This window comes from Mesorhizobium sp. M0910, assembly GCF_040319465.1.
Classification (GTDB): domain Bacteria; phylum Pseudomonadota; class Alphaproteobacteria; order Rhizobiales; family Rhizobiaceae; genus Mesorhizobium.
On the sequence record NZ_JAMYNZ010000006.1, the window covers coordinates 111524 to 168896 of the forward strand.

Sequence of the window (57373 nt, forward strand, 5' to 3'; positions counted from 1 at the left end):
ATAAGCCTGATAGCCGACGCGATACTCCGCCACGTCATCGGCAAGACGGGCAATGACGGCATCGACATCGGGATTTTGAGGGTCGAACTCGATGACCAGCGGCCGGATCTTGGTGCGCAGGAAATGGTCCGGGCAGGACGTGCCGAGTGCCGCCAGCGGCCGCAAATCCCTGGAATTGACGAATTCGAGCACGGCAGGCGAATCATCGAAATGGCCGAGCTTGTGGCTGTTCTCGGAGATCAGGCCGCGGATCCTCGGCATCAGTTTTGCGGCCACGGCGCGACGCGCCGGCGCATCGAGGGATTTGACGACTTCGCCGCCGAAGATCGGCTTGCCCTGGCTCTTGCGCTCGAACCAGTCGATTGCCTGGTTGATCATCGAGATCGTCGTCTCGTAGCATTCCTTCGGCGTGTCGCCCCAGCTGAACAGACCATGGCTGGCCAGCACGACGCCCTTGGCGTCGGGGTTCTCGAGGCAGAATTTCTCCAGCCACAGGCCGAGTTCGAAGCCCGGACGTTTCCATGGCAGCCAGCCGATCGTGTCGCCGAAGATCTCCTTGGTCAGCGCCTGCGAATCCTTGGCGGCGGCAATGGCGATGATGGCGTCGGGATGCATATGATCGACATAAGGCTTCGGCACGAAGGCATGCAGCGGCGTGTCGATCGAGGCCGCGCGCGGGTTGAGATTGAAGGTGCAATGAGGCAGATAGCCGACCATCTCGTCTTCATGTTCGAGGCCGCGATAGAGACCCTTCAGCGCCCGCAGTTTATCCATGTAGAGCGTGGCGAAGCCGTCGAGCTTGATCGAGGCGCTGTCGCCGCCCGAGCCCTTGACCCACAGCACTTCCACGCTTTCGCCGGTGAGCGGATCGTTTTGCCAGATCTTGGAGGAGGTGTTGCCGCCGCCATAATTGGTGACGCGCTTGTCGGACCCAAGGACGTTCGAGCGATAGACCAGACGTTCCGGTTCGCTCATTGCTTGCGCTTTTGCGTCATCCCAAAGATTGGCGAGGCGCGTGCCGGAGCGCTTGTCGAGCATAGGTATCCTCCCTTTGGGACACGCAAACGGCGCCGGTCCCTTTTGTACGAATTTCTACGCAAGCGGCTGTCTTGTCAATCACAAACGATCAATATCAGTCATATTGCATTGCACAATGAAATTATCTGATCGGAAATGATTGACACTGCGCGCTTTGGGTGCCTAGATGCTCAAGCAGGGAGGAACCATGCACGAGAAAGAGCGCCACAGGATCATTCTGTCCGCTGTCCAGGAAAAACCTGTGGTGACGGTGCAGGAGATGGTCGACCTGACGGAGTCGTCCGAGGCGACGATCCGGCGCGACATCGCGGCATTGCACGTGCAAAAACGCCTGCGCCGGGTGCGCGGCGGTGCAGAGGCGCTTTCGCCGCCGCAGTTCATCGGCCTTGCCGGCCGGCCCTTTTCCGTCAACGAGACCATCAACGCTGCGCAGAAACGGGCAATCGCGCGGGAAGCCGTGGAACTCTGCAAGGATGGCGAGCCGATCATCATCAATGGCGGCACCACCACCTTCCAGATGGTGCACTTCCTGACCGGCCGGCGCATGCCGATCTTCACCAATTCCTTTCCGATCGCCGAGCACCTGCTCAGACATTCCAAGAACACGGTAATGCTGTCGGGCGGCACCATCTACCGCGAGCAGAACATCATCCTGTCGCCCTTCGACAATGACGTGACGCGCAATTTTTACGCGCGCCGCATGTTCATGGGCGCGCAGGGACTGGGACCGCTCGGTCTGATGGAAGGCGACCCGCTGCTGATCCAGGCCGAGCAGAAGCTGATCGACCAGGCAGACGAGTTGGTGGTGCTGGTCGATTCCTCGAAGTTCCGCAAACGCTCGAGCCTGATCCTGTGCGGCCTGTCGCGCATCGCCACGGTGATCACCGACGACGGCATCGAGGATCGCGAAGCCAAGATGCTGGAGACCGCCGGCGTGACGCTGATCATCGCCCGCACAACGGCAGGCAATAAGGAAGAATCTTCGCTGCAGGCCTGAGAAAACTCACGCCCGCAGCGGCGATGGAATGCAACGCTCAAGGGAGGATATTCGATGAGCTTCTTTAGGAAATTGATGGTTACGGCGGCGTTCTCCGCCGCCATGTTCGTGAATGCCGCCTATGCCGAGAACGTCAACATCGCGCTGGTGGTGAAGTCGCTCGGCAACGGCTTCTTCGACGCCGCCAACAAAGGCGCCGAAGAGGCGGCCAAGGAACTAGGCGATGTCGACATCATCTACACCGGCCCGACCAAGGCGACCGCCGAAGCGCAGATCGAAGTGGTCAATTCGCTGATCGCACAGAAGGTCAACGCCATCGCCATTTCGGCGAACGACGCCGACGCGCTGGTGCCGGTGCTCAAGAAGGCGATGCAGCGCGGCATCACCGTCATCTCGTGGGATTCGGGCGTCGCGCCGGAAGGACGCCAGCTTCACCTCAACCCCTCCGACACCAACCTGATCGGCGAGACCATCATCAAGCTTGCCGCCGACTACCTGCCTGAAGGCGGCGACGTCGCCATCCTGTCGGCTTCGTCGACGGCGACCAACCAGAATGCCTGGATCGACGCGGCCAAGAAGGTGCTGCCGGAGAAGTTCCCCAAGATCAAGCTCGTCGCCACCGTCTATGGCGACGACGACTCGGCCAAGAGCACGGATGAAGCCAAGGGTCTTTTGAAGTCCTATCCGAACCTCAAGGCGATCATCGCACCGACCACGGTCGGCGTCGTTGCCGCCGCGCAGGTGGTTACCGACGAAGGCCTGATCGGCAAAGTCAACGTCACCGGCCTGGCGCTGCCGTCGGAGTTCAAGAAGTTCATCGACAATGGCGCCAGCCAAGCGGTTGCGCTGTGGAACCCGATCGATCTCGGCTACTCCGCCGTCTACCTCGCCCACGACCTGGCGGTGAAGAAGGAAGAAGCCAAGCCCGGTGCTACGCTGTCGATCGGCCGCGTCGGCAAGGTCACGCTTGACGACACCAACTCGGCTGCCATGGCTCCGCCCTTCCAGTTCGACAAGTCGAACATCGAAAAGTTTTCCAAGATCTATTGATCCTGGAGCCTTCGAAACCGTGCGGCGGGGCTCAGGTCCCGCCGCGCTTTCAAACGAACCTTGTTTCAGGGCTTGATACGATTATGGACACGACAGCCCAACACGAAATGGCAAAGGAAGCGCCTTTGTCTTACGGACCGCGCCTGACGCTGTCCGGCATCTCGAAAAGCTTTCCCGGCGTGCGCGCGCTGCACGACGTCGGCCTGTCGCTCTATCCCGGCCAGGTAACCGCGCTGATCGGCGAAAACGGCGCCGGCAAGTCGACGCTGGTCAAAATAATGACCGGCATCTACCAGCCGGATGCTGGCACCATCAGCATCGACGGCCAGCCGGTCACACTGCCCAGCGCGCACGCCGCGTTCGGGCACGGCATCACCGCCATCCACCAGGAAACGGTGCTGTTCGACGATCTGACCGTGGCCGAAAACATCTTCCTCGGTCATGCGCCGCGCACGCGTTTCAGAACCATCGACTGGCGCACCATGCGCAAGAATGCCCGCGAGGTGCTCGACACGATGGGTGCCGGCCATATCGAAGCCGACGCCAGGCTGAAGGATCTCGGCATCGCCAACAAGCACCTCGTGGCGGTTGCCCGCGCCATGTCGATCGACGCCCGGATCGTCATCATGGACGAGCCGACGGCAGCGCTCTCGATGAAGGAGATCGAAGAGCTTTTCCTGCTGATCGAATTCCTCAAGAGCGACGGCAAGGCGATCCTGTTCATCAGCCACAAATTCGATGAGATCTACCGCATCGCCGACCGCTATACCGTGTTCCGTGACGGCGAGATGGTCGGCGAAGGCCTGATCAAGGACGCCGGCCAGAGCCAGATCGTGCGCATGATGGTCGGCCGCTCGGTCGATCAGATCTTTCCGCAGCGCAAGGCCGAGATCGGCGCGCCGGTGCTGGCCGTCTCCGGCCTGTCGCACCCGACCGAGTTCGACGACATAGGCTTCGAGCTGCACAGGGGCGAAATCCTCGGCTTCTACGGCCTTGTCGGCACCGGGCGCAGCGAGGTGATGCAGGCGATATCAGGCATCACCCGCACCAGCAGCGGCACGATCGCGCTGGAAGGCAAGGCGATCGCGCCGAAATCGGCGGCGGATTCGATCGATGCCGGCATCGTCTATGTGCCGGAGGAACGCGGCAAGCAAGGTGTGGTGATCGGCCTGCCGATCTTCCAGAACGTTTCGCTGCCTTCGCTCAAGCGGACATCCAAATCCGGCATATTGCGGCTGGCCGAAGAGTTCGCGCTGGCCCGCTCCTACACCGAGCGGCTCGATCTGCGCGCCTCCTCGCTCAGCCAGGACGTCGGCACGCTGTCGGGCGGCAACCAGCAGAAGATCGTCATCGCCAAATGGCTGGCGACCGCGCCTAAGGTGATCATCCTGGACGAGCCGACGAAGGGCATCGACATCGGCTCCAAGGCGGCCGTGCACGGCTTCATGGCCGAGCTCGTCGCGCAAGGCCTGTCGGTGATCATGGTGTCGTCCGAACTGCCGGAAATCCTCGGCATGTCCGACCGCGTCGTCGTCATGCGCGAGGGCCGTATTGCCGCGGTCTACGACAATAAGGGGCTCGACGCCGAAACCTTGGTCAGGACGGCAGCGGGGATCGCGTCATGAAGGCTTTTCTCAGATATCGCGAGGTCTGGCTGCTGGCGGCAATCGTCGTGCTGATCGGGCTGATCTCAACGCGGTTTCCAGGTTTTGCCGATCCGGCCAATCTGCGCCAGGTGTTCAACGACACGTCGATCCTGATGATCCTGGCGCTCGGCCAGATGGTCGTCATCCTGACCCGCTCGATCGACCTGTCGATGGCTTCCAACCTCTGCTTCACCGGCATGGTGGTGGCGATGCTGAACGCCGCGCATCCGGCGATCCCGATCCCGCTGCTGATCGTCATCGCACTTCTGGTCGGCCTCGTGCTCGGCGCCATCAACGGCTTGCTGGTATGGCGGCTGAACATTCCCTCGATCGTGGTTACGCTCGGCACCCTCACCATCTACCGCGGCGCCACCTTTGTCATATCAGGCGGCGCCTGGGTCAATGCCGACCAGATGAGCGCTGATTTCATCGGCCTGCAGCGCGCGGCTTTCCTCGGCATTCCGGTGCTGTCCTGGATTGCGATACTGGTTATCGCCCTGTTCTTCCTCGTGATGACGCGCACCGCGCTCGGCCGCTCGATCTATGCCATCGGCGTCAACCCGACCGCATCGGTCTATGCCGGCATCGATGTCGGCCGGACGAAATTCATCGTCTTCTGCATCTCGGGGATGATCGGCGGCCTCTGCGGCTATCTCTGGATTTCGCGCTACGTCATCGCCTCGGTCGAGGTCGCCAATGGCTATGAGCTCAACATCATCGCCGCCTGCGTCATCGGCGGCATTTCGATTGCCGGTGGCATCGGCTCGGTCGGCGGCGCGGTGCTCGGTGCGCTGTTCCTCGGCATCATCTCCAACGCGCTGCCGGTGATCAACATCTCGCCCTTCTGGCAAATGGCGATTTCGGGCAGCGCCATCATCCTGGCCGTGGTGCTCAACGCACGCGGCGAACGCCGGCAAGGCCGCATCATTCTCAAAAAGGCGGAAGCAGCATGATGGACGCCTCGCTTCATTTCTCTGGGACGATTGGAATGTTGCCGTCAGCAACAGTCCTGTTGTCAAAGTGGACGCTGCCCCTCACCCTTGCCCTCTCCCCGTGCAGATACAAGGGGCAGCGCCAAGTTTCGGATGGTGTTGCCACATGACCGATATCGCCAACGCCCCTGCTCCACGCCATATTCCCGACCGGCTCGACAAGCCTTTCACTGCGGCGATTTTTTCATGGGAAGCGCTGCTGGTCGCCGTCGCGGTGGCCATCTTTGCCGTCAACAGTTTTGCCTCGCCCTATTTCCTCGACGCTTGGTCGCTCTCGGACCTGACCTTCAACTTCACGGAAAAGGCGCTGATCGCGCTGGCCATGGCGCTGCTGATCATCTCCGGCGAAATCGACCTGTCGGTCGCCGCCATCATTGCGCTGGCGTCAACGATGATGGGCATGGCAGTGCAGGCCGGCGCCGGCACTCCGGCGCTGCTGGCAATCGGCCTCGTCGTCGGGCTCGGCTGCGGCGCCTTCAACGGCGTGCTCGTCACCAGGCTCGGCTTGCCGTCGATCGTCGTCACCATCGGCACGATGAGCCTGTTTCGCGGCATTGCCTTCATCATCCTGGGCGACCAGGCCTACAAGGGCTATCCCGCGAGCTTCGCCTTCTTCGGCCAGGGCTATGTCTGGTGGGTGGTGTCGTTCGAACTGACGCTGTTCCTGATCGCGGCAGTTGTCTACTGGTTCCTTCTGCACCGCACGAGCTTCGGCCGCCGGATCTTTGCCATCGGCAACAACCCGGTCGCGGCGCAGTTTTCCGGCGTACGTGTCGGCCGCATCAAATTCATCCTGTTTTGCCTGACCGGCCTGATGGCGGGCATCGCCTCGGTGCTGATCACCTCGCGGCTCGGCTCGACCCGGCCGTCCATCGCGCAGGGCTATGAATTGGAAGTCATCACCATGGTGGTGCTCGGCGGCGTCAGCATCCTGGGCGGCGCCGGCAGCATTCTGGGTGTGGTGCTGGCGGCGTTCATCATGGGACTGGTGACCTTCGGCCTCGGCCTGCTCAACGTGCCGGGGATCGTCATGTCGATCTTCATCGGCCTGCTGCTGATCATCGTCATCGCACTGCCGATCCTGTGGCGGCGCGTACGGCGGGAGCGCTTTGCCTGATGCCCGAAAAATATGCGTTCAAGATGAAGCTCAATCCCGGCATGAAGGCCGAATACAAGAGGCGTCATGACGAGATCTGGCCGTCCCTCGTCGCGTTGCTGAAACAGGCCGGCGTATCCGATTACTCGATCCATCTCGACGAGGAGACCAACATACTGTTCGGCGTGCTGTGGCGACGCGATGGCCACGGCATGGACGAATTGCCGAAGCATCCGGTGATGCAGCGTTGGTGGGCCGAAATGACCGACATCATGGAGACGAAGACAAACAACGAGCCGGTGGCGGTGCCACTGGAAACAATGTTCCATATGGAATGACCCGCAACGTCGCCGTCATCGATATCGGCAAGACCAACGCCAAGGTGGCGCTGGTCGATCTCGCCACATCGAGCGAAGTGGCCCTGCGCACGGTGGCGAACGAGCCGGTTCGGCAAGGGACGTACCCGCATCATGACGTCGAGCTTCTGTGGTCGTTCATCCTCGGCAGCCTGGCCGAGATCGATCGCGAGCAGCGCATCGATGCGATATCGATCACCACCCATGGCGCAACGGGCGTGCTGGTCGACGCATCAGGCGAACTGGCGCTGCCGGTGCTCGACTACGAATTCGACGGGCCGGATGCCCTTGCCAGGGACTATGACACGATCCGTCCCGCGTTCTCCGAGACCGGCACGCCGCGCCTGCCGGCCGGCCTCAATCTCGGTGCGCAGCTGTTCTGGCAGCAGAAGCGCTTTCCGGCGGATTTCGCCAGAACCGCCGCGATGCTGATGTATCCGCAATACTGGGCCTTGCGCCTGACCGGCGTCGCCGCCAGCGAAGTGACGTCGCTCGGCTGCCACACCGATCTGTGGAACCCGTGGAAAGCGGATTTTTCCTCACTGGTCGACCGGCTGCAATGGCGCCGGCTGATGGCGCCGGTGCGGCCGGCCACGGACCGCCTGGGCCCGATCCTGCCCGCCCTCGCGCGGCAAACCGGCCTCGACCCGCAAACGCCGGTATTTTGCGGCCTGCACGATTCCAACGCCTCGCTGCTGCCGCATCTCCTATCCAGCAAGCCGCCTTTCTCCGTCGTCTCGACCGGCACCTGGGTGGTGTCGATGGGGGTCGGCGGCAGCAAGGTCACGCTCGATCCGGCACGCGACACGCTGGTCAATGTCAACGCACTCGGCGATCCCGTGCCGTCGGCGCGCTTCATGGGCGGCCGTGAGTTCTCCCTGCTGACCGAGGGCCAATCGGAGAACTGGACGGAAGACGATGTTGCTACGGTGCTGGCGCGCAAGACGTCCCTATTGCCTTCCACGCAACAGGGTTCGGGGCCGTTTCCGCATCGTACCGCATCATGGTTTAACGCGGACGGTATGAGCGCCGGCCAGCGCTCTGTCGCCATCTCGTTCTACCTGGCGCTGATGACCGCGACCTGCCTCGATCTGATCGGCGCGGACGGTCCCACCGTCGTCGAAGGACCCTTCGCCCGCAACCGGCTGTTCACCCGCATGCTGGCTGCGGCGACTGCGCGCGCCGCCATTGCCTCCGAGGCTGCGACTGGTACCAGCATCGGCGCCGCCTTGCTGGCGTCGGACCAGGGGACACCGCAAGGCAGAGGCGAAAGGACCGAACCGTCGGCCGATCCGGTCTGGACAAGTTTCGTGCGCTCCTGGCGTTCGGCGATCGACGAACGAGCCTGACCGCCGAGCTCATGGCGTCCTGATGTTCGGAGATGCCTAGCCCACGTAGAGCAATCCTTGCGGATCGATCTCCGGCTTGCGGCCGGCAACGAGGTCGGCAAGGAACTTTCCCGAGCCGCAGGCCATGGTCCAGCCGAGGTGGCCGTGGCCGGTGTCGAGGTAGAGATTGTCGTACCGCGCCCGGCCGATGACCGGCACGGAGCTCGGCATCATCGGGCGAAGTCCAGCCCAGAGCTCGGCCTTGCTCTCGTCGAAAGCCCCGGGGAACAGGTCCTTGCCGGTGTTCAGGATCGAGTTGAAATCGCGTGGCTTGAACGTGCGGTCGAAACCGGTGAACTCCGCCGTCGAGGACATCCGCAGCCGGTTTCCCAGCCTGGAATAGCCGATCAGCCGGTCCTCGTCGGCGCCGCCCATGATCGGCCCCTTGCTTTCATCTTCCAGCGGAACAGTCACGGTATAGCCCTTCACCGGATAGACGGGCAGATCGATTCCGTAGCGGCGGCCGAGCAGACCGCTCTCCGGCCCCATGGAAATAACCACCGCGTCACCGGCCACGGGGCCGGCCGAAGTCATCACGGCGCGCACGCGGCCGCCGTCGATGTCGAGGCCTTCGACCGTGGTGCCGTAGAGGAATTGGACGCCGAGTTTCTCGGCGGCATAGGCAGCGAGGCGCTGCGTGAATTGGCTGGAGTCGCCGGTCTGGTCGATCGGCGAATAGACGCCGCCGGCTATCTTGTCCTTGGCGGCGGCAAGGCCGGGCTCGAGCTCGACCAGCCGGTCGCGGCCGACGATCTCGATCGGCAGGCCGTGTTCGCCGAGATAGCGATAATTGTCGGTGCCGGTATCAAAGCTTTGCTGCGAGCGGAAGAAATAGAGAATGCCTTTCTTGCGCTCGTCATAGTGGATGCCGGTTTCGGCGGAGACGGCGTTGATGCAGTCGCGCGAATAGAGCGCCAGACGCAGCTTGACGTCGGTGTTGGCGCGCATGCGCTTATGCGTGCACTGGCGCAGGAAGCGCAGGCTCCAGGCGAAAAAATACGGATCGAAGCGCAGCCGCACCTTGATGCCGAGATCGTGGTTGTAGAGGCCGCGCAGGAACGTCTTCAGCGCGGCTGGCGAGGCCCAGGCGGTGGCGTCTCCGGGCGACACCAGGCCGGCATTCGACCGGCTGGTGCCGCGTGCTGCCGCCGGATGGCGCTCGATCACCGTCACCTCATGGCCGTCGCTGGCCAGATAATAGGCCGCCGCCGTACCGACGACGCCGGCCCCAAGTACCAGGATTTTCATTCCGCCCCCAGCGCGCCGAACCAACCTTTGCGGAGAGCCCGCTTCACCCCAGAGCCGAATTCTTGCTGGTCAGGATGCGCTCCCAGGCAAGCGCATCGGCAACGATCTGGTCGAGGTTGTCGCGCTGCGGGGTCCAGCCGAGCTCACCGCGCGCCAGCTCCGAATTGGCGACGACCGCGGCGGCGTCGCCGGCGCGGCGATCGCCCATCCGTACCTCGAAATCATGGCCGAAGACGCGGCGGACGCTGTCGATGACCTCGAGCACCGAATAGCCGTGGCTGTAGCCGCAATTGGCGACCAGGCTCGATCCGCCGGCACGCAGCCGCTGCAGCGCCAGCCGATGCGCCGCCGCCAGGTCGCTGACGTGGATATAGTCGCGCATGCAGGTGCCGTCCGGCGTCGGATAGTCGGTGCCGAACACCTGCATGAAGGGGCGCTTGCCGAGCGCCGTCTCGCAGGCGACCTTGATCAGATGCGTGGCGCCGGGCGTCGACTGGCCGGTGCGGCCCTTCGGATCGGCGCCGGCGACGTTGAAATAGCGCAGCGCCGTATAGCGCAGCCCATGGGCAATGCCCGCGTCGCGCAGCATCCATTCGCTCATCAGCTTGGACAGGCCATAGGGCGATTCCGGCGCAAGCCGGGCATCCTCGCGCACCGGCTCCAGTCCAGCGCCGCCGTAGACGGCGGCGGTCGAGGAAAAGATGAAATTGGGCACGCCTTCGCGCACCGCGGTCTCGATCAAGGTGCGCGTCTTGCAGGTGTTGTTCTCGTAATAGGCAAGCGGGTCGGCAACCGATTCGGGGACCACGATCGAGCCGGCGAAATGGATGATCGCGTCAACCTTATTGTCGCGGATGATCGAGGCAACCAGTTCCCTGTCGGCGACGTCGCCGACGACGAGCTTTGCTTCCGGAGCCACTGCCCATTCAAAGCCGGTGGAAAGCCGGTCGAGGACGACGACGCTGTCACCCGTGTCCAGCAATTCCCAGACCATATGGCTACCGATATAGCCGGCCCCGCCTGTCACCAAAACCGTCATCCGCATCCTCGCTATTCATGATTTGTCGGAACTGTCTCAATCGTCGCCTTACTGGAAAACCTGCCGCCGAGCCATTAGAACCTGCGGTAACCGGTCTCATCGGCGCGTGGCATTGTCCTGAAACAAGATTGATCCACATCAAGGGAATAGGCCACGTTCCGTGGTCGTTAGGAACAGGCTCGGGGCGTGGCATTTTGACCAAAAAGGCCAAGTGGACGACGAATGGGCCAATGACTATGATCGCGCGCAAAATTGGGAAGGCGACATGAACTACCAGCGGTTTTTCGAGGAAGCGATCGACCAGCTCCATGCAGAGCGTCGCTACCGCGTCTTCGCCGACCTTGAGCGTATCGTCGGGAAATTCCCGCGCGCCATCTGGCGCGCCAATGGCCGCGCCGAGGAAATCACCGTCTGGTGCTCCAACGACTATCTCGGCATGGGCCAGCATCCCGACGTCATTGCCGCGTTCCAGAAGGCGGCAGGCAAGATGGGGTCGGGCGCCGGCGGCACCCGCAACATCTCCGGCACCAGCAACCCGCTGGTCGAGCTCGAACTGGAGCTTGCCGACCTGCACGACAAGGAAGCGGCACTGGTTTTCACCTCCGGCTTCGTTTCAAACGAGGCGTCGATCTCGACCATTGCAAAGCTGCTTCCCAATTGCCTGATCATCTCGGACGAGCTCAACCACGCTTCGATGATCGAGGGCGTGCGGCGCTCGGGCGCCGAGAAGAAGATCTTCCGCCATAATGACGTGGCACATCTCGAAAGCCTGCTGCAGACGGCTGGCCGCGAGCGCGCCAAGCTGATCGTCTTCGAGAGCGTCTATTCGATGGACGGCGACATCGCGCCGATCAAGCAGATCGTCGAACTCGCCGAGCGTTACAACGCCATGACCTACATCGACGAGGTCCACGCCGTCGGCATGTACGGGCCGCGCGGCGGCGGCATCACCGAGCGCGAAGGGCTGGCCGACCGCATCGACATCATCGAGGGCACGCTGGCCAAGGCGTTCGGCACGCTTGGCGGCTACATCGCCGGCAACACTGCGGTGATCGACGCGGTGCGCTCCTATGCGCCGGGCTTCATCTTCACCACGGCGTTGCCGCCAGCGATCGCTGCAGCGGCAACCACCTCGATCCGCCATCTCAAGCGTTCGCAGGCCGAGCGCGACGCGCAGCTACGTCAGGCGACACGGACCAAGCAAGTGCTGGCCGCAGCCGGCCTGCCGGTGATGGAATCGCCTACCCACATCGTGCCGCTTCTGGTCGGCGATCCCGAGCTCTGCAAGATGGCCAGCGACCGCCTGCTCGGTGTGCACGGCATCTATATCCAGCCGATCAACTACCCGACAGTGCCGCGCGGCACCGAGCGGCTGCGCATCACGCCTACACCGTTCCATTCGGACGCGCTGATTGCCTCCCTGCAGGACGCGCTGGTCGAGACATGGGACGCGTTGGGGATTCCCTACGGTTCGGCCGGCCGGCCTTCAGTAGCCAAGAGCGACCGCGTCATTCCGTTGCTGGTGCCGAAGTCGGGCGGGTGAAGCCCGTTTGAAACTCTACTCAGGCTTTGAGGCAGCTCACACACTCGTCATCCATTTCGCCAGCCGGTGCGCGGCTTCTTCGAGCTGGTCGAGGCGGCGGTGGAAGCACAGCCTGAGGAAGGCTTCGCCGCCGGGGCCGAAGGCGGTGCCGGGGGCCAGGCCGACATTGGCGCGGTCGACCATGTCGAAGGCGGCGGCGCGGGAATCGGTGACGCCGTCGACCGCGAAGAACAGATAGAATGCGCCCTGCGGCACGGTGAAGCGCGCCCGGCCGGTTTCGGCAAGAATACCGCAGACCAGGTCGCGCGCCGCCCTCGCCCGCTCCACCTGCTCGACGATGAAGGCATCGCCCTCATCCAGCGCAACGACGGCCCCGCGCTGCATGAACTGGGCAACGCCGGAAGTCGAATACTGGACCAGGTTTTCGAACACCTGCTGCAAGGTGGGATGGATCTTGATCCAGCCGATGCGCCAGCCGGTCATCGCCCAGTTCTTGGAAAAAGAATTGACGAACAGAATGCGGTCCTCATCGGCCATGATGTCGATGAACGACGGCGCGCGGCCGTGGCCGTAATGAAACAGCGAGTAGATCTCGTCGGCGATAATCCACAGACCCCTTTGGCGGGCAAGATCGAGGATCGCCTGCAACGTTTCCTTGTCGGCAGTCCAGCCGGTCGGGTTGGACGGCGTGTTGACGAACAGCGCCTTGGTCCGTGGCGTGATCGCCGCTGCGATCTTGTCGACATCGCAGGACCAGCCATTGCCCGACTGATCGAGCGTCACCGCGACTGGCACGGCGCCGGCTACCCCGGCGGCGGCGGCGAAGTTCGGCCATGCCGGCGACAGGTAGACGAGTTCGTCGCCCTTGCCGGCCACCGCGTCGATGGCCAGCTGGATGGCATGCATGCCGGAGCCGGTGACGATGAATTCTTCGTTGGCGAAAGTCTTGCCGAAATGCCTGGTGTAGTAGCGGGCGAGCGCCTGCCTGAGTTCGGGAATGCCTCTCTGCCAGGTATAGAAGGTTTCGCCGCCGGCGAGTGCCTTGGCGGCGGCATCGGTGATGAAGGCGGGCGTCGGCAGGTCACCCTCGCCGGCCCAGAGCGGGATCATGCCGTCGCGGCCGCGGCCACGGTTCATGACGGCGACAATGCCGCTTTCAGGCGCCGCCCGAGCCTCGGCGCGCAAGGTATCGATCAAGGTCATGGATAGGTCCGTTTTCGTTTGCTCGACTGCTAGCGTGTTTCAGGGCGGGCGAAAACAGAAAACCCCGGCCGCAAGCGACCAGGGTTTTGGTCCAGAGAGGTTCTCGCAAGTGCTATTTTCTGGCGAGGAGATCGCGAATTTCGGTGAGCAGCGCGACGTCGGCTGGCGGCGGAGCGGCCGGGGCAGCCGGTTTTTCGCGCTCCAGCCGCTGGCGCAGATTGTTCACCGCTTTGATCATCAGGAAGATGATGAAAGCGAGGATAAGGAAGTTCAGCGCCACGGTGATGAAGCTGCCATAGGCGAAGACAGCGCCCTGTTTCTTCGCATCGGCCAGTGAGGTTGCATTCACCGCGGAAGACAGGGGTATGAAGTAGTTGTTGAAGTCCAGTCCTCCGAAGATCGCGCCAACAATAGGCATGATGATGTCGTCGACCAGCGAGGTGACGATCTTGCCGAAGGCAGCGCCAATGATGACGGCGACGGCCAGGTCCATCACATTGCCCCTGGAAATGAATTCCTGAAACTCTTTCAGCATTCGACTCCTCCTTGTCCTGACCGGCCGTTCTGCCGTCCGCTCCTCGGCATTGACCGGCCAGCAGAATAGCAAAAACCTGCGGTTGCAACAGGAGCAAAAGCTGGTTTCAGCCGGTCACGATTGCCTGACGCAGCCGCTATAATACGCCGAAAGCCGCGATGGACTCGATCGCCAAGCTGTGATTGCGTCAGCAAGGCCGGATGAAAAGCCGGCGCAGGGAGGAAGTTCGAGGCGTGCAGGGCTGGTTCATCGTCATCATCGCGATCGCCTATGTGACGTTGCTGTTTGCCATCGCCAGCCTGGGCGACCGGCGCTCGACTTCATCCGGCCCCGGCCGCGCCCGGCCCTTCATCTATGCGCTCAGCCTTGCCATCTACTGCACCTCCTGGACCTTCTTCGGCTCGGTCGGGCTGTCCTCCGAGCGCGGCCTCGAGTTCCTCGGCATCTATATCGGACCGGTGCTGGTGTTTGTGTTCGGCTTTCCGCTGCTGCAGCGCATTGTCAGGCTGGCCAAGACCGAGAAGATCACCTCGATCGCCGACTTTCTCGGCGCCCGCTACGGCAAGAGTTTTGCCGTCGCGGCGATCGCCACACTGATTGCGACCATCGGCGCGGTGCCCTATATGGCGCTGCAATTGAAGGCAATCTCCGGCTCGGTCAGCCTGATGGTCGAGCACTATACCGGCGCGCCGCCCTCCTTCGATCCGTTCGTCAGCGACATCTCGCTGGTCGTGGCCATGCTGCTGGCGCTGTTCGCGGTGCTGTTCGGCACGCGCCATGCCGACGCCACCGAACACCAGGACGGGCTGGTGCTGGCTGTGGCAGTCGAAACGGTGGTCAAGCTCGCCGCCTTCCTGGCGATCGGCCTGATGGTCACGTTCCTGATCTTCGGCGGGCCAGGCGACACGTTCGACCGGCTCGCCGAAAACACGCAGGTGCGCCAGGCGATGGGCTACAACACCTCGCTCGCTACCTGGCTGGTGCTGACATGCCTGAGCGGCTTTGCCATCCTCATGTTGCCGCGCCAGTTCTACGTCACCATCGTCGAAAACCGCAGCGAGGCCGAGCTGCGCACCGCGACATGGGTGTTTCCGCTCTATCTGGTGGCGATCAACCTGTTCGTGCTGCCGATCGCGCTGGCCGGCCTGGAACTGGTCGGCACGAGAACCAGCAGCGATCTCTATGTGCTGTCGCTGCCGCTGTTCAGCGGCCACGACGTGCTGGCCATGGCCGCCTTCATCGGCGGCCTGTCGGCGGCGACCGCAATGGTGATCGTCGAAAGCGTCGCGCTGTCGATCATGATCTCCAACGATCTGGTCATTCCTCTGTTCGTGAGGCGATTGCTGCGGACAACGACCTCCGAGAACGAGGACTGGTCGACGCTCATCTTGAATGTGCGGCGGGCGGCGATCTTCATCATGCTGTTTATCGCCTTCCTCTACTACCGCGAGAGCACCAACAACGCGCGACTGTCCTCGATCGGCCTGATGTCGTTCGCCGCGATCGCGCAGTTCGCGCCGGCAATGATCGGCGGCCTGGTCTGGCGCGGCGCCAACGGCCGGGGTGCCGCACTGGGCATGGTCGCCGGCATCGTCGTCTGGAGCTACACGCTGCTGCTTCCCTCGCTCGTCGCGCCCGATACCGGCATCCTCGTCCACGGCCTGTTCGGCTTAGAGGTGTTGCGGCCGCAAGCTCTGTTCGGCACCGTCGCCGAGCCGCTGAACCATGGCGTGCTGTGGAGCCTGTCGATCAACACGCTGTTTTTTGTGTTCGGCTCGCTGTCGCGGGCGTCGGTGCCACTGGAGCGCATCCAGGCGTCGATCTTCGTGCCGCGCGAGGCGGGGCCGCTGCCGAGCCTGCGCCGCTTCCGCACCACCATCACCGTCAACGACCTCAAGGACACGATCGCGCGCTATCTTGGTGTCGAACGGACCGAGCGGTCCTTCCAGTCATTCGAAAAGAGCAGCGGCACTTCACTGCACGGCAACGAGCAGGCCAGCATGGATGTCATCCGCTTCTCCGAGCAGCTTCTGGCCAGTGCCGTCGGCTCCTCTTCGGCGCGGCTGATCCTGTCGCTGCTGCTGCGCCGCAACGACCGCGAATCCAAGGACGCCTTCCGCCTGCTCGACGACGCCACAGAGGCGCTGCAGCACAATCGGGACCTGCTGCAGATCGCGCTCGACCAGATGGAACAGGGCATCACTGTCTTCGACCGGGATTTTCGGTTGATCTGCTGGAACCGCCAGTACCGGGCGCTGTTCGACCTGCCCGACGAGATGGGCCAGGTCGGCGTCTCACTCGATCGTATCCTGCGCCACCTTGCCGAGCGCGGCGATATACCGGCAGATCAACGCGTTACCATGCTGAACCGCCTGACCAGCTTCGTCAGCCCCTGGCAGATGGAGCTGAAGACCAGCGGGCGCATTCTCGAATTGCGCTCCAACCCGATGCCGGACGGCGGCATCGTCGCCACCTACGCTGACATTTCCGGACGCGTCGAGCAGGATCTGGCGCTCAAGCGCGCCAACGAATCCCTGGAACAGCGGGTGAAGAGCCGCACCGCCGAGCTCACCCGCGTCAACGAGGAGCTGGCGCAGGCGCAGATGCTGGCCGAGGAGGCCAATCTCGGCAAGACCCGCTTCCTCGCTGCCGCCGGCCATGACATCTTGCAGCCGCTGAACGCCGCCCGCCTCTATTGCTCGTCGCTGATCGAGAAGACCGGCAAGGGGCCCGCCGGCAAGGCGGCGATGAACATCGAATCGTCGCTGGAATCGGTCGAGACCATCCTCGGCGCGGTGCTCGACATTTCGCGCCTCGATGCCGGCGCGATGAAGCCGGACGATACGACCTTCGGCCTCGACGGGCTGCTGCGCCAGATCGGCAACGACTTCCGGCCGCTTGCCGCCGAAAAGAAGCTCGAGCTCTCGATCATGCCGTCGTCGCTCAGCGTGATGACGGACCGCAATCTGCTGCGCCGCCTGATCCAGAACCTGGTCTCCAACGCCATCAAGTATACGCGCCGTGGCCGTATCCTGGTCGGCGTGCGGCGGCGCGGCGAACTGGCCGAGATCCAGGTGATCGACACCGGCATCGGCATTGCCGGCGACAAGCTGAACACCGTGTTTCGCGAATTCACCCGGCTGGACGAAGGCGCACGCGAGGCGGAAGGCCTTGGCCTTGGGCTCTCCATTGTCGACCGCATCGCCCGCGTCCTGCGCCTCGAAATCCGGATCTTTTCCAACCCCGGCAAGGGCACACGCTTTTCCGTGCTGCTGCCTGTGGCGGCCGTGCAGGCGCCGCGACGCGAGGCGGAGGCGAAGCCGCCTGCCCGTGCCGCGGCCTCGCTTGCCGGGCTCAATGTGCTCTGCATCGACAACGACGCCCGCATCCTCGACGGCATGCGGCTCCTGCTCGAGGGCTGGGGCTGCAGCGTCGACACGCTTTCCGGCGCGGAGGATCTCGACAGGTCCGGCATGCATCGGCCGGACATCGTGCTTGCCGACTATCATCTCGACAACAGGACCGGCCTCGAATTGATCGCCCAGTTGCGTGCGATCCATGGCGAGGACCTGCCGGCCGTGCTGGTCACCGCCGACCGCTCCAGCGAAGTTCGCGCCGCCGCCGGCAGGCTCGACGTGCCGGTGATCAGCAAACCGCTAAAACCGGCGGTGCTGCGCTCGATGATGGCCAGGGTCAGGCCGCTGGCGCCGGCGGCCGAATAGGGATCAGCCGGCCGTCTGCAGCGGGTCGCTGCCTATTTTTGACAAAAGGATGACCGCCTGGGTGCGGCTGTCGACGCCGAGCTTCTGCAGGATAGCCGAGACATGCGCTTTGATCGTCGCTTCGGAGACCCCGAGCTCATAGGCGATCTGCTTGTTGAGCAGTCCTTCTGCCACCATGCCGAGCACGCGCGTCTGCTGGGGCGTCAGCGCCTGCAGCCGCTTGATCAGGTCGGAAATCTCGGGATCGCGCTCGACGCCGAGATCGACCCCGGCGGGCGCCGCGATATCACCTGCGAGCACCGACTGCACCGCATTGCGGATCTCCTCCATGCTGGCCGATTTGGAGATGAAGCCGGAGGCGCCGAGATCGAGCGCGCGCCGGATCGTCACCGGATCGTCATGCGCCGAGACCACCATCATTGGCACCGCCGGATGGATGCCGCGCAACGAAATCAGGCCGGAAAGACCGCTTGCCCCCGGCATCGAGAGATCGAGCAGCACCAGATCGACATCCTCATTGGCCAGGACCAGCGCCTTGGCGCTTTCGAAATCGCCGGCCTCGTGAATGGCGGCAACGTCTCCGATGCCCGCGAGTGCCTCCCTCAATGCACCGCGAAAAAGCGGATGATCGTCGGCAATGACGAATGTGTAGCCCAACGGTGATTCCCTCCCCGAATCCCGTTGGCGATTTTCCGCCTTGCAGGATCTGAACGATCATAACGCCATGCCTGCTGTTCGGCGTGGCCGGCTTGCTATTCCCGCCCCAGGTCTTGTTGCGAATTGCCTAGGTCTTTTGCGAATTGGGCTTGGCGCCGTCTTCGTCCTTGTCCATGTCCTTGACGATGTCCATAAAGCTACGCAGGAAGCGCTCCATGTAGCCCATCGTCTTGTTGAAATCCTCCTCGCTGGGCAAAGTCGATTCGAGACGTGCGGCAAGCGAATTTTCGAGCTTGGCGACGCGTTCGTCGAGCGCCTTCACCGAATTTTGCAGCCGGTCGACCTCATCCTGGAAGGCGGCACGTTCGTCGGCCGCCGTCTTGCAGACAAGCTGACCGGAGCGCTCCTCGCAGAGCGACATGGCGCCGGTTTGCGTATCCATGCGGACATAGCCATTGGCCGATTTTTCCAACCGGTAGCGATCGGCTTCCTCGGAAAAGGCCGACGCCGCTGTAAGCGAGACCAGTGCTGCGGGGATCAAAACGTGTTTCAGACGCATGTTTTCCTCCATGAGCCAGTCAGCGCAATCTATCACAGTTTGCGCCTGAAATGGGGACGAACCTGAAATGGGGAAGAACACGGGCCTGCCCTTCCCCGCGTGGTCGGTTCGGACTATAGCGCAACCATGTCCGAGATCATCTACAAGATAGTTCCCGAGGCGCTTTGGCGCGAGGCCGAAAGGGAAGGCCGCTTCACCGGCGCGCCGATCGACGTCGCCGACGGTTTCATCCATTTTTCCACCGCCGGGCAGGTTCGGGAAACGGCGGCCAAACATTTCGCCGGCCACGGCGGGTTGCTGCTGGTCGCCGTCGACGGCGCGCACCTTGGCGATGCGCTGAAATATGAAGTCTCGCGCGGCGGCGCCTTGTTCCCGCATCTTTACGACGCGCTCAGCCTCGATGCGGTCGTTTCGGTGCAGGCATTGCCGCTCGGCGCCCACGGCCGGCATGAATTCCCGGCGCTGGAGGCCGAATGAGCGCGTTCGACCGGATCGGCCAAAAACTGCTGTTCACGCTCGATCCGGAAACCGCGCATGGGCTGTCGATTGCCGCGCTGAGATGCGGCCTGCCGGTCGCCGGGCGCCCTTTGCGAGACGACAGGTTGAAGACACGCATCTGCGGGCTCGATTTTCCGAACCCGCTCGGCATGGCCGCGGGTTACGACAAGAATGCCGAAGTGCCGGACGCGCTGCTCGGCCTCGGCTTCGGCTTCGCCGAGGTCGGCACGATCACGCCGCTGCCGCAGACGGGCAATCCGAAGCCGCGCATCTTCCGGCTGCCTTCGGACGGGGCAGTGATCAACCGGCTGGGCTTCAACAATGAAGGCCACGCCGCCGCGGAAAAGCGTCTTGCTGCCCGCAAGGGCCGCGCCGGCGTCGTCGGCGTCAACATCGGCGCCAACAAGGACAGCGCCGACCGCGTCGGCGACTATGAGCGCGGCGTGATCAGGTTTGCGCGATACGCCGGCTATCTGACGATCAACATCTCCTCGCCAAACACGCCGGGCCTGCGCAACATGCAGGCGCGCGAACAGCTTGGTGAACTCCTGTCGCGGGTCATGGCCGCGCCTGCGGCGGCACCGGCAAAGCCGCCCGTCTTTCTCAAGATCGCGCCGGACCTGGTCGAGGCCGAACTGGAGGACATCGCCGCCGAGATCACCGACAAGCAAATGGACGGCGTCATCGTCTCCAACACCACGATCGCGCGAGCCGGCCTGCGCAGCGCCGGCCTTGCCGGCGAGACTGGCGGGCTTTCGGGAAAACCCTTGTTCGAGCGCTCGACCATCGTGCTGGCAAGGATGCGAAAACTACTTGGCCCGGATCCCGCCATCATCGGCGTCGGCGGCGTCGATTCCGCCGAGACGGCGCTGGAAAAGATCCGTGCCGGCGCCGATCTCGTCCAGCTCTATACCGGCATGATCTATGCCGGGCCTGCGCTGCCGGGGCGTATTCTTTCCGGCATGGTCCGTTTCATGGACAGTCAAGGGCTGAAGTCGCTGCGCGAGCTTCGCGACAGCCGCCTCGATCACTGGGCGACGAAACCGCTTTAGCGATCAGTTAAAGGCCGTGCGCACCCGCAGCCGCAATATAGTGAGCAGGCTGAAGCCGCGTACCAGCAGGAACACGTGCAGCGCCGCCCACAGGCCGTGATTGCCGAACGCCGGCGCCAGGATCAGCAACGCGGCGCTGAAAGCCAGGAACGACACCAGCATCATGTTGCGCATGTCGCGCGACCATGTCGCGCCGATGAAAACACCGTCCATCTCGAAAGCCAGCACGCCGCTGAGTGCGGTGAATGCCGCCCATGGCAAGTAGATGTCGGCGACGGCGCGGACGTCTGTCGAGGTCGTGATCAGGGCGACCAGACCGGTGCCTTCCAGCAGGAGCACGAGCGTCGCCACGCCTGCCAGGCCGAGCCCCCAAAGCAGCGTCAGCCGCACCGCCTGGTCAAACGCCGTGGCGGCACGGGCGCCGATGGCGCGCCCGGCCAGTTGTTCGGCGGCGGTGGCGAAACCGTCGAGGAAATAGCCGGCAACCAGGAAGAGGTTCATCAGCACGGCGTTGGCGGCCAGCGTCAGCGTGCCGAATTGCGCGCCTTGGCGCGTGAACAGCGCGAAGGCGGCGAGCAGTGAGAAGGAGCGGATCATGATATCGCGATTGAGCGACATCATGCGCAGGAATGCCGGCAAATCGAGGACGCTATGGCGCGGCAGCCTGGGTGCGGCCCAGAAGCGCCGGCCGACGATGGCGAGACCAAGCAGCATGGCGACGAACTCGCCGGTGAGCGTCGCCCAGGCGACGCCGGCAACGCCCCAGCCAAGCTCCAGGGCGAGCAGGAAGCAGAGCGCGATATTGATGCCGTTCAGCACCAGCTGCAGCATCAGCCCGAGCCCGCCCTCGCCGCGCCCCAGCACATAACCAAGGATGGCGTAATTGATAAGCGAGAACGGTGCTGCGAGCATCCTGATGCGGATATAGACGTCCATCGCCGCGCCGACGCGCGGCTCGGCGCCGATGAACCATTGCCCGGCAGCCGAAACCAGGGGCGCAAGTGCGGTAAACACGATGCCGGCGACGACCGCGATCAGCACGGCGCGCCAGAACACCGCCTGCTCCTCCAGTGCATCGCCGCGCCCGAAGGCCTGGGCGACGAGGCCGGTGGTGCCGGAGCGCAGGAAGTTGAAGGTGGTGAAAACGACGTCGAAGATCAGGGCGCCGGCCGCCAGGCCGCCGAGAAGGGCGGCGTCGCCGAACTGTCCGACCACCGCCGTGTCGACAATTCCGAGCAACGGCGTCGTCAGATAGGCAAGCGTCATCGGCACGGCGATGGCGAGCACCGAACGGTTGGTGACGACGAAAGCCCTGGCTTCGGTGACGTGGGCTTCGGTGGGTAAAGCCTGCTCCAAACGCGTGTCGCTTCCTGTTGCGGCTTGATCGGCTAGCCGATGTGCCCCAGTTTGCGGACCTCGCGCAACCATCCATCCCGGCATGGTCAACCGAAACCCGCCTCTGGCGCACCGGCCGTCCCATGTCCTTGCAGATCGTTCATCATCCCGATTACGACGCCGGTTTCGCCGTCAACCACCGCTTCCCGATGAGCAAATATCCGCTGCTGATGGACGCCTTGCGGGCACGCGGCCTGGCGCGGCCCGAAGCGCTCAACATACCAGCGGTGGCGCGGCCATCATGGCTGAAGCTTGCCCACGCGGCAGACTATGTCGACCAGGTGCTTGCCTGCGACGTGCCGGTGAGGATCGAGCGCGAGATCGGCTTTCCCGTGGGACCGCGGGTTTCGCTGAGGGCGCAGCTCGCAACGGCCGGCACGGTGATGGCGGCGCGGCTGGCTTTGCTGAACGGAATCGCTTGCAACACGGCCGGCGGCAGTCATCACGCGCGGCGCGCGCAAGGCGCCGGCTTCTGCACCTTCAACGACGTGGCGGTTGCCGCGCTGGTGCTGCTCGCCGAAGGTGCCGCCCAAAACATCCTGGTCGTCGACCTCGACGTGCATCAGGGCGACGGCACGGCGGATATCCTGAACGACGAGCCGCGCGTGTTTACCTTCTCCATGCATGGCGACCGCAACTACCCCGCGCGCAAGATCGCCTCCAACCTCGACGTCGCCCTGCCCGACGGCACCGGCGATGCAGCCTATCTGGAGCGGCTGGGCGCCATCCTGCCGGAGCTGTCGGCGCGAAAGCGCTGGGATCTCGTCTTCTACAATGCCGGCGTCGATGTCCATGCCGAGGACCGGCTCGGCAGGCTGGCGCTGTCGAATGACGGGCTGCGCGCCCGCGACGATATGGTGATCCGCCATTTCCGCACGCTAGGCGTCCCGGTGTGCGGCGTTATCGGCGGCGGCTATTCGACGGATGTCGCAGCACTTGCCGCACGCCACGCCATCCTGTTCGAGGTGGCTGCGGGCTACGCGTGAAAGGCTGTTTGTTTGAGCATGATCTTTTCCGAAAGCCGGTTCCCACTTTTTGGGATCATGCTCTACTTCCTGAAATTGGCGATCCTGAGCAGGATGAAGGCCGGCACGACGATCGCGGCACCGAGCAGGATGTAGCCGAGGAAGCGGTCGATGGCGTGGAAGCCCAAATTCCACAGGTCGATGAAGAATTTGCGGATGCCGTAGAGCACGTCCATCGGCGACCAGCCGAAGGCGTTCATGACCAGGCCGACGAGGAACGACACCACAAGCAGCTTCAAGATCACCCGGAGCGGCGTATCGCCGAGAAAGCGGTTCAGTGCGGACAAGGCCTGTCTCCACAGTCGGGTGCCGCGATTCGGGCACATGCCCAGAAATACGCAGTTGACCGCCCGGCATCAAGCCGAGCCCTCAAACCGGATTGCGCATCGGCGCCGGGCCATGATATCGGAGGAACCAGCGCGGGTATGATGTAATGGTAGCTTGTCAGCTTCCCAAGCTGAACGCGCGGGTTCGATTCCCGCTACCCGCTCCAGCTTTTGCCACACGGGTTGCGCCTGAGTTGGCGATGTTGAAAACTTGCGGCTTTACAGGCAGTTTTACAGCTCGGCTGGCCATCCTTCATCTGTTTGGCCGATGTGCCAGTTCGTCGAATATCTCACATTGAGGGTCGGCGGGGCCTCGAATGACCCCAACCGGAATGTCTACCCTTGGCCCGCTGGCTTCTGCTGGCGGGCTTTTTTTGAGCATCACGCAGCAGTTGTAGCCGACTTGCATCGGCGCCGCTGCTGGTGGGCCTGTCTGGTCGTCTGGCCGGCCACGGGATGCGCCCAGCTACCCGCTCCAATCCTCAGCCCACCTCCCGCAAAATAAAATCGTGCAGCATCTTGGCCGCCGGCGACAGCGCGCGGTTCTTTACCGTGATCAGGCTGTAGGGCCTGACCTCGATGTCGAACTCGGTCTGGACGACGTCGATGGCGCCGTCGAGCCCTTCGGGGTTCTGAATGAACTTCGCGACCTGGATCGACACCGGCGCGATCGCGTCGGATTGCGCGACCATGACCAGAGTCAGTAACAGCGAGCTGGTGTTGAGGATGCGATCCGGCAGCGCTATGTTGCGGTTCAAAAAGTTGCTTTCCATGGCTTGGCGCAGCGGCGAGCCGCCCGACTGGAAAACCCAGTCATAGGCGGCGGTGTCTTCCAACCGCACTGCCTTGCCCTTGGTCAGCGGGTGGCCGCGGCGCACGATCAGGCAGGCCTTCTCGACGCCGATGACGCGGGCCTCGAACAGCCGCGGATTGAGGTCGTCGGGGATGCGGGCGATGATGAAATCGTGCCGAGAGGCGATCAGCTCGCGCGCCAGCACGTTCGAGGTCTCGACCTGCATGGTGATTTCGATGCGCGGATAGAGGCGCCGGATCTCGCGGATCGCCGGCACCGCCAGCTCGATCGCCGGTGCCGTGACCGCGCCCAGGAACACCGAGCCGCCCTTGCCCGCCTTGAGCTCGAAGATCTCGCGGTCGACCTCGCGCATCTCGAGCAGGATCGACCGCGCGCGCCGTGCCAACGCCTTGCCATAGGGCGTCAGCGTGATGCCACGCGGCAGCCTTTCGCAGAGCTTGACGTCGAGCACCGCCTCCATCTCGGCGATCATGCGCGAAGCCGCCGGCTGCGAGATGTTCATGACCTGGGCCGCGGCACTCACCCGGCCGTGCTCGTCGAGGGCTGCGATCATACGCATGTGACGCAGGCTCAAGCCGCTGCGCAGCAGGGTTCCGCCATCGCGCGGAATCTCATCGTAACCGGCTGATATTCCACCAGGATTTCGCAGCGCCGCCATGATTTTTCCCTACTCCTACGCCCGGCGCCCCAGCTGGATCCGGCAGCGTCGTCACTAGCCTAAGCCATATCAGTCGCGATATAGCAACCATCAAAGATCGCATTTGACAGTTATGGCAAAGCGACACACCCTTCGCGCGTCCTGAGACTTGACGGTCGGTGACGAGGGAAAACTCGTATCGATTGAACCAGAGTTTCGGGGCCGATTGGGAGGATACCGGAGATCGATTGACGGCAGCGGCGCGTTTGGCGCTCCTGCACGATTGCGCGGCCCACGAAACCCAAGGGTACGCGTCCATCAACCAGGGAGAGTTAATGTGAAGATTATCAAGACACTGGCCGCCGTCGCGGCCCTAGGCATCGCGGCTATGACGCTGCCGGCGCAGGCGGGCGAAGGCCTGGTCGGCGTGCTGATGCCCACCAAGACCTCGCAGCGCTGGATCAACGATGGCGACGCCGTCAAGTCCCAGCTCGAGGCTCTGGGCTACACTGTCGACCTGCAATACGCGCAGGACGACATTCCGAACCAGCTCAGCCAGCTGGAAAACGAAATCACCAAGGGCCCGAAGGCGCTGATCATCGCTTCGATCGACGGCACCACGATGGGCGATGCGCTGCAGAAGGCGAATGACGCAGGCGTCGTCGTCGTCGCTTACGACCGCCTGATCAAGAAGACGCCAAATGTCGATTACTACACCACCTTCGACAATTTCGGCGTCGGCGTCATCCAGGCAAAATCGCTGCTCAAGGGCCTCGGCTATCCCGAGAAGAAGGGTCCGTTCAATATCGAGCTGTTCGGCGGTTCGCCGGACGACAACAATGCGTTCTTCTTCTATAACGGCGCCATGTCGGTTCTTCAGCCGCTGATCGACGACAAGACCCTCGTCGTGAAGTCCGGCCAGATGGGCATGGACAAGGTCGGCACGCTGCGCTGGCTGGCGGCAACCGCCCAGGCCCGCATGGACAATCTGCTCTCCGCCAACTACTCGGACGGCAGCCGCGTCGATGGCGTGCTCTCGCCCTATGACGGCCTGTCGCGCGGCATCATCGCTTCGCTGCGTGCCGTAGGCTACGGCACTGCCGATCAGCCATGGCCGATCGTCACCGGACAGGACGCCGAGACCGCTTCGGTCAAGGCGATCATTGCCGGCGAACAGTATTCGACCGTGTTCAAGGACACCCGCGAACTCGCCAAGGCGACGGTCGAACTCGTCGACAAGGTGCTCTCGGGCGGCAAGCCGGAAGGCCTCGACACCACGACCTACAACAACGACGTCAAGGTCGTTCCCTCGATCCTGTTGACGCCGCATGACGTCGACAAGTCGAACTACCAGGCGCTGGTGGTCGACTCCGGCTACATCAAGGCCGAAGAACTGAAGTAATCGCGGTTACAAAGCCTGGGGTCCTGCGCAGGCAGGGCCCCTTTTCGTTGGCGAGCCAGCCCGGTATTGTTTGCGGACCTCGCAGGAGTGGTATTCTCAATGGCATCGACGATTTTGGAGATGCGCGACATCACCAAGACGTTTCCAGGCGTCAAGGCGCTGTCGAACGTCAAGCTCATGGTCGAGGAAGGCGAGATCCATGCCGTGGTCGGCGAGAACGGCGCCGGCAAGTCGACGCTGATGAAGGTGCTGTCGGGTGTGTATCCGTCCGGCACCTATGACGGCCAGATCATCTATCGCGGCGATGAGTGCCATTTTAAAGGCATCCATGACAGCGAGCGCAAGGGCATCGTCATCATCCACCAGGAGCTTGCGCTGGTGCCGATGCTGTCTATCGCCGAAAACATATTTCTCGGCAACGAGCAGGCCAAATACGGCGTCATCGACTGGAATGCCAACGAGACGCGCACCAGCGCCCTGCTCAAGAAGGTCGGCCTCAAGGAAGACCCCAACACGCTGATCACCAATATCGGCGTCGGCAAGCAGCAGCTGGTCGAGATCGCCAAGGCGCTCAGCAAGGAAGTGAAGCTGCTCATTCTGGACGAGCCGACGGCGAGCCTGTCCGAAAAGGACAGCCAGGCGCTGCTCGATCTGCTGCTCGAATTCAAGCGGCAGGGCATCACTTCGATCCTGATCTCCCACAAGCTCAACGAGGTGAACCGGGTCGCCGACAAGGTCACGATCATCCGTGACGGCCGGACCATCGAGACGTTGGCCAAGAAGGACATCTCGGAGGACCGCATCATCACGTCGATGGTCGGCCGTTCGCTCGACGACCGCTACCCGCCGCGAGAGCCGAAGATCGGTGAGACCGTTCTCGAAGTGAAAAACTGGTCGGTCTACCATCCCATCCATGCCGAGCGGCAGGTCATCAAGGGCATCAACCTCAACGCCCGCAAGGGCGAGGTGGTCGGCATTGCCGGGCTGATGGGCGCCGGCCGGACCGAGTTTGCCATGAGCCTGTTCGGCCGGTCCTATGGCCGTCGCATCACGGGCGAGGTGTTCCTTAACGGCAAGCCAATCGATGTCTCTTCGGTGAGCAAGGCGGTGGAACACGGCATCGCCTATGTTACGGAGGACCGCAAGACCTACGGTCTCAACTTGATCGACCATATCAAGCATAACATCACGCTGGCCAACCTGCCCGGCGTCTCGCGCCATGGCGTGATCGAGGATTTGCGCGAGCTTTCCGTCGCCAACGATTATCGCGGCAGGACCAATATCCGCGCCTCAAGCGTCTACCAGATGACCGGCAACCTTTCTGGCGGCAATCAGCAGAAGGTGGTGCTGTCGAAATGGCTGTTCGCCAATCCGGAAGTGCTGATCCTCGACGAGCCGACACGCGGTATCGATGTCGGCGCCAAATATGAAATCTATACGATCATCGCGCGTCTCGCCTCCGAGGGTAAGGCAATCATCGTCATCTCGTCGGAAATGCCCGAACTGCTCGGCATCACCGACCGCATCTACGTCATGAACGAAGGACGCATCGTCGGCGAAATGGCGGCGAGCGACGCCAGCCAGGAAAAGATCATGCGCGCCATCGTCCGTGGAGAAGGGAAAGCATCATGAGCACCGAAAGCGCTCCCGGGCCGCAAACCGGCGTCGCCCAGGATATACAACAGGCACCTCGCATTGCCGTCTCGGCGCTGGTCACCAATCTGCGCGAATACGGGTTGGTGCTGGCGTTGATCGCAATCATGGTGTTCTTCCAGTTCACCACGTCCGGAACGCTGTTCAAGCCGGTGAACCTCAGCAATCTCGTGCAGCAGAACAGCTTCATCATCGTGATGGCGCTGGGCATGCTTCTGGTGATCGTTTCGGGCCATATCGATCTCAGCGTCGGCTCAGTCGCCGGCTTCATCGGCGCACTGGCGGCGATGATGATGGTTATCTGGCCGCTTGGCCCATTGAGCAATCCGCTGGTGGTGTCGATCATCTGCCTGATCGTGGGTGGCGCGATCGGCGCGGCACAAGGCTACTGGATTGCCTATCACCGAATACCGAGCTTTATCGTCACGTTGGCGGGCATGCTGATCTTCCGCGGCATCTGTCAGGCGCTGCTGGGTGGCGGGTCTTCCGTGGGGCCGCTTCCAGTCGGCTTCAAGGCGCTGAGTTCCGGCTTCATTCCGGACCTGATCGGCCCATTGACGCTGATACCACCGACCGTGAACGCCGCCGGCAAAACCATTGTCGGCAGCGGCCTGACGCTGCACCTGACGACTATCGTGATCGGCCTCGCCGCCGTGCTCGCCTATGGCTATTTCGGGCTCAGGGCGCGGCGCACCCGCGAGCGGCATGGCTACGAAGCCGAGCCTTTCTCGCTGTTCGTCGTCAAGACCCTGGTGATCAGCGCGCTGGCACTGTTTCTGGTCTACCAATTCGCCACCTATAGGGGCCTGCCCATCGTTCTCATGGTGATGGGCGTGCTGATCGCGTTGTTCGTCTTCGTTACCAAACGCATGACGATCGGACGCCGCATCTATGCGATGGGCGGCAATGCCAAGGCAGCCCAGCTATCGGGCATCAAGACCGAACGGCTGACGTTGATGGTGTTCATCAACATGGGCGTGCTGTCGGCACTCGGCGGCCTGATTATCGCGGCGCGCCTGGGGCAGGCGGTGCCGGCGGCGGGCCTCGGCAGCGAACTCGACGTCATCGCCGCGGTGTTCATTGGTGGCGCTTCGGCGATGGGCGGCGTCGGCCAGGTCATCGGCGCGGTGGTCGGCGGTTTCATTATGGGCGTCATGAACAACGGCATGTCGATCATGGGCGTCAATGTCGACTGGCAGCAGGTGGTCAAAGGCCTGGTGCTGCTCGGCGCCGTCGTCTTCGACGTCTACAACAAGAACAAGGCTTGAGAGGCAACCAGGAGGCATACGGGTCACATCGCGGCGCTGCCGGGCGGCGCGAAGAAGTCCCCCGAGGGACCTGACCCGCGAGCGCAATCCGGACGAAGAATTTCAACCGCGGCGTGGACAGGGTCTGAGCCGCGCCGGGCAGGGTTTGCCAAGAAGGCAGGCCGCAATTCAGAGAGGGTTACCATGCTGATCTCCCAGATCCTCGACGACGCCGAGACGATCCGCGTCGTTGCCCGCAACGGCGGCAAGACCCGCGTCATCAACGGGGCCCGCAGCGTCTATTCGCTGGCGATGGAAGCCGCGCGCACCGGCACCGGGCTTGTCGCCCTGATCGAGCGCAAGGGCTTCGGCGAAACCGTCGATCTCGATGCAGCCTACAAGAAGGGTCGGCTGCTGTCGCCGATCAACCATCCCGATCCGGCGCATCTCCATCTCACCGGCACCGGGCTGACGCATCTCGGCTCCGCCGCGACCCGCGATTCCATGCACAAGAAGCTCAGCGATGGCGGCGAGGAACAGCTGACCGATTCCATGAAGATGTTCCGCATGGGGCTGGAGGGCGGCAAGCCGGCGAAGGGCCAGATCGGCGTGCAGCCCGAATGGTTCTACAAGGGCAACGGTACCATGGCAGTGGCGCCCGGCGCGGCGCTCATGTCGCCCGCCTTCGCCCAGGATGCCGGCGAGGAGCCGGAAATCGCCGGAATCTATGTGATCGGCGACGACGGCGCCCCGTTCCGCGTCGGCTTCACGCTGTCGAACGAGTTTTCCGACCACGTCACCGAGCGCGTGAATTATCTCTTCCTCGCCCATTCGAAACTGCGCAACGCCTCGTTCGGGCCGGAGATCCTGATCGGCGACCTGCCGTCCGACATTCGCGGCGCTTCACGCATCCTGCGCCACGGCAAGCTGCTTTGGGAAAAGCCGTTCCTGTCGGGCGAGGCGAACATGTCGCACACCATTGGCAATCTCGAGCATCACCACTTCAAATACTCGGCCTTCCGCCAGCCGGGCGACGTGCATGTGCACATGTTCGGCACGGCGACGCTGTCCTTCGCCGACGGCATCAGGACCGAGGCCGGTGACGTATTCGAAATCGAGGCGCAGGATTTCGGCCTGCCGCTGCGCAACCCGCTTGAAATCGAGCAGCCGGTGAAGGTGGCGGTGAAGGCGCTTTGAGGCGTCGATGACAGCGTGATCTCCCCCCTCGTGGGGGAGATTGGCAGTTCCAAACTCATCGCGCGGCGCGGAAATGCTTGGACAGTTTCAGGCCCTGCGCCTGATAGTTCGAGCCGAGATCTGTGCCGTAGAGTGCCTGCGGCCGTTTCAGCATATGCTCGTAGACCAACCGTCCGACGATCTGGCCGTGGTCGAGGATGAACGGCACTTCGTGGCTACGCACCTCGAGCACCGCCCGGCTGCCGGTGCCGCCCGACGCCGAATGGCCGAAACCCGGGTCGAAGAAACCGGCATAATGGACGCGGAACTCGCCGACCAGCGGGTCGAAAGGCGTCATTTCGGCGGCGTAGAGTGGCGGCACATGCACCGCCTCGCGCGACACCAGAATATAGAATTCGTCCGGATCGAGCACCAGCTCGCCGGCACCGCTCTTGTAGAGCGGCTCCCAGAAATCGACGACATCCTGCGCGGCGCGCTTGTCGACGTCGACCAGGCCGGTGTGGTGCTTGCCGCGATAGCCGACCAGCCCGTCCTTGTCGCCGTCGAGATCGATCGACAGCGCGATTCCCCCGCCTGAGATGTTGGGTGGTTCGGTGGCGACCAACATTTCGGCGCGGTGCAACTCGTGCAGCTCGCTTTCCGACAAGAGCGCATTGCCGGTGCGGAACCTGATCTGCGACAGCCGCGAGCCGGTCCGCACGATGATCGGGAAAGTGCGCGGGCTGACCTCCAGATAGAGCGGGCCTTCATAGCCGGCGGCGATCTTGTCGAACTCGTGGCCACGGTCGGTCATTACCCGGGTGAAGATATCGAGCCGTCCAGTCGAGCTTTTCGGGTTGGCGGAGGCGGAAATATGGGCGGGCAGCGCCAGGCTTTCGAGCAGCGGCACGATGTAGACGCAGCCGGTTTCCAGCACCGCACCTTCGGCGAGGTTGATCTCGTGCAGCTTCAGCCGGTTGAGCTTGTCGACAACCCTGTGGTCCGGGCCGGGCAAGAAGGAAGCACGCACTCGCCATGCCTTGTCGCCGAGCCTGAGGTCAAGGCTGGCCGGCTGGATCTGATCGGCATCGAGCATGCGCGGCGATTTCAGCGCGCCCGTCTGGAACAGCTCGGAAATATGCTGATCGGGAAGAATGCCTGTCTGCCGCAAGGGTCTGGCTCCGTTCGAAGGCCGGGCGAGGTCTTGTTCTGTCGCAGGTCCGACCGTGGACGCCTTTGGCACCTGCTTGGTACAACCCTCTTAATCATGCCGGCAATTGACGCAAGCGTGGCGCGGGTCTAAAGCTCGTTATCCCGTGGTGATTTGGCCGGTCGGCTTGCAGCCACGTTAAACAAGTCGCTAAAGGACCGTCGGGCCGCAAGGCCATATGGACCGGTTGCGACTTTCGCGGCCGGTTTTTTGTTGTTTGGACCAATTTTGGTGTTTGGATGGAATGATGACCAAGAAGCGCGATTGGAAGCCTCAGACCGCACTCGTGCATGCCGGGACGCTGCGTTCCGGCTTCGGCGAGACCTCCGAGGCGATGTATCTCACCCAAGGCTATGTCTACGAGACGGCGCAAGCGGCGGAGGCCCGCTTCAAGGGCGAGGAGCCGGGCTTCATCTATTCGCGCTATGCCAATCCGACGGTCGACATGTTTGAGAAACGCATGTGCGCGCTGGAAGGAGCCGAGGACGCGCGCGCCACGGCATCCGGCATGGCGGCGGTGACGGCAGCACTGCTGTGTAGCGCCAAGGCGGGCGACCATATCGTGGCGGCGCGCGCGCTGTTCGGCTCCTGCCGCTGGGTGATCGAGACGCTGGCGCCGAAATACGGCATTGAGGCAACGCTGGTCGACGGCACCGACATCGCCAATTGGGAAAAGGCGGTCAAGCCAAACACCAAACTGTTTTTCCTGGAAAGCCCTACCAATCCAACGCTAGAGGTAGTCGACATTGCCGCCGTGGCGGCACTTGCCAATTCGATCGGCGCCAGGCTGATCGTCGATAATGTCTTCGCTACGCCCTTGCAGCAGAAACCCCTGCAGCTCGGCGCCCACATCGTCGTCTATTCGGCCACGAAGCATATTGACGGCCAGGGGCGTTGTCTTGGCGGCATCGTTCTGTCGGACAAGAAATGGATCGACGAGAACCTGCATGACTATTTCCGCCACACCGGCCCCAGCCTCTCGCCCTTCAATGCCTGGACGCTGCTGAAAGGCCTGGAGACGCTGCCGCTACGCGTACGCCAGCAGACGGAAAGTGCCGGCCGCATCGCGGATTTCCTGGCCGAGCGCCCGCAAATCGCCCGCGTCATCTATCCCGGCCGCGCCGACCACCCGCAAGCGGCCGTGGTCAAGAAGCAGATGTCGGGCGGCTCGACGCTGATTTGCTTCGATGTGAAGGGCGGCAAGCAGGCGGCCTTTGCCTTCCAGAACACACTCGACGTCGTGCTGATTTCCAACAATCTCGGCGACGCCAAGAGCCTGATCACCCATCCGGCGACGACCACACACAAGAACTTGACTGATGAAGCCCGCGCCGAGCTCGGCATCGGACCGGGAACGCTCAGGCTGTCGGTCGGCCTTGAGGACGCCGACGACCTGCTCGAAGACATCGAGCAGGCACTGAGAGTTGCCGGATAAGGGCTGGCCGAACAGAGGCAGCGGGGACGTGCCGATCAGGCGCCGGACGGGGTCTCTTCCAGCTCCGCGACAGTCTTCGTCTGGATAGTCATCACGTTGCCGCGCCAGTCGATGGCGCCGCTCAGCCATCCGCGCGCCCAAACGACGGGAAGCATCAGGTCTCGTGCCATCATCGCCGGGATCGTGCGCGGCGACAGGTGCCATCCCTTGGTCGAGGCCAAGGCGCATTCCGGCAGGTAGGCCGCGACCAGCACGGCGATGGCGGTTGCCGGCAGGCTGACGCCGGCGTCAGCCGCGGCGATCAGTGCAAGCACTAGCGGCGGTGCCGCGCCGATCAGGATTTCGGGGGCAAAGAACAGTGCAAAGGTGACGCGGCGCAGCCGCGCCCAGCGCGCCTGCCGCGACCAGATCTCGCCAAGCGTGCGCCGGCCGAGCGGCTGTTCGAAGGGAGAGGCGACAAGATTGACTCGCAGTCCGAGCCCGTTGACCAGCTTGGTCGCGGCGGCGTCCTCGGCGATCTCGGCGGCAAGCGCGCGGATGCCGCCATTGGCATCGAGCATCGGCTTGTTCCACAACATGCTCTTGCCCTGGGCGAAGCCGAGGCCGAGCGCCTCTCCAGCGTACTGCCAGCGTGCCTGCAGCGTGTTGAGAAAGGCGCATTCGACCTCCCCCCAGAACCCGTCCGGCCGCGAGCCGATTGGCGTCGAGCAGACGAGGCCGGTGTCATGCCGCCACGCCGCCATCAGGTGCTGGACGTAGTCGCTCGACATAAGCACATTGGAATCGGCAAGGATGACCCAGCGATAACGCGCCGCCTCCCAACCCTTCACGCAATTGTTGAGTTTTGGATTGCCGCTGATGCGGTCGTCACCGACCAGAAGGCGGGCGCGAATAGCTGGAAAGCGCGCCATTGCGGCAGTGATCGGCTTGACCACCGGGTCGTCGGCATGGGCGACACAGAAGATGAGTTCGTAGCGCGGCCAGTCGAGTGAGAAGGCGCGCTCCAGCGTCTCTTCGGCAAACGGCTCGACGCCGCGCGCCGGGATGACGATCGATACCGGCGGCGCGTTGGCCGCGGGCGGCGCAATACTGGCTGGTCGCTTCAGCTTCTGCGAAGCTAACAGGATGCTGGCGAGATTTGAAAGAAGGAGGGCTATGGAAAGGAGGGCGGCTGCGAATGTCGGTTCCATCGAGATCTGGTCACTCCAGAAATGCCGGCCGCATGACAGCCGTTTTCAACAATTCGACAGAACGCTGAGTCGTCCGGCACAAGCCTGCACACCATCATTGTCATGTGTCACTCAAATGACATTGTTTTTCGGCACCTGCGCTTGAGATCGGGCAAGAAGATGCTGCGCATCGTTGACCAAACTGCGCTGAGCATCGAAAGTTCCATCTACATTGCTTTGGAGCAGTTTATGTACAGCGCCGTCACCCGCAACATCGAAGTGCAGGTCAGGCCGTTCTATCTGGAGGATCACTCCGATCCGCCGCAAAACCGCTATGTCTGGGGCTACCAGGTGACCATCGACAATCAGTCGGATGAGTTCGTGCAGCTTCTGTCACGCTACTGGCACATTACCGACGGTACCGGCAAAGTCGAGGAAGTGCGCGGCCCCGGGGTCGTCGGCGAGCAACCCGGACTCAACCCCGGCGACAGCTATCAGTATACGTCTGGATGCCCGCTCTCGACCCCGTCCGGCATCATGGTCGGGCACTACACAATGCGCAACAAGCGGGGCGAGACGTTCGACGTCGCCATCCCCGCCTTCTCGCTCGATTTGCCGGGCACGCGGCGCACCGTCAATTGACCGCCGTCATCCAGCCGCTGCAAACTCCGCCGGGTCGAAGTCATATCGCTTCGAGCAGAATTCGCAGGCGACGTGAATGCTGCCATCCTCGGTGCTGTCTCTGATCTCCTCGGCGGAAAAGCCTTCGAGAATGCCGCGGATCTTCTCCCTCGAGCATGAGCACTGGTCGGCGACCGGCACGCCGCCGAACACGCGGACGCCATGCTCGTGGAAAAGCCGGTAAAGCAGCCGTTCGGCGCCGATCGTCGGATCGATCAGCTCGGTCGGTTCAATAGTACCAAGCAGCGCCAGCAGCTCCTGCCAGGAATTGTCGGTCGGGTCGTGGATTTCCTCACGCGGATCGCCGTCGCCCCCGGGAAGGTCGGGTACGCGCATACGCTCCGCCGACTGCGGCAGGAATTGTGCCAGCAGGCCACCGGCCCGCCATTGCTCGCGGGCACCGCCGACGCCGGGCGTCAGAAGCTTGGCAACCGAAAGGCGGAGGTCGGTCGGAATCTGCTCCGACTGGCGGAAATAGGTGCGTGCGGCATCTTCAAGTGTGACGCCGTCGAGCTGGACGATGCCCTGGTAGCGCTGCGTGTGAGCGCCCTGGTCGATGGTCAGCGCCAGGACACCGCTGCCGATCAGCGTCTGCGGTGACGTCTCGCCGGCCGAAGTCAAAGCCTGCAGCCGGTCGGCATCGAAGCGGGCATAAGCGCGCAGCGCGTGCGGCGTGGAGAAATCGGCGACCAGCATGTCGACCGGCCCATCGGTGCGGGTCTGCAGAATGAACTTGCCCTCGAATTTCAGCGAAGTTCCGAGCAGTACCGTCAGCACACAGGCTTCGGCCAGGAGCCGGGCGACCGGCTCGGGATAGTCGTGGCGGCTGAGAATGGCGTCGAGCATCGGCCCGAGCTGGACGGTGCGCCCGCGCACGTCGAGCGGGCCGACCTCGAACGGCACGACATGATCATCGCCGGCGTAGCCGAATTCGCCGAGCTTGGGTTTATGTTCAGCCAATTGATGAGTTTCCAACATGACAAAGCTCCGGGGCGCGGCGATGCCGCCCTCCGGGGCGCATGCGACGAGACGCGCTCGATTTGCGTGATGCGCCTGAGATAGGCACCACCCACTCCCGGATCAAGGCGGCGCAGATCAGGCCGGCCCGGATCATCGCGGCCCGTATCAAGCGCCCAGGCACCAGGCCAGGACCGCCTTCTGGGCATGGAGCCGGTTCTCGGCCTCATCGAACACCACAGAATGCGGTCCGTCGATGACCTCGTCGGTAACCTCCTCACCGCGATGTGCCGGCAGACAGTGCATGAACAGCGCGTCCGGCTTGGCTTTCGCCATCAGTGCCGCATTGACCTGATAGGGCAGGAAGACATTGTGGCCGCGGGCACGGTGCTCCTGGCCCATTGACACCCAGCAGTCGGTGACGATGCAGTCGGCCTCGTGAACGGCCTCCTCGGGCGAGCGGGTGAATTTCAGCTTGCCGCCATTGGCTTTCGACCAGTCGACATGCTTCTGAGCCGGTTCGCTGCCCTCGGGCACGGCGACGTTCAGCTTGAAATGGAACCGCGCAGATGCCTCCAGGAGCGAATGCAGCACGTTGTTGCCGTCGCCGGTCCAGGCGATCGTCTTGCCGGCCACCGGACCGCGGTGCTCTTCGAAGGTCATGATGTCGGCCATCAGCTGGCAGGGATGGGTCTCGTCGGTCAGCCCGTTGATGACGGGGACCGTAGCGTTTTCCGTCAGTTCCAGCAGCCGGTCATGCGAGGTGGTGCGGATCATGATGGCATCGACATAGCGCGACAGCACCTTGGCCGTGTCGGCAATGGTCTCCGAGCGGCCAAGCTGCATCTCGGTGCCGGTCAGCATGATCGTCTCGCCACCCAACTGCCGCATGCCGACGTCGAACGATACGCGCGTGCGCGTCGACGGCTTGTCGAAGATCATCGCCAGCACCTTGCCTTCGAGCGGCTTGCTGCGTTCTCCGGCCTTGAGCCTTGCCTTTCGCACAGCTGCGTCGTCGAGCATGAAGCGCAGATCGCCTTCGGAAACGGCAGAAAGATCGGTAAAATGGCGAAGGGACATCAGGAATTCCAGGATTACTTCGCAGCGGCAGCGACGATGGCATCCGCCAGGCTCTTGGCGCCGGCACGAATGCGCTCGAGCGCCTCGTGGATCTCGGCGTCGGTGACGGTGAGAGGCGGCAGCAGGCGGATAACGTTGTCGCCGGCCGGAACCGTCAAGAGATGCTGGTCACGCAGTGCCACCGTGACCTTGGTGTTGGGCATCGCGCATTTAAGCCCAAGCATCAGGCCGGTGCCCCTGATGCTTTCGATAACATCCGGAAATTCGTCGGCGACACCGGCAAGCCCCTGCTTCAACAGCAGCGCCTTGCGCCGGACGTCCTCGAGAAAGCCGTCTTCCAGCACCACGTCGAGCACGGCGTTGCCGACCGCCATCGCCAGCGGATTGCCGCCGAAGGTGGTGCCGTGCACGCCGGCGGTCATGCCGACCGCCGCCTCGTCGGTGGCGAGGCAGGCACCCATCGGGAAGCCGCCGCCGATGCCCTTGGCCACCGCCATCAGGTCGGGGGTGACGCCCGCCCATTCATGCGCGAACAGCTTTCCGGTGCGGCCGACGCCGCATTGGACCTCGTCGAAAATCAGAAGCAGTCCGTGCTGATCGCAGAGCTGCCTGAGCCGCTTCAGCGATTGCGTCGGCACTTGCCTGATGCCGCCCTCGCCTTGCACCGGCTCGATCAGGATCGCCGCGGTTTCAGGTGTGATCGCCTTTTCGGCGGCATCCACATCGTCGAAGCCGACCTGGTCGAAGCCGTCGACCTTGGGGCCGAAACCTTCCAGGTATTTGTACTGGCCCCCGGCGGCGATGGTCGCCAGGGTACGGCCGTGGAAGGCGCCTTCGAAGGTGATTGTGCGGTATCGCTCGGGATGGCCCTTGACGAAGTGGTAGCGCCGTGCCGTCTTGATGGCGCATTCGAGCGCCTCTGCGCCGGAATTGGTGAAGAACACCTTGTCGGCGAAGCTGGCGTCGGCCAGCCGCTCGCCGAGCCGGCTCTGTCCCGGAATCTCGTACAGATTGGAGACGTGCCAGAGCTTGGCGGCCTGCTCGGTGAGGGCCGCGACCAGATGCGGATGGCTGTAGCCCAATGAATTGACGGCGATCCCGCCGGCGAAATCGAGATATCGCTCGCCCTTATCGGTGACCAGCCAGGTGCCTTCACCGTGGTCGAAAGCCAGGGGTGCGCGAACAAAGGTCTCGAAAAGCGCCGAACCGCTCATTATATGCGTCTCCGGAACCGGAAAAATCAAAAAGCCGCCAAAGCGGCGGCCCTTGTGGCTTATCGTGTTTTTCGGCCGTGAAGTCAACGAAAAGGTCGCGCAAGGACGTGCGGCAAGCCCTCCAGCATAACGCCGGCTCATAAGCGACCGGGCAAGTTGGGGAAAACCGAAAAAACCGATTCGTGTTGGCCTTGGGACTCTTGTCACCGAGTCAGCGCATAAGGTAATTGTAGTAGAGAAATAACTAGATTTCGTGCGGCGGACCTAATCACCCGATATATGTGGTGTCTGCCCGGCAGAAGCCGGGTCGGGAATGGATTCCGATTGCCGCACGTTTCAGCAGGAGCGCGGTCTCATGAACTGGACTGACGAGCGAGTCGAACTTCTCAGAAAATTGTGGTCGGAGGGCCTCAGCGCCAGCCAGATCGCCGCACAGCTTGGCGGGGTCAGCCGCAATGCCGTCATCGGCAAAGTGCACCGGCTGAAACTGTCCGGTCGCGGACGCACGACCGCCTCACCGGCACGCCAGAAGAAGACGGTACAGGGATCGACGATCCAGAAATCGGTGTCCCGGGCAGCAAGCGCCACGCGCCATGCCACCACGTCGATGTCGATCGGTGCGACCGCGCTCAAGGCGCAGTTCGATGCCGAACCGGTAGCGCGCCACTATATCCGCCCGGTCGAGAACGTCGTCGTGCCAATCTCGCGGCATCTGCAACTCGTCGAGCTGAACGAGCGCACCTGCAAATGGCCGAATGGCGATCCGCTCTCGGAAGATTTCCATTTCTGCGGCAACGACGCCGCCGAAACCGGCCCTTACTGCAAGTACCACGCCCGCGTGGCGTTTCAGCCAGCATCGGAGCGGCGGCGGCATAGATAGGCGATAGGCAGTGGGGAGTAGGCAGTAGGCAGTAGGGGAAGATAGCGCTTCACAAGGATCGTTTCGCCAACAACCCACTTCCGTATTGCCTATTCCCTACTGGCTACTGCCTATTCCCTTACCCTTACAGCCACCCATTCTTGCGAAACCGCCAGTAAAGAAACGTGCAGATCAGGGCAATTGCCGCCAGGACGGCCGGGTAGCCATATTCCATCCTCAGTTCCGGCATGTCGCTGAAATTCATGCCGTAAATGCCGGCGAATGCCGTGGGCACGGCCAAGATGGCCGCCCATGAGGCAAGCTTCTTGGAAATCGCCGTCTCCTGGCTTTGACCGACCAGAAGGCTCGCCTCGAAGGCGAAAGCGAGAACCTCACGCAGGCTGTCGATCTTTTCCTGGACAGTGCGGATATGGTCGGTGACGTCGCGAAACAGCGGATGCATGGCTGTGTGGATTTGCGGCAGATCGGCGCTGGTCAGCCGCCGGCAGACCTCCACCAGCGGCAGAGCAGCGTTGCGCAGGCGCAAGAGATCGCGGCGCAGCATGTAAAGCCGCTCGATATCGGAGCCGGTCATCGGTTTCAGCAGAACCTTGTCCTCGATCGCCTCGACCTCGTTTTCGATCTGCTCGAGCACGGGCATGTAGTTGTCGACGATGAAATCGAGAATGGCGTAGAGGACGAAATCCTCGCCCTTGGCGAGGGAATGCGGACAGCTTTCCCAGTGCTGGCGAACGGCGGCGTAGGAGGTCGACGGGCCATGCCTGACGCTGACGATATAGCCGGCGCCGACGAACAGATGCGTCTCGCCGAAGGTGACACGGCTGTCGATCAACTGCGCCGTGCGGGCAACGATGAACAGGGCATCGCCATATTGCTCGATCTTCGGCCGTTGGTGCGGATGCTCGGCGTCCTCGATCGCCAGCTCATGCAGATGAAATTGCGCCTGGACGCGCAGTAACAAATTGCGGTCGGGCTCCAGCAGTCCGATCCAGACCACGTGGCCCGGCTTCCCGGCCCATTCGCCGGCTTCCTCGATCGGAATGTCGGCGATGCGCCGCCCAGCCGTATAGACGCCGCAAGCGATTATACCCGACATCGGCGGCGCAGGAGCAAACTCGCGGACATATTCCATCGCAGCCTCCTGGAGGCGGGGCCTTCATCGCGGAACTGAGAAGTCAGCGCGTCGAAAGCTTAGCGCAATTTTCTGTCAGGTGGCGAATCCGAAATTCGCATTAGTATCGAGAGACACTCATTTCGCTGGTTGCGTTGCGGGAAGAATAATCTTGTCCGTCTTGTCGCCCTTCGGACGATCGGCCGGCATCTGGTCGCCGGTGACGATATAGTAGATCGTCTCGGCGATGTTGGTGGCGTGGTCGCCGATGCGCTCGATGTTCTTGGCGCAAAACAGGAGATGCGTGCAGGGCGTGATGTTGCGTGGGTCTTCCATCATGTAAGTCAGCAACTCGCGAAACAGCGAGGTGTACATGGCATCGATCTGGTCGTCGCGGTCGCGCACGAAACCGATTTTTTCCACTGACCGCGATGCGTAGACGTCGAGTACTTCCTTGAGCTGTGTCAGCGCCAGATTAGCCAAAGCCTCGAGGCCGCGGAACAGGCTGCTCGGCTGGCGCCCATCAGCGACAGCAACCACTCGCTTGGCGACGTTCTTGCCGAGGTCGCCTACCCGTTCGAGGTCCGCCGAGATGCGGATCGCACCGACGATCTCGCGCAGATCCGTCGCCATCGGCTGGCGCTTGGCGATGATGATGATCGCCTTATCGTCGATCTCGCGCTGCCCCTCATCCAGAACCAGGTCGTCTCGAATGACTTTCTGGGCAAGTCCCGGATCCGCATTGACCAGTGCCGCGACGGCCTGCTCGACCATGCGCTCGGCATGCCCGCCCATCGCCGCGATGCGCTTCGACAGATATTTCAGCTCCTCGTCATAGGCGCTGACGATGTGCACGGACTGCATGGACCAAATGCCTTCCCGGGATCTTGTGGTTGAGTCGCTCCTCGAATCCCCGCTAATACGCTAGCCGGATGACAGAAAAAAGAAACGGCCCATCATGGGCTAGAGATAGTACTGCGTCAGCGAGCCGGCAAATGGACGGTGAACGCCGCACCCTTGCCGACTTCCGACCAGATGGAGAGCCTGGCGTTGTGCCGGGTCAGGATATGCTTGACGATGGACAGGCCAAGGCCGGTGCCCTTCTGGGTCCGGCTGTTCTCGACGTCGACGCGGTAGAAGCGCTCGGTGATGCGCGGGATGTGTTCTTCGGGAATGCCGGGGCCGAAATCCCTGATAGTGACGTCGATCCCCGGTTCGGTATCGCTGTCGCTGCGCGTGATCGACACCACGACGCGTCCGCCCGACTGACCATATTTGCAGGCGTTTTCCAGCAGGTTTTCGAAGACCTGGAAAAGCTCGTCCCGATCGCCGGGCACGGCGAGCGGCCCTTCCGCGAAATCACGCTCGATGACGACGCCGTTTTCCTTGGCGAGCGGCCCAAGCGAATCGATGACGCTGTCGATGGCCTGGCGCAGATCGACCTCGGTTCCCAGCTTGAGATAGGGCTTCATCTCCAGCCGTGACAGCGACAGAAGGTCGTCGATGAGGCGCGCCATGCGGCTGGTCTGGTTCTGCATGATCTGCAGGAACTGCTCGCGTGCCGCAGGGTCGTTGCGGGCCGGCCCGCGCAGCGTCTCGATGAAGCCGGCAATCGAGGCGAGAGGCGTGCGTAGCTCGTGGCTGGCATTGGCAATGAAGTCGGCGCGCATTCTGTCGATCCGGCGCGCTTCGCTCTGGTCCTTGAACACCAGCACGTAGAGATCCGTGGCGTGACCCACAGAAGACGCGCTCACCCGATAGGCTCGTTCGACCGGCAGCCTTTCAACATAGTCGACGCTGTCCGAGGCGACGTTGCCTGCCAAGATATTATCCAGCAAGGACTGCATTTCCGGCGCGCGGAATTTCAGCGACAGCGACATGCCGGGGGCAATCCCGCCAAAGGCTGCAAAGGCGGCGGCGTTGGCATGGACGATGGCGGCGGAACGATCGAAAATGATCAGCGGATCGGCAACCGCTGCCGCGAGATATTCGCCGGAAAGTTGTTGCAAGCCGCTCGCCTCGACGGCCGCGGCATTTTCGGTCGATTGACGGGCGACGCCGGCCGGCAGTATTGCCGCGGCAACCAGCACGGCGCCTGCCAGCAGCACCACATAGCCAGACATGCCGGCAAAACCATAAACGATCAGAACCGCAACGAAGCCGGCCGCTAGCAGCCAGCGGCTGTTCCACAGCCGCATGGCGACGGCTTGCGCCCTGCCTTTCCGCTCTGTGCCGATATCGGCCATTTGCGCTCCGTCGCCTGCGCTCCGTGTGCGGCCAACGCTCAATAACTTCCTGCTGGACCGACGCTAGAGCGCCGTGCGTCCAATTGGGCGCACAAAGGACGCTCTACCGCATTATCTGCTGCATCGTTCTTTCCGAAAATCGATTCCGATTTTCGGGCCGATGCCGTAAGGCTTCCAATAGCATGAGTCCGGAGGCTGGAAAGGTTCGTCTCGATGAAAAACGCCAAAGAAAGCCCCACTGCAGCTTCATCGGGGCCGCTGAAGATCATGATCTACGGCAAGGAGCGGGAGTTCGACATCGAGGCTCCGACGCTTCCCGACTGGATCGAGGACCGCAAGCTCACCGCCGGCGGCTACCCTTACGACAAGAAAATGAAGGGCGAGGAGTATGACGAGAGGTTAGAGAAGCTGCAGATCGAGCTGGTCAAGGCGCAGGCGTGGCTGCAGTCGACAGGCAAGCGGGTAATGTCGCTGTTTGAGGGGCGCGACGCTGCCGGCAAGGGCGGCACGATCTTCGTTTTGCGCCAGTATCTGAACCCTCGCACGGCGCGCAACGTGGCGCTGACCAAGCCAACACCCACCGAGCTTGGACAATGGTACTTCCAGCGTTACGTCGACCACTTCCCGACGTCGGGCGAATTCGTCACCTTCGACCGCTCCTGGTACAACCGCGCCGGTGTTGAACCGGTGATGGGATTCTGCACGCCCGAGCAGCACGAGCAATTTCTGGACGAGGTTCCGCATTTCGAGCGGATGATCCGCAACGAAGGCATCCATTTCTTCAAATTCTGGCTGAACATCGGCCGGGAAACACAGCTCGAGCGGTTCCACGACCGTCGCTGGAGCCCGCTGAAGAGCTGGAAGTTTTCGCCGATCGACATCGCCGGCATCACCAAATGGGACGACTACACCAAGGCGCGCGACCTGATGGTGGAACGCACGCACAAGGAGTTCGCGCCCTGGATCATTGTGCGGGCGAACGACAAGCGGCGCGCGCGGCTGGCCGTCATGCAGCGCATTCTCCTGTCGCTTCCCTATGACGGCCGCGATCTCGACGTCATCGGTAAGGTGGACAAGAAGATCATCGGCGAAGGGCCGACTTTCCTCGAAAAATAAGCTCACCTCATCGATACGCGGCTGTCATGCCGCCAGCCGGGCAATCCGCTGCAGTCGCTTCAGCGTAGTGTCGTCCTGCAGCGCCTGCTGGAAAAGGGAGATCTCCTGGTCGATGCGGTCGCAGAGCGCGCCGGTGTCGCCCCTAAGCAGGTCGCGCGTCTGCTGCAGCGCCGCGACAGGCTTCTTGGCGAGTTGCCTGGCTCTTGCCAACGTGGCTTCCTCGACGCTGGCGTCCGTCACGATCTCGCCGACAAGGCCCAGTGCCCTGGCATCTTCGGCGGCGAGCGTGTCGCCCAGGCAGAAGAAGCGGAACGCCCCGGCATAGCCGAGCTTCTGCGGCGCCAGGATGCTGGTCGCCGCGTCCGGCACCAGGCCGAAGGGACGAACGGCACCCGAAACGTGCTCTTGCTCGAGGCGATCACCATGTCGCAGTGGAACAGGATGGTGCAGCCGACGCCGACGGCGTCGCCGTCGACACAGGCAAGGACCGGTTTCGGGAATGTCGCCAGCGTGCGAAACATATCGGTAACGGCGTCGATCAGTCGCCGATGTTTGGTGGCGTCGAGAAATTCGGAGAAATCGGCGCCGAGGCAGAAGCACCCGGCCAGACCGCGCAGGACCACGACGCGGACGTCGTCGTCGGCAGCGGCTTCATGGAATGTCCTGGCCAGGCTTTCATAGGCCAGCCTGTCCAGCACCGGGCGGCCGTCACCCGACGATACCGTGACGATCAGCGTGTGATTGCGGAATTCTGCTTTTGAATGAACATTCATGGCCTCTCTCCAATCTCACGAGGCGCGTCTCTGTCCGAGCATGTCCGGGTACCCTCTGGCCAGCACCGGCGCAAAGTGGTTGCGGCGCGAACGCACCACGTCGAGCGTGTGCTCGTTGAAGGTGAGCAGTGTGGCAACCACCTGCTGGTTGCCATAGGTACGCTGGTAACCGAGCGGCGTTGCCAGGAAATGCAGCTGCAGCGCGCGAAGCACCCACATCGGCTCGAATTCGATGATAACCTGGTTGACGTTGCGCTTCAGACCCCACTCGACGAAGCCGGCGATCAGCTCCGTGCCGACCGTCGACACGCCGCGCCGGCCGTCGCGGAACCCCGGTGCAACCGCATAGCGGGTCAGTTCATAGACATTCGGGCCCGACGGTGGGGTTCCCTCATAAAGGTCCGCCAGCACATCGGTTAGAAGATGTGCCCGAGTCGTCGGCAACATCCGCTGGTAACCGGCGAGCTCGCCATTGCGGATGACGATCTGGTGCACTGCCTCGTCGTGGTCGAATTGATCGATCTCGAGGCCGTCGGGGCGCTGCAGATCGGTCCATCCCATCTCTTCGACGAAAACTCTGTAACGCAAACGATGAACTGCCTCCCAGAGGTCGGGCCGTTCCATCAATTCCTGGGTCGTGAGGGAAAAAAGCATTTGCCGTCTCCTAGTTTCAATAGGAAGATACGGCCGTGCTTCCCCGAAAAAATTACGCGATCGCGTAGGCAAGAATTTCTAGGCCGGCGCGGCCGACCTAGTTAATATAGCCGCGCCTTATCGCTTCCGCGACGGCCTGGACCCGGTTGACGGCACCGAGTTTGCTTTTGGCGTTAAGAAGGTGTTTCTCTGACGTGTGTTCAGAAATGCCGAGAATTTGTGAAATCTCCCATTCGGACTTCCCAACGGCGGCCCATTGCAAGCATTCGCGCTCACGCGGCGTCAATTCGACATGGTCGATGGTTTTGCCCGCCATAGTGTGGAGCTGCATGGCGCGGCCAATCGCATAAGTCGAGACCAGCGACACAAGCCCGAATTCGGCGCCCGACAATTCGACAGCCTCGCCGCCTAGCGACACCATGACGATCTGGCCATCGAGCGTGATCAGCGGGAAGGCCAATCCGTCGCGCAGCTTGAATTCACCGGCGTCACCCATGACATCGCCGCCGCTCTTGCCGATACGGATGCCCTGAGACGCTTCCCGCCACTGGAATGGCGCTTGAAGCTGCTTCATGTGACTGACGACTGGGTCGTGATCGACATAGTTGCGCGCAACGTAGCGCTCAAGCCATTCGGCCGGCCAGTCGCAAAGCAACACATGGTCCTTTTGCCGATTTCTCGGCGTGCCGGGTTGCGGAACCGTCCCGGCCATCAGCGCCGTCAGCCCGAACCCGCTTGTTACCCCCAGCAGCTTTGCGCAGACGGCGGCCGCTGTACCGGCGTGCTGCAACTGATCTATCAACTCCAGGGTACGATCGAAATGACCCATCGCAACATCTACCCCATGTTGCCTTCCGCTCTTGAGGCCAATGGCAGTGATCAACCCGCACCACGCCATCAACCCCGGACTGCAAAGCTGCTCCCTTTGTGCGCCCTACCGCTCCTCTTCAGCCGGCATCACACAGTCATTTGCAAACTCACTAAACAATATCCCTAAATCGTCACGATGAAACCAAAAACCGTTGTGCATGCGTTATTTTCGTACAAAAAACTGTGTTACTTCGTACTAAAGTCGGGCAAGATCGGACGGAGTCGTCGCGTGGCGTTTCGGCGCATATCCATTTCATTGATTTCGATATTGATCGGAGCGCAATCGCTTGCGGCTGATGCGCTCGCCGCGGAGCCGCAGGTGCCGGTGTTTTGGGACGCCAAGGAGCGGCTGCCAAAGCCGGACCTTTCGATGCTGCCGCGGCTGCGATTCCTGACCACCACGGATTTCCCGCCGTTCAATTTCCTCGATGGGGCAGGCCGGCTGTCGGGCTTCCATGTCGACCTGGCGCGCGCCATCTGCGCCGAGCTCGGCATTGCCGAAAAATGCCAGATCCAGGCGCTGCCCTGGGCCGAGCTCGAAGGTGCGCTCGGGAAAGGCGAAGGCGAAGCGATCATTGCCGGCATCGCCGCGAGGCCGGAGTCGCGGTCGAAATACGCATTCTCACGCCCCTACCTGCAATTTCCGGCACGCTTCATCATGCTGAAGACACAGGCGCTGACCGAACCAATGTTCGACAGGCTGCGCAGCAAACGTGTCGGCGTGATAGCCGATTCCGCGCATGAGCGGATGCTGCGCACTTATTTCGGCGACGTCCAAATCGTCCCCTTCGCAAAGCCGGAGGAGCTTTATGGCAGGCTGAAAGCCGGCAAGATCGACGCCGCCTTCGGCGACGGCATGCGTTTCGCCTTCTGGCTCGGCGGCTCCGATGCGGCTGGCTGTTGCCGCTTTGCCGGCGGCCCCTATCTGGCGCCCGAATACCTTGGCTCGGGCATGGCGATCGCCACCAGGGCCGACGATCCGGCACTGGCGGCCGCATTCGACTACGCGCTGCAGGAAATTTCGGTGAAAGGTACGTTCGCCGAGTTCTATCTTCGCTATTTTCCGGTCAGCTTTTTCTGACTGCCGGCTCAGGTCAGCGTGCGAAGGCGCGCCTTGGCGGCTCGCGCGATGGCGGCGACCGTCAGCGCATCGAGATCGAGTTCCCGGCGGACGAGCTGCAGCACGCGCACCTCCTCCAGGCGCATTTCGAGATCGACGGCCGCAACCTCGAAGGCGGCGGCATAGGCAGTGTCACGCAAGCGTTCCGGAAGCGCCTCGGCGACACGCGCCAGGACGCCCTCCAGCCCGTCCTTCTCCTGCAGCATTTCCTGGCAGGCCTGAGCGACATCGACCAGCCGCTCCTGATTGAAATCCTCAAACACCGGCCAGGATCGAACGACGTCGCCGATCCGCGCCAGTTCGATGTCGGTCATGTCGCGGTCCGACGCCGAAGTGATGACCATCAGGTAGATCATGGCTTCGTGTGGCGACAATGGCATTTACAACTCCTTGAGATGGGTCCCGAAGTTAGGAACGAGAGACCAGCGCCGCAAGGAAAAACAGCCGCCATCGTTGGCGCTCCGGTCACGCCTTGGAACTTGATCCATCCCGACTAAATTGGGACGGGAGCTCTTAATCTTCTTGCCTGATCGCGGTCCTGCCCTGAAACCGGGTTCCACTTTTCGGGATCATGGTCTAGAGCATGCGGCTGCCGGCATGGATGCCGGCAAGTTGCAGGAATAGCATCATGGTCGAACAACAGCCGATCGATCTCAGCCCGGAAGTCCTTACCGCCGCCGCCGAAAGCAAGGCGTGGCCATTCGAGGAAGCGAAAAAGATCGTCGCTCGCTACGCGATCGGTGGCTACCCGGAAACGGTGCTGTTTGAGACCGGCTACGGCCCGTCCGGCCTGCCGCATATCGGCACCTTCGGCGAGGTGGCGCGCACATCTATGGTGCGCCACGCCTTCCGCGTGCTGACTGAAGACAAGGTCAAGACGCGACTGCTGTGCTTCTCCGACGACATGGACGGATTGCGCAAGGTGCCGGACAATGTGCCTAACAAGGACATGCTGCGCGCCTATCTCGGCAAGCCGCTGACCAGGATACCGGACCCTTTCTCCAATGAGTATCCGTCGTTCGGCGCCGCCAATAACGCACGGCTGCGCGCTTTCCTCGACCGTTTCGGCTTCGATTACGAATTCGCTTCCTCGACCGACTATTATACTTCCGGCCGCTTCGACGCGACGCTGCTCAAGATGCTCGAGCGCTTTGATAAGGTGATGGCAATTATGCTGCCGTCGCTGCGCGAGGAACGGGCGCTGAGTTATTCGCCCTTCCTGCCGATCCATCCCAAAACCGGGATCGTCATGCAAGTCGCGATCGACGAGCGCAAGCTCGACGCCGGCACCATAGTGTGGCGCGATCCGGACACCGGCGAGCGCTTCGAGACGCCGGTGACCGGCGGTCATGCCAAGCTGCAATGGAAGCCCGATTGGGCGATGCGCTGGGCAGCACTCGGCGTCGATTACGAGATGTCCGGCAAGGATCTGATCGATTCCGTCAAGCTCGCCGGGCAGATTTGCCGCGCGCTCGATGCTCCGGCGCCGGAGGGCTTCAATTATGAGCTGTTCCTCGATGAGCACGGCCAGAAGATCTCGAAGTCGAAGGGCAATGGGCTAACCATCGACGAGTGGCTAACTTACGCGCCGACCGAGAGTCTTAGCCTTTATATGTTCCAGCGCCCGCGAACCGCGAAGAAGCTTTATTTCGACGTTATCCCGAAGGCAGTGGACGAGTATTATACGTTCCTCTCTGCCTATCAGAGGCAGGACTGGAAGGAGCGGCTGGGCAATCCGGTCTGGCACATGCATGACGGCAATCCCCCGGCAGTCGACCTGCCGGTTCCGTTCTCGCTGCTGCTCAACCTGGTCAGCGCCTCGAATGCGCAGAACAGGGACGTGCTGTGGGGTTTCATTTCGCGCCACGCGCCGGGTGTGACGCCGACGACCCATCCCGAGCTCGACCGGCTGGCCGAATATGCCATCCGCTATTTCGACGATTTCGTGAAGCCGGCGAAAGTGTACCGTGCTGCCGACGCGGTCGAGCGCGAGGCGCTGACCAAGCTTTCGGAAGCGCTCGCCGCGCTGCCGGCTAATGCCGACAGCGAGGCGATCCAGAACGCTGCCCTCAATGTTGCGCGCAAGATCGAGCGCTACCAGGATCATTCCAAGCAGAGCCCGGAGGGCGGACCCGGTGTCTCCGTCGCCTTCTTCCAGATGATCTATCAGGTGCTGATAGGTCAGGAACGCGGGCCGCGCTTCGGCTCCTTCGCCGCGCTCTACGGCATCGCCGAAACGCGTGAGCTCATTCAGCGGGCGCTGGCTGGTCAGCTGGCGGCATGAGGGCGCCGTCCTGCTCCTCCAGGATCGAGCTAGGCGCTACAGGCGCGGATCGCGACGCAGCAGCCGGGAGCGGCGGCAGGCCTGAAACGCTCGGCGCCGGCCCGAAGACGCCTTTTTTTGCTGCACGCGCCTTCTCGCCGGCTTCTACATAAGGGCCGCCCTTGGCGGCGCGCGCCCAGCCATTTTCGACCAGCCATTGGCCGATATCCTGATTGCCGATCCGGCACTCGGCGGCGATCAGATCACGACCGCCTTCGGGCGGCACGGCACAGATCACAGCACGACTGCGGAGAAAGGCGCGGAAGGCCGTTCGCGCCCGAATGCCGCAATTCCAGGACTCGCCGCCGTCGGTGCAAGTCTCCTCCTGCTTGACGATGTCGATACCGGAAACCGCAATCGAATAGCCCTTTGCTTCGATGACCCCGGCGGCCGAGGCGACGGGCTGGAATAGTTTCGTGCCTTTCCAGTCGTCGGGCATTTTCGTTTTTGGCGGCTTGGGCGGTCCGGCCAATGCCAGATCGCTCAACGGGGCGCGCGGCTCTATCCGTTCAAGCTCGTTGGAACCGAGCTGCGGCGGCACCACGATTTCTGGATCGATTGCCCTCGAATGCGCCGCCTGCTTGGCCGGCACTGGTTTCGGGATGGCCGACGTAGCCGGCGCGGCGGGCTGCGGTTCAGCGCCGACCTGGATTTGTTCCCAGGGGCCGCCGCTTTCGCTCTGGACGGCGCGGCCGCCGGCGACAATTGCCGTGGCCATCGCCGGGATCGCCAGAACAGCCAAGGCAAGGTGAGGCAGACGCACCGGCCCCGCGCCTACTGGCTTGCCCAGACAATCCGCGCCACCCATTCGACATCGCGCATGGGGATGTCGCGGTCCGGGTGATCGGGATTGAGGGAGACCAGCGCGATCGACTTCGGTGTCTGGCGGTCGAGCACCTTGGCCATCACCTCGCCGGCATTGGTCTTGACGACGACGCGATCGCCCTTTCGTATGGTAGCTCCCGGCTCGACGATGAGGACATCGCCATTGCGGTAGAGCGGCAGCATGGAATCGCCCTGGACCTTCAACGCATAGGAGCTTTCGGTTGCCCGTGCCGGCAATTCGATCAGGTCCCATCCCTGCCCCGCCGGAAACCCGGCATCGTCGAAGAAGCCACCGGCGCCCGCCTGGGCGAAGCCAAGCAGCGGCACCGACGATTTCTGCACGGGCAGTGCGCCGGAATTACCCCGGCCTTCGACCAGTCCTGCAAATTCATCCAGCGAGGCGCCGGTCGCCTCGATGATCTTAGCCAGCGATTCGGTAGACGGCCAGCGCGGCCGCCCATCTGAGGACAGCCGCTTCGATTTGTTGAAGGCGGTCGAGTCGAGCCCAGCGCGCCTGGCCAGTCCGGAGGCCGAAAGCGAATAACGCTCGGCAAGAGCGTCGATGGCGGCCCAAACGCGGTCGTGCGAGAGCACCTTGCTCTCCTTCGAAACAGGAAAAAATACCTTCGCTGTTCTACCCCTTGGCCGCCATCTTGTCCACCGCCGGAGACGGCGTCAGGCCGCCTCCTTGGCCTCGTTCCTGGTATAGGGATCGAAGCGCTCGTAGAAGGTCTCGCCCTTCTCGGCCATCTCGAGCAGCAGCTTCGGCGCCTTGAACTCGGCGCCGTATTTCTTCTGCAGGCGCTTGGCGAGTTTGACGAATTTCTTCGCGCCGATGCCGTCGATGTAGGACAGTGCACCGCCTGTATAGGGTGCGAAGCCGAAGGCCAGGATCGAGCCGACATCGGCCTCGCGTGGGTCGGTAACGATGCCCTCTTCCATGACCCGTACCGCCTCAAGCGCGATGGTGACCAGCAGCCGCTGCTTCAGTTCCTCATAGTCGACCTGCTCCGGCGACAGCTGCGGGTAGAGGTTCCTGAGGCCTGGCCAAAGCTTCTTCTTTGCCGGTTTTGCCGGATAGTCATAGAAGCCCTTGCTGTTCTTACGGCCCAAGCGACCATGCGTGTCGACCATCGTGTTGATCAGCGCCATCTGCTTCGGATCGACCGCCTTGTCGCCGAGGTCGCGCGTGGTCTGCTTCATGATCTTCTGGGCAAGGTCGATCGCCGTCTCGTCGGTCAACGCTAGAGGACCGACCGGCATGCCAGCGGCTTTCGCCGCATTCTCGATCATCGGCGCCGGAACACCTTCGATCAGCATCTTGTAGGCTTCCGACATGTAGCGCAGTACGCAGCGATTGACGTAAAAACCGCGCGTATCGTTGACGACGATCGGCGTCTTCTTGATGGCGCGGACAAAGTCGATCGCGGTGGCCAGCGCCTTGTCGCCGGTTTTCTTGCCGAGGATGATCTCGACCAACATCATCTTGTCGACCGGCGAGAAGAAGTGGATGCCGATGAAATTCTTCGGCCGCGCCGAATTCCTGGCCAGCGATGTAATCGGTATGGTCGACGTATTCGAGGCGAAGATCGCCGACGGCTTGAGTACAGCCTCGGCCTGTTCGGTGGCATCCTTCTTGACGGCCGAGTCCTCGAACACCGCCTCGACCACAAGATCGCAGCCGGCAAGATCCGCGTAATCGGCCGTTGGCGTAATCAGCGACAGCAATCGATCCTTGTCCTCCGACTTGGCACGGCCCTTCTTCACCTGATCCGAGATCAGGGTCTCGGAATGCGCCTTGCCCTTGGCGGCGGACTCCATGTCGCGGTCGAGCAGCACCACCGGAATGCCGGCCTTGGCCGTTACATAGGCGATCCCGGCGCCCATGAAGCCGGCGCCGAGCACGCCGATCTTCTTGAACGTCGTTTCCGGCACACCAGCTGGGCGGCGAGCGCCCTTGTTCAGTTCCTGCAGCGAGACGAACAATGAGCGGATCATCGCCGCCGCTTCCCTGGTCTGCATGATCTCGGTGAAGTAGCGTTGCTCGATCCGCAAGGCGGTATCGAACGGCACCAGCAGGCCCTCGTAGACGCATTTCAGGATGGCGGCGGCAGCGGGATAATTGCCAAAGGTCTCGCGGCGCAGAATGGCGATGGCCGGCGGCCACAGATTGGCACCTGCCACCGAATAGATCGGAGCGCCGGGCAGCTTGAAGCCCTTTTCATCCCATGGCGCCACCGGTTTCAAGCCGTTCTTGATCATCGCCTTGGCAGTTTCGACCAGCTTGTCCGCCTCGGCAATCTCATGGATCAAGCCCATTGACTTGGCCTTCTGCGGCGACAGCGTCTGGCCGGACGTCAGCATTTGCAGCGCCTGCTGCTGGTCGGTCAGCCGTGGCACGCGCTGGGTGCCGCCGGCACCTGGAAAAATGCCGATCTTCACTTCCGGAAGCGCCATCCTCACCTGGTCGGAATCGGCCGCGACACGGCCATGGCAGGCGAGCGACAATTCGAACGCGCCGCCCATGCAGGTGCCGTTGATCGCCGAAACCCACGGCTTGCCCGAGGTTTCCAGTTTACGGAACAGGCCATTCATAGCGCCCGCCTTGTCGAACAGCGCCTTGGTCGCCTTCTCCGGGTCCTTCGCTTTGTCGGCGGCGAAGGTCGCCAGCATCTTCTGCAGCATGGTGATGTCGGCGCCGCCCGAGAACGTATCCTTGCCGGAGGTGATCACCGCGCCCTTTATCACTGCATCGCTTGCCACTTTGTCGACGATGGCGTTCAGTTCGCGCATCACCTCCTCGGTGAAGACGTTCATCGAACGGTCCGGCATGTTCCAGGTGACCAGCGCAATGCCGTCGGCGTCGATGTCGAGGGTGAAATTGGTGTAGCTCATCATCTCTCTCCGTCAGACGCGTTCGATGATCGTTGCAGTGCCCATGCCGGCGCCGATGCAAAGCGTCACCAGCGCGGTGTTGAGATCACGGCGTTCCAATTCGTCCAGCACCGTACCGAAGATCATCGCACCGGTGGCGCCGAGCGGATGGCCCATGGCGATGGCCCCCCCATTGACGTTGATCCGGTCATGCGGAATGTCGAAAGCCTGCATGTAGCGCAGCACCACCGAAGCGAAGGCCTCGTTGAGCTCGAACAAGTCGATGTCCTGCAGCTTCATCTTCGCCCGCTTCAACAGCTTCTCGGTGACGTCGACCGGGCCGGTCAGCATCAGCACCGGTTCGGAGCCGATATTGGCGAACGCACGGATGCGCGCGCGCGGCTTGAGGCCGAGCGTCTTTCCCGCCTTTTTCGAGCCGAGCAGCACGGCCGCCGCGCCGTCGACAATGCCGGACGAATTGCCGGCATGGTGGACGTGGTTGACCTCTTCCACCTCGGGATGCTTCTGCACGGCGACGGCGTCGAAGCCGCCCATTTCGCCCGGCATGACGAAGGACGGATTGAGTGCGGCCAGCGACTGCATGTCGGTCGAGGGCCGCATGTGCTCGTCATGGTCGAGGATGGTCAGGCCGTTCTGGTCCTTGACCGAGATCACCGAATTCTTGAAGCGGCCCTCGCCCCACGCCTTGGCGGCACGCTTCTGGCTTTCGACCGCGTAGGCATCGACATCGTCGCGCGAAAATCCGTATTTGGTGGCGATCAGGTCGGCCGATATGCCTTGCGGCACGAACCAGCCGGGCAGGCCGACCGAGGGATCCATGAACCAGGCGCCGCCGGAGGCGCCCATGCCGACGCGCGACATTGATTCGACGCCACCGGCAATGACGATCTCGTCGGCGCCTTGCGCGATCTTGGCGGCGCCGAAATTGATGGCGTCGAGGCCCGAGGCGCAGAAGCGCGATATCTGCATGCCGGGCGCCTTGGTGTCGTAGCCGGCCTCGAAAGCGGCGGCACGTGGAATGACCGCACCCGCCTCGCCAACCGGATCGACGCAGCCGAAGATGATGTCGTCGACGGTGCTAGTGTCCAGCCCGTTGCGGTCGCGGATGGCCTCGAGCACCTTGGCGCCGAGCCGCACCGCCGGCACTTCGTGCAGCGAGCCATCTTTCTTGCCCCTGCCGCGCGGCGTGCGCACCGCATCATAGACATAAGCTTCGGCCATTGGTGATCTCCTGTGATCTAAAATCGGGGCTCGACCACCACTTCGGTCCGCACCGAATTGGCGATGAAACAGGCGTCGTGCGCCTTGTGATGAATACTCTCGATCATAGCCGCATCTGCGTCGCATTCGACGAGCGGCCGAAGGGTGACATGTGTGATGGCTGTGCGCCCCTCAGCATTCTTGGCCATCAGGCCTTCGGCTTCGTCGTGATAAGATCGGACATTGAGCTTAGCGCGTTTTGCCAGATCCAAGAACCAGAGCATGTGGCAAGAAGAAAGCGAAGCGACGAACAGTTCTTCCGGATCGACGATCGTTGCATCGCTAAAAGGTGCCGGCACAATCGACGGCGATGCGGAAGCGGAGATGACCGCGCCACCATCAAAATGAAGTTCATGGACCCGGGAATAGCGGCCGGAAAGGAAATCCTCCCGTGCCCCCGACTTCCAGCGAAGCCCAGCAAAATGCTTCGACATGCGACCTCCTAAAGGCTCCGCCCGATCAGCAATTTCATGATCTCGTTGGTGCCGCCGTAGATGCGCTGGACGCGGGCATCGCGGAACATGCGGGCGATCGGATATTCATTCATGTAGCCATAGCCGCCATGCAATTGAAGGCATTCGTCGACGACTTTTCCTTGCAGGTCTGACAGCCAGTATTTGGCCATCGAAGCCGTCACCGGGTCGAGGCCACCGTTAATATGGCGGGCAACGCAGTCATTATAGAAGACGCGGCCGATGGTCGCCTCGGTCTTCAATTCGGCAAGCTTGAACTGGGTGTTCTGGAATTCGATGATGGCCTTGCCGAAGGCCTTGCGCTCCTTGACGTAGTCGATGGTAAGCGCCAGAGCCCGCTCGACCATGGCAATAGCAGTGGTGCCGATCTGCAGCCGCTCCTGCGGCAATTGTTGCATCAACTGGACGAAGCCCTGGCCTTCGTCATTGCCGAGCAGGTTCGAGGTCGGCACACGCACGTCGTTGAAGAACAGTTCCGACGTGTCGTTGGCCTTGAGGCCGATCTTGTCGAGGTTACGGCCACGCGCGAAACCCTCCACCTCGTCAGTCTCGACGACGATCAGCGAGATGCCCTTGGCGCCCTTCTCAGGATCGGTCTTGGCAACGACGATGATGAAATTGGCGAGCTGGCCGTTGGTGATAAAGGTCTTCGAGCCGTTGAGCTTGTACCGGTTGCCGTCCTGTTCGGCGTGCATCTTGATGCCCTGCAGGTCTGAGCCCGCACCCGGCTCAGTCATGGCGATGGCGCCGATCAGTTCGCCGGTCGCCAGCCTCGGCAGCCACCTCTTCTTCTGCTCCTCCGAGCCGTAGTGGAGGACATAGGGGGCAACGATCGAATTGTGCAGGCCAATGCCGAACCCGTCGACGCCGACATGGCCGATCGCCTCGATGATGGCGCTCTCATGTGCGAAGGTGCCGCCCGATCCGCCATATTCCTCCGGCATCGAGGCGCACAGCAGTCCGGCAGCACCCGCCTTCTGCCAGCTTTCGCGGTCGACCATCTCGTTCTTCTCGAACTCGTCGTAACGCGGCGCGATCTCTTCCGACATGAAGCGGTGCGCCATGTCGTAAAGCATGCCGACCTCGTCCGCCGCCCAGACGGGCTTGGGAAGGCCCAGGATTTCGGCGGGGTTGGTCATGGTTTCTCCCTCGCGCCGACGTCCCCCTCCCCCTCGAGACGAGGGTGGCCGCGAAGCGGCCGGGTGGAGTCGCCGATGACTTGCTCGACCTTATCTTTTACAACCTGCGCCATGTGCCACGGCATTGCGATCATTTTCCTCCAAGGCATGCACCAGAATGGAGGTCGGCGCACTGCAGGCAGGACCCCTCCCGGCCCTTCGGGCCACCCTCCCCTCGAGGGGCAGGGGAACGCCGAAGCTAGAACGCTTCCGCCGCCAGTGCCATCAATGTGTCGGCACCGCTGGAGATGCGGGCAAGATGCGCCGACGTCTCCGGCATGATCCGCTCTATGAAGAAGCGCGCCGTCACCAGCTTGTTGTCGTAGAAAGACGAAGCGCCGTCGGGACCATCAGCCAATTTCGCTGCGGCCACCTTGGCCATCCGGGCCCACATATAGCCCAGCGCCACCAGGCCGAAGAGATGCATGTAGTCGGTCGAGGCGGCACCCGCATTGTCGGGCTTGGCTATGCCGTTCTGCACCAGCCACATCGTCGCCGCCTGCAGATCGTCGAGGCCCTCTTTAAGCGCCTTGGTGAAGGGCGCCATCTTCTCATCGGTGCGGTTCTCCTCGCAGAACTCTCCGACTTCCCTAAAGAAGACCTGGACCGCGCGGCCGCCATTCAAGGCCAGCTTGCGGCCGACGAGGTCGAGCGCCTGGATGCCGTTGGCACCCTCATAAATCATGGCGATGCGGGCATCGCGGACGAACTGGCTCATGCCGTGTTCTTCTATATAGCCGTGGCCGCCGAACACCTGCTGCGCCATTACCGCATGATCGAAACCCTTGTCGGTGAGCACGCCCTTGACCACCGGCGTCATCAGGCCGGTATAGTCGTCTGCGACCTGGCGATCTTTGTCGTCACCGGAGCGGTGAGCGATGTCGGACTTGATCGCCGTCCACAGCGCCAGCGCGCGGCCGGCCTCGTTGAACGCCTTCATGGTCATCAGGCTGCGGCGGATGTCCGGATGGACGATGATCGGATCGGCCTTCCTGTCCGGCGCCTTCGGTCCTGACAGCGAGCGGCCCTGCAGACGGTCCTTGGCGTAGGAAACCGCATTCTGATAGGCGACCTCCGATAGTGAGAGCCCCTGCAGGCCGACGCCAAGCCGCGCCTCATTCATCATGGTGAACATTGCTTTCAGCCCGCCATTGGCCTCGCCGAGCAGCGTGCCTTCAGCGTCGTCGTAATTCATGACGCAGGTCGAGTTGCCATGGATACCCATCTTCTCCTCGATCGAGCCACAGGAGACGGTGTTCTTCTCGCCGGGATTGCCTGAGACATCGAGCTTGAACTTCGGTACGATGAACAGGGAGATGCCCTTCACGCCATCCGGCGCGCCCTCGATACGGGCCAGCACCAGGTGGACGATATTGTCCGACATGTCATGCTCGCCGGCCGAGATGAAGATCTTCTGGCCGGAGATCCTGTAGGTGCCGTCGCCATTTGGGACGGCCTTGGTGCGCAGCAGGCCAAGATCGGTTCCGCAGTGCGGCTCGGTCAGATTCATGGTGCCGGTCCAGGCGCCCTCGACCAGCTTCGGCAACCATGTTGCCTTCTGCTCTTTGGTGCCATGGGTGATGATCGCAGCGATCGCGCCTTGCGTCAG

The 57373-nt window shown here is 62.6% G+C and carries 50 protein-coding genes, 1 tRNA gene, 1 pseudogene and 1 riboswitch (2 of these 53 cut by a window edge); of the genes and pseudogenes, 23 read left to right on the forward strand and 29 right to left on the reverse strand.

All coding sequences use genetic code 11. From position 1 onward, the window contains the following. Positions 1-1038, reverse strand: the 5' portion of a protein-coding gene (locus NKH78_RS16605) for a bifunctional rhamnulose-1-phosphate aldolase/short-chain dehydrogenase (protein ID WP_352883315.1). 1065 nt of this gene lie to the left of the window's left edge; only the first 1038 of its 2103 coding nucleotides appear in the window; its start codon is at positions 1036-1038; the stop codon falls past the left edge of the window. Positions 1039-1225: 187 nt separating this feature from the next. Between NKH78_RS16605 and NKH78_RS16610 the strand changes: the two genes are divergently transcribed. The 7 genes from NKH78_RS16610 (at position 1226) to NKH78_RS16640 (ending at position 8524) form a co-directional block, all read left to right on the forward strand. Continuing rightward, entirely contained in the window at positions 1226-2035 is an 810-nt protein-coding gene (locus tag NKH78_RS16610) for a DeoR/GlpR family DNA-binding transcription regulator (RefSeq protein ID WP_352883317.1), read from the forward strand. A gap of 54 nt (positions 2036-2089) precedes the next feature. Then, complete coding sequence (rhaS, locus tag NKH78_RS16615; RefSeq protein ID WP_352883319.1) at positions 2090-3085, forward strand: rhamnose ABC transporter substrate-binding protein; 996 nt, start codon at positions 2090-2092, stop codon at positions 3083-3085. Positions 3086-3168: 83 nt separating this feature from the next. Beyond that, positions 3169-4710 (forward strand): sugar ABC transporter ATP-binding protein, encoded by a 1542-nt coding sequence (locus NKH78_RS16620; protein WP_352738462.1) that lies wholly within the window; start codon positions 3169-3171, stop codon positions 4708-4710. Continuing rightward, positions 4707-5684, forward strand: a complete 978-nt coding sequence (locus tag NKH78_RS16625) for an ABC transporter permease (RefSeq protein ID WP_352644294.1) — start codon at positions 4707-4709, stop codon at positions 5682-5684. Before NKH78_RS16620 ends, NKH78_RS16625 begins: the two co-directional genes overlap by 4 nt. 154 nt (positions 5685-5838) lie before the next feature. After that, on the forward strand, positions 5839-6840 hold the full coding sequence (locus tag NKH78_RS16630; RefSeq protein ID WP_502899818.1) for an ABC transporter permease: 1002 nt from the start codon (positions 5839-5841) through the stop codon (positions 6838-6840). Beyond that, a complete protein-coding gene (gene rhaM / locus NKH78_RS16635; protein WP_352738456.1) occupies positions 6840-7157 on the forward strand; it encodes an L-rhamnose mutarotase in 318 nt (105 codons plus the stop codon). The genes NKH78_RS16630 and rhaM overlap by 1 nt, the downstream gene beginning before the upstream one ends. After that, complete coding sequence (locus tag NKH78_RS16640) at positions 7154-8524, forward strand: FGGY-family carbohydrate kinase (protein ID WP_352738454.1); 1371 nt, start codon at positions 7154-7156, stop codon at positions 8522-8524. Before rhaM ends, NKH78_RS16640 begins: the two co-directional genes overlap by 4 nt. 36 nt (positions 8525-8560) lie before the next feature. Here the strand turns inward: NKH78_RS16640 and NKH78_RS16645 are convergent, their stop codons facing one another. Together NKH78_RS16645 and galE are read right to left on the reverse strand one after the other, a co-directional pair. Continuing rightward, positions 8561-9811: a D-amino acid dehydrogenase gene (locus NKH78_RS16645; RefSeq protein ID WP_352738452.1), complete on the reverse strand. Its 1251-nt coding sequence runs from the start codon at positions 9809-9811 to the stop codon at positions 8561-8563. A gap of 43 nt (positions 9812-9854) precedes the next feature. Further along, entirely contained in the window at positions 9855-10850 is a 996-nt protein-coding gene (galE, locus tag NKH78_RS16650) for a UDP-glucose 4-epimerase GalE (RefSeq protein WP_352777890.1), read from the reverse strand. A gap of 265 nt (positions 10851-11115) precedes the next feature. Between galE and hemA the strand changes: the two genes are divergently transcribed. After that, positions 11116-12393 (forward strand): 5-aminolevulinate synthase, encoded by a 1278-nt coding sequence (hemA, locus tag NKH78_RS16655; protein WP_254816350.1) that lies wholly within the window; start codon positions 11116-11118, stop codon positions 12391-12393. Between the two features lie 36 nt (positions 12394-12429). Here the strand turns inward: hemA and NKH78_RS16660 are convergent, their stop codons facing one another. Together NKH78_RS16660 and mscL are read right to left on the reverse strand one after the other, a co-directional pair. Further along, entirely contained in the window at positions 12430-13596 is a 1167-nt protein-coding gene (locus NKH78_RS16660; protein WP_352506201.1) for a pyridoxal phosphate-dependent aminotransferase, read from the reverse strand. Between the two features lie 112 nt (positions 13597-13708). After that, the gene (mscL, locus tag NKH78_RS16665) at positions 13709-14131 is read right to left on the reverse strand and encodes a large conductance mechanosensitive channel protein MscL (protein WP_352506200.1); all 423 of its coding nucleotides are present in this window, start codon (positions 14129-14131) and stop codon (positions 13709-13711) included. Between the two features lie 233 nt (positions 14132-14364). Here mscL and NKH78_RS16670 point away from each other — a divergent pair, with 233 nt between their 5' ends. Then, a complete protein-coding gene (locus NKH78_RS16670) occupies positions 14365-17853 on the forward strand; it encodes a PAS domain-containing hybrid sensor histidine kinase/response regulator (RefSeq protein ID WP_352738477.1) in 3489 nt (1162 codons plus the stop codon). Between the two features lie 3 nt (positions 17854-17856). On the opposite strand, the gene NKH78_RS16675 is transcribed toward NKH78_RS16670, so the two are convergent. Together NKH78_RS16675 and NKH78_RS16680 are read right to left on the reverse strand one after the other, a co-directional pair. Continuing rightward, positions 17857-18510 (reverse strand): response regulator transcription factor, encoded by a 654-nt coding sequence (locus NKH78_RS16675; protein ID WP_352738446.1) that lies wholly within the window; start codon positions 18508-18510, stop codon positions 17857-17859. Between the two features lie 127 nt (positions 18511-18637). After that, complete coding sequence (locus NKH78_RS16680; RefSeq protein WP_352738444.1) at positions 18638-19069, reverse strand: hypothetical protein; 432 nt, start codon at positions 19067-19069, stop codon at positions 18638-18640. Positions 19070-19195: 126 nt separating this feature from the next. On the opposite strand from NKH78_RS16680, the gene NKH78_RS16685 reads away from it, so the two are divergent. Next, positions 19196-19546, forward strand: a complete 351-nt coding sequence (locus NKH78_RS16685) for a DUF952 domain-containing protein (protein WP_352883326.1) — start codon at positions 19196-19198, stop codon at positions 19544-19546. Beyond that, positions 19543-20619: a quinone-dependent dihydroorotate dehydrogenase gene (locus NKH78_RS16690; RefSeq protein WP_352702269.1), complete on the forward strand. Its 1077-nt coding sequence runs from the start codon at positions 19543-19545 to the stop codon at positions 20617-20619. Before NKH78_RS16685 ends, NKH78_RS16690 begins: the two co-directional genes overlap by 4 nt. Before the next feature lie 3 nt (positions 20620-20622). Here NKH78_RS16690 and NKH78_RS16695 read toward each other — a convergent pair whose 3' ends face one another. Next, positions 20623-22047: an MATE family efflux transporter gene (locus NKH78_RS16695; RefSeq protein WP_352702541.1), complete on the reverse strand. Its 1425-nt coding sequence runs from the start codon at positions 22045-22047 to the stop codon at positions 20623-20625. Between the two features lie 50 nt (positions 22048-22097). On the opposite strand from NKH78_RS16695, the gene NKH78_RS16700 reads away from it, so the two are divergent. Then, positions 22098-23000: a histone deacetylase family protein gene (locus tag NKH78_RS16700; RefSeq protein WP_352738441.1), complete on the forward strand. Its 903-nt coding sequence runs from the start codon at positions 22098-22100 to the stop codon at positions 22998-23000. 62 nt (positions 23001-23062) lie between these two features. Here NKH78_RS16700 and NKH78_RS16705 read toward each other — a convergent pair whose 3' ends face one another. Next, positions 23063-23326: a DUF6460 domain-containing protein gene (locus NKH78_RS16705; RefSeq protein WP_352475918.1), complete on the reverse strand. Its 264-nt coding sequence runs from the start codon at positions 23324-23326 to the stop codon at positions 23063-23065. Between the two features lie 132 nt (positions 23327-23458). Here NKH78_RS16705 and NKH78_RS16710 point away from each other — a divergent pair. Continuing rightward, positions 23459-23532 (forward strand) — tRNA-Gly (locus tag NKH78_RS16710). 315 nt (positions 23533-23847) lie between these two features. Here NKH78_RS16710 and NKH78_RS16715 read toward each other — a convergent pair. Continuing rightward, entirely contained in the window at positions 23848-24837 is a 990-nt protein-coding gene (locus NKH78_RS16715) for a LysR family transcriptional regulator (RefSeq protein WP_352482475.1), read from the reverse strand. A 316-nt stretch (positions 24838-25153) separates the two neighbouring features. On the opposite strand from NKH78_RS16715, the gene chvE reads away from it, so the two are divergent. From chvE to araD1, 4 genes are all read left to right on the forward strand, one after another. Then, complete coding sequence (chvE, locus tag NKH78_RS16720; protein ID WP_023719486.1) at positions 25154-26218, forward strand: multiple monosaccharide ABC transporter substrate-binding protein; 1065 nt, start codon at positions 25154-25156, stop codon at positions 26216-26218. 99 nt (positions 26219-26317) lie between these two features. Beyond that, a complete protein-coding gene (gene mmsA / locus NKH78_RS16725) occupies positions 26318-27850 on the forward strand; it encodes a multiple monosaccharide ABC transporter ATP-binding protein (RefSeq protein ID WP_352883328.1) in 1533 nt (510 codons plus the stop codon). Continuing rightward, a complete protein-coding gene (gene mmsB / locus NKH78_RS16730) occupies positions 27847-29139 on the forward strand; it encodes a multiple monosaccharide ABC transporter permease (RefSeq protein WP_352738436.1) in 1293 nt (430 codons plus the stop codon). The genes mmsA and mmsB overlap by 4 nt, the downstream gene beginning before the upstream one ends. 183 nt (positions 29140-29322) lie before the next feature. Then, positions 29323-30315 (forward strand): AraD1 family protein, encoded by a 993-nt coding sequence (gene araD1 / locus NKH78_RS16735; protein WP_023719489.1) that lies wholly within the window; start codon positions 29323-29325, stop codon positions 30313-30315. Positions 30316-30370: 55 nt separating this feature from the next. Here araD1 and NKH78_RS16740 read toward each other — a convergent pair whose 3' ends face one another. Further along, the gene (locus NKH78_RS16740) at positions 30371-31465 is read right to left on the reverse strand and encodes a 2'-deoxycytidine 5'-triphosphate deaminase (protein ID WP_352738435.1); all 1095 of its coding nucleotides are present in this window, start codon (positions 31463-31465) and stop codon (positions 30371-30373) included. Between the two features lie 135 nt (positions 31466-31600). After that, positions 31601-31678: riboswitch (SAM riboswitch) on the forward strand. A 70-nt stretch (positions 31679-31748) separates the two neighbouring features. Here NKH78_RS16740 and NKH78_RS16745 point away from each other — a divergent pair. Next, positions 31749-32939: an O-succinylhomoserine sulfhydrylase gene (locus NKH78_RS16745; protein ID WP_254816333.1), complete on the forward strand. Its 1191-nt coding sequence runs from the start codon at positions 31749-31751 to the stop codon at positions 32937-32939. Positions 32940-32974: 35 nt separating this feature from the next. Here NKH78_RS16745 and NKH78_RS16750 read toward each other — a convergent pair whose 3' ends face one another. Continuing rightward, on the reverse strand, positions 32975-34129 hold the full coding sequence (locus NKH78_RS16750; protein WP_352777891.1) for a ceramide glucosyltransferase: 1155 nt from the start codon (positions 34127-34129) through the stop codon (positions 32975-32977). Positions 34130-34357: 228 nt separating this feature from the next. Between NKH78_RS16750 and apaG the strand changes: the two genes are divergently transcribed. Further along, complete coding sequence (gene apaG / locus NKH78_RS16755; protein ID WP_254816331.1) at positions 34358-34750, forward strand: Co2+/Mg2+ efflux facilitator ApaG/CorD; 393 nt, start codon at positions 34358-34360, stop codon at positions 34748-34750. A gap of 6 nt (positions 34751-34756) precedes the next feature. Here the strand turns inward: apaG and NKH78_RS16760 are convergent, their stop codons facing one another. The 3 genes from NKH78_RS16760 to NKH78_RS16770 all read right to left on the reverse strand — a co-directional run bounded on the left by NKH78_RS16760 (position 34757) and on the right by NKH78_RS16770 (position 38040). Then, positions 34757-35767, reverse strand: coding sequence for an Hsp33 family molecular chaperone (locus NKH78_RS16760; protein ID WP_352738432.1), 1011 nt, complete (start codon positions 35765-35767; stop codon positions 34757-34759). A gap of 147 nt (positions 35768-35914) precedes the next feature. Then, positions 35915-36826, reverse strand: a complete 912-nt coding sequence (gene argF, locus NKH78_RS16765; RefSeq protein ID WP_254816329.1) for an ornithine carbamoyltransferase — start codon at positions 36824-36826, stop codon at positions 35915-35917. Between the two features lie 14 nt (positions 36827-36840). Further along, entirely contained in the window at positions 36841-38040 is a 1200-nt protein-coding gene (locus tag NKH78_RS16770; protein WP_023677349.1) for an aspartate aminotransferase family protein, read from the reverse strand. A gap of 355 nt (positions 38041-38395) precedes the next feature. Here NKH78_RS16770 and NKH78_RS16775 point away from each other — a divergent pair, with 355 nt between their 5' ends. Then, positions 38396-38920 carry a GcrA family cell cycle regulator gene (locus tag NKH78_RS16775; protein ID WP_352475925.1) on the forward strand — a complete coding sequence of 175 codons (525 nt, stop codon included), beginning with the start codon at positions 38396-38398 and terminating at the stop codon, positions 38918-38920. A 124-nt stretch (positions 38921-39044) separates the two neighbouring features. On the opposite strand, the gene NKH78_RS16780 is transcribed toward NKH78_RS16775, so the two are convergent. From NKH78_RS16780 to NKH78_RS16790, 3 genes are all read right to left on the reverse strand, one after another. Next, positions 39045-40052, reverse strand: coding sequence for a magnesium and cobalt transport protein CorA (locus NKH78_RS16780; protein ID WP_023677347.1), 1008 nt, complete (start codon positions 40050-40052; stop codon positions 39045-39047). 117 nt (positions 40053-40169) lie between these two features. Further along, the gene (gene phoU, locus NKH78_RS16785; protein ID WP_254816325.1) at positions 40170-40895 is read right to left on the reverse strand and encodes a phosphate signaling complex protein PhoU; all 726 of its coding nucleotides are present in this window, start codon (positions 40893-40895) and stop codon (positions 40170-40172) included. 116 nt (positions 40896-41011) lie between these two features. Continuing rightward, positions 41012-42277 (reverse strand): sensor histidine kinase, encoded by a 1266-nt coding sequence (locus tag NKH78_RS16790; RefSeq protein WP_352644327.1) that lies wholly within the window; start codon positions 42275-42277, stop codon positions 41012-41014. Positions 42278-42490: 213 nt separating this feature from the next. On the opposite strand from NKH78_RS16790, the gene ppk2 reads away from it, so the two are divergent. Continuing rightward, entirely contained in the window at positions 42491-43393 is a 903-nt protein-coding gene (ppk2, locus tag NKH78_RS16795; protein ID WP_352506183.1) for a polyphosphate kinase 2, read from the forward strand. A 24-nt stretch (positions 43394-43417) separates the two neighbouring features. Here the strand turns inward: ppk2 and NKH78_RS16800 are convergent. The 3 genes and pseudogenes from NKH78_RS16800 to NKH78_RS16810 form a co-directional block, all read right to left on the reverse strand. Beyond that, positions 43418-44166 (reverse strand): annotated as a pseudogene (locus NKH78_RS16800) (enoyl-CoA hydratase-related protein). 15 nt (positions 44167-44181) lie between these two features. Then, positions 44182-44820 carry an acyl-homoserine-lactone synthase gene (locus tag NKH78_RS16805; RefSeq protein ID WP_023677342.1) on the reverse strand — a complete coding sequence of 213 codons (639 nt, stop codon included), beginning with the start codon at positions 44818-44820 and terminating at the stop codon, positions 44182-44184. Between the two features lie 97 nt (positions 44821-44917). Then, positions 44918-45649 carry a helix-turn-helix transcriptional regulator gene (locus NKH78_RS16810; RefSeq protein WP_352702290.1) on the reverse strand — a complete coding sequence of 244 codons (732 nt, stop codon included), beginning with the start codon at positions 45647-45649 and terminating at the stop codon, positions 44918-44920. 270 nt (positions 45650-45919) lie between these two features. Here NKH78_RS16810 and NKH78_RS16815 point away from each other — a divergent pair, with 270 nt between their 5' ends. Continuing rightward, positions 45920-46771, forward strand: a complete 852-nt coding sequence (locus NKH78_RS16815; protein ID WP_352686756.1) for an ABC transporter substrate-binding protein — start codon at positions 45920-45922, stop codon at positions 46769-46771. Positions 46772-46779: 8 nt separating this feature from the next. Here the strand turns inward: NKH78_RS16815 and NKH78_RS16820 are convergent, their stop codons facing one another. Next, complete coding sequence (locus tag NKH78_RS16820; RefSeq protein ID WP_352506179.1) at positions 46780-47190, reverse strand: tellurite resistance TerB family protein; 411 nt, start codon at positions 47188-47190, stop codon at positions 46780-46782. Positions 47191-47438: 248 nt separating this feature from the next. Here NKH78_RS16820 and NKH78_RS16825 point away from each other — a divergent pair, with 248 nt between their 5' ends. Then, a complete protein-coding gene (locus tag NKH78_RS16825) occupies positions 47439-49094 on the forward strand; it encodes a lysine--tRNA ligase (RefSeq protein ID WP_352506178.1) in 1656 nt (551 codons plus the stop codon). Here NKH78_RS16825 and NKH78_RS16830 read toward each other — a convergent pair. The 7 genes from NKH78_RS16830 to NKH78_RS16860 all read right to left on the reverse strand — a co-directional run. Then, the gene (locus tag NKH78_RS16830; RefSeq protein WP_352738427.1) at positions 49057-49896 is read right to left on the reverse strand and encodes a thermonuclease family protein; all 840 of its coding nucleotides are present in this window, start codon (positions 49894-49896) and stop codon (positions 49057-49059) included. The genes NKH78_RS16825 and NKH78_RS16830 overlap by 38 nt on opposite strands. An 11-nt stretch (positions 49897-49907) precedes the next feature. Next, positions 49908-50552 carry a S24 family peptidase gene (locus NKH78_RS16835; RefSeq protein WP_352506176.1) on the reverse strand — a complete coding sequence of 215 codons (645 nt, stop codon included), beginning with the start codon at positions 50550-50552 and terminating at the stop codon, positions 49908-49910. Positions 50553-50633: 81 nt separating this feature from the next. Beyond that, positions 50634-52853, reverse strand: a complete 2220-nt coding sequence (locus NKH78_RS16840; protein WP_352506175.1) for a 3-hydroxyacyl-CoA dehydrogenase NAD-binding domain-containing protein — start codon at positions 52851-52853, stop codon at positions 50634-50636. Positions 52854-52865: 12 nt separating this feature from the next. Further along, positions 52866-54074, reverse strand: coding sequence for an acetyl-CoA C-acetyltransferase (locus NKH78_RS16845; RefSeq protein ID WP_352506174.1), 1209 nt, complete (start codon positions 54072-54074; stop codon positions 52866-52868). 17 nt (positions 54075-54091) lie between these two features. Beyond that, positions 54092-54547, reverse strand: coding sequence for an OsmC family protein (locus tag NKH78_RS16850; RefSeq protein WP_254816313.1), 456 nt, complete (start codon positions 54545-54547; stop codon positions 54092-54094). 8 nt (positions 54548-54555) lie between these two features. Continuing rightward, a complete protein-coding gene (locus tag NKH78_RS16855; protein WP_352506173.1) occupies positions 54556-55725 on the reverse strand; it encodes an acyl-CoA dehydrogenase family protein in 1170 nt (389 codons plus the stop codon). A 238-nt stretch (positions 55726-55963) separates the two neighbouring features. Beyond that, positions 55964-57373: the 3' portion of an acyl-CoA dehydrogenase gene (locus tag NKH78_RS16860; RefSeq protein ID WP_352506172.1), read on the reverse strand. It continues 387 nt past the right edge of the window; only the last 1410 of its 1797 coding nucleotides appear in the window; its start codon lies beyond the right edge, outside the window; it ends in the stop codon at positions 55964-55966.

Bases quoted from the DNA above. Each gene is read 5' to 3' on its own strand.
- NKH78_RS16610 (WP_352883317.1), top strand. From the start codon at position 1,226: ATGCACGAGAAAGAGCGCCACAGGATCATTCTGTCCGCTGTCCAGGAA.
- rhaS (WP_352883319.1), top strand. From the start codon at position 2,090: ATGAGCTTCTTTAGGAAATTGATGGTTACGGCGGCGTTCTCCGCCGCC.
- NKH78_RS16620 (WP_352738462.1), top strand. From the start codon at position 3,169: ATGGACACGACAGCCCAACACGAAATGGCAAAGGAAGCGCCTTTGTCT.
- NKH78_RS16625 (WP_352644294.1), top strand. From the start codon at position 4,707: ATGAAGGCTTTTCTCAGATATCGCGAGGTCTGGCTGCTGGCGGCAATC.
- rhaM (WP_352738456.1), top strand. From the start codon at position 6,840: ATGCCCGAAAAATATGCGTTCAAGATGAAGCTCAATCCCGGCATGAAG.
- NKH78_RS16640 (WP_352738454.1), top strand. From the start codon at position 7,154: ATGACCCGCAACGTCGCCGTCATCGATATCGGCAAGACCAACGCCAAG.
- NKH78_RS16645 (WP_352738452.1), bottom strand. From the start codon at position 9,811: ATGAAAATCCTGGTACTTGGGGCCGGCGTCGTCGGTACGGCGGCGGCC.
- galE (WP_352777890.1), bottom strand. From the start codon at position 10,850: ATGACGGTTTTGGTGACAGGCGGGGCCGGCTATATCGGTAGCCATATG.
- hemA (WP_254816350.1), top strand. From the start codon at position 11,116: ATGAACTACCAGCGGTTTTTCGAGGAAGCGATCGACCAGCTCCATGCA.
- NKH78_RS16660 (WP_352506201.1), bottom strand. From the start codon at position 13,596: ATGACCTTGATCGATACCTTGCGCGCCGAGGCTCGGGCGGCGCCTGAA.
- mscL (WP_352506200.1), bottom strand. From the start codon at position 14,131: ATGCTGAAAGAGTTTCAGGAATTCATTTCCAGGGGCAATGTGATGGAC.
- NKH78_RS16680 (WP_352738444.1), bottom strand. From the start codon at position 19,069: ATGCGTCTGAAACACGTTTTGATCCCCGCAGCACTGGTCTCGCTTACA.
- NKH78_RS16685 (WP_352883326.1), top strand. From the start codon at position 19,196: ATGTCCGAGATCATCTACAAGATAGTTCCCGAGGCGCTTTGGCGCGAG.
- NKH78_RS16690 (WP_352702269.1), top strand. From the start codon at position 19,543: ATGAGCGCGTTCGACCGGATCGGCCAAAAACTGCTGTTCACGCTCGAT.
- NKH78_RS16695 (WP_352702541.1), bottom strand. From the start codon at position 22,047: ATGGTTGCGCGAGGTCCGCAAACTGGGGCACATCGGCTAGCCGATCAA.
- NKH78_RS16700 (WP_352738441.1), top strand. From the start codon at position 22,098: ATGTCCTTGCAGATCGTTCATCATCCCGATTACGACGCCGGTTTCGCC.
- NKH78_RS16715 (WP_352482475.1), bottom strand. From the start codon at position 24,837: ATGGCGGCGCTGCGAAATCCTGGTGGAATATCAGCCGGTTACGATGAG.
- mmsA (WP_352883328.1), top strand. From the start codon at position 26,318: ATGGCATCGACGATTTTGGAGATGCGCGACATCACCAAGACGTTTCCA.
- mmsB (WP_352738436.1), top strand. From the start codon at position 27,847: ATGAGCACCGAAAGCGCTCCCGGGCCGCAAACCGGCGTCGCCCAGGAT.
- araD1 (WP_023719489.1), top strand. From the start codon at position 29,323: ATGCTGATCTCCCAGATCCTCGACGACGCCGAGACGATCCGCGTCGTT.
- NKH78_RS16745 (WP_254816333.1), top strand. From the start codon at position 31,749: ATGATGACCAAGAAGCGCGATTGGAAGCCTCAGACCGCACTCGTGCAT.
- NKH78_RS16750 (WP_352777891.1), bottom strand. From the start codon at position 34,129: ATGGAACCGACATTCGCAGCCGCCCTCCTTTCCATAGCCCTCCTTCTT.
- apaG (WP_254816331.1), top strand. From the start codon at position 34,358: ATGTACAGCGCCGTCACCCGCAACATCGAAGTGCAGGTCAGGCCGTTC.
- NKH78_RS16760 (WP_352738432.1), bottom strand. From the start codon at position 35,767: ATGTTGGAAACTCATCAATTGGCTGAACATAAACCCAAGCTCGGCGAA.
- argF (WP_254816329.1), bottom strand. From the start codon at position 36,826: ATGTCCCTTCGCCATTTTACCGATCTTTCTGCCGTTTCCGAAGGCGAT.
- NKH78_RS16770 (WP_023677349.1), bottom strand. From the start codon at position 38,040: ATGAGCGGTTCGGCGCTTTTCGAGACCTTTGTTCGCGCACCCCTGGCT.
- NKH78_RS16775 (WP_352475925.1), top strand. From the start codon at position 38,396: ATGAACTGGACTGACGAGCGAGTCGAACTTCTCAGAAAATTGTGGTCG.
- NKH78_RS16780 (WP_023677347.1), bottom strand. From the start codon at position 40,052: ATGGAATATGTCCGCGAGTTTGCTCCTGCGCCGCCGATGTCGGGTATA.
- phoU (WP_254816325.1), bottom strand. From the start codon at position 40,895: ATGCAGTCCGTGCACATCGTCAGCGCCTATGACGAGGAGCTGAAATAT.
- NKH78_RS16790 (WP_352644327.1), bottom strand. From the start codon at position 42,277: ATGGCCGATATCGGCACAGAGCGGAAAGGCAGGGCGCAAGCCGTCGCC.
- ppk2 (WP_352506183.1), top strand. From the start codon at position 42,491: ATGAAAAACGCCAAAGAAAGCCCCACTGCAGCTTCATCGGGGCCGCTG.
- NKH78_RS16805 (WP_023677342.1), bottom strand. From the start codon at position 44,820: ATGCTTTTTTCCCTCACGACCCAGGAATTGATGGAACGGCCCGACCTC.
- NKH78_RS16810 (WP_352702290.1), bottom strand. From the start codon at position 45,649: ATGGGTCATTTCGATCGTACCCTGGAGTTGATAGATCAGTTGCAGCAC.
- NKH78_RS16820 (WP_352506179.1), bottom strand. From the start codon at position 47,190: ATGCCATTGTCGCCACACGAAGCCATGATCTACCTGATGGTCATCACT.
- NKH78_RS16825 (WP_352506178.1), top strand. From the start codon at position 47,439: ATGGTCGAACAACAGCCGATCGATCTCAGCCCGGAAGTCCTTACCGCC.
- NKH78_RS16840 (WP_352506175.1), bottom strand. From the start codon at position 52,853: ATGAGCTACACCAATTTCACCCTCGACATCGACGCCGACGGCATTGCG.
- NKH78_RS16845 (WP_352506174.1), bottom strand. From the start codon at position 54,074: ATGGCCGAAGCTTATGTCTATGATGCGGTGCGCACGCCGCGCGGCAGG.
- NKH78_RS16850 (WP_254816313.1), bottom strand. From the start codon at position 54,547: ATGTCGAAGCATTTTGCTGGGCTTCGCTGGAAGTCGGGGGCACGGGAG.
- NKH78_RS16855 (WP_352506173.1), bottom strand. From the start codon at position 55,725: ATGACCAACCCCGCCGAAATCCTGGGCCTTCCCAAGCCCGTCTGGGCG.